Source organism: Streptomyces sp. NPDC002520 (genome assembly GCF_053595235.1).
On record NZ_JBSFXG010000005.1, the window covers coordinates 230,687 to 286,453 of the forward strand.

The following is a 55,767-nucleotide window of genomic DNA, read 5'->3' on the forward strand; positions in this document are numbered from 1 at the left end:
CACGATCTTGGATGTGGTGGATTCCGGCATGGGTCAGCTCCCGTTCGCCGCGGCGGAAGAAGCCGCGTTGAACTCATTGGTGTAGAGGCCGGCCGCCTTGACCTGGCCCTTCTTGATGTCGCCGCGCTCGGTCAGCCAGTCGATCCACAGTTGCAGTTCCTTGTCGGTCACCCGGCCCGCCGTCTCGGCGACGCCGAAGGACCGCCAGTACTTCAGCGGTGCGGTGTCCTCGTTGCGGCCGCGCTTCTTGACGATGTCCGTCATCCGGGCGACCACTTCCTCGCGCGGAGTGGAACGGGCCCACTCGATGGCTCTTCCGACACCGGTGACGAAGGTCCGGGCCGTGTCGGGGTTCTGCCTCAGGAAGCGGTCGGTCATCACATACGTGCCCGCACTGAACGCGCCGAGCAGTTGGTAGTCCGTGAACAGCGGGCGGATGCCCCCGGTCGCCAGGGCCTTGTCGCGCAGGATGCCGCCGAGCACGGCCACGTCTATCTGCTTCTGGCGCAGCGTCTGCTCGGTGTTGACCGGAGGCACCACGAGAGGCTCGACCTCGCCGGTCTCCGCACGGGACAGACCGCCTCGCTCCAGATAGATGTCGAGCATGGCCTCGTTGTGAGCGCCGAGGGTGTTCATGCCGACCTTCTTGCCGGTCAGGTCCCTGGCCGAGCGGATCGGGCTGTCCTGAAGGACGTAGAAGCCGTTGTAGGCGTACTTGTCGGAGCCGTAGTAGCTGATGACCGCCTTGACGGGAGCCCCGTTCGCCGCCAGTTTCACGACCGCGCCGTTGAACGCTCCGCCGAAGTCGACCTGGCCCGTGGCCGCGGACTGGATGTCCTGCGGCCCGCTGATCGTGTTGCCGATCCACTCCAGCTTCACGTCGCCCAGATATCCGAGGTCCTCGGCCAGCTCCGGCAGGGTGACCTGGCCCGCCCAGCCCTGGTATCGGAGCGTCCTGGTCCGGCCCTGGCCGGAAGTGGCTCCGTTCGCGGTAGTGCCACAGCTCACGGCCGCCGCCGAAAGACCGAGAAGAGAGAGGAAATGGCGTCGGGTCGATGCCGTCGTGGCCATGGAAGGGTCCTGTTCGAGATCGAGGGAGCGGCTGGGGTGCGTACTGCCGCACCCAAAGAAGGGGTGCACGGCACATGTCGAATGACGAAAAAGGCCTCGCCGGAAACGCCTGCAAGGATTCAGGCGTCTATGCGGAATTGGGCTTGACGCACAAGCCGGCGGTGAAAGGGCGGAGAAAGGGAGCGCGAGAGGCTGCGCCTGTCAGCGGGTACGGCGACAGACGGCACAGATGGCGCTGGCCTGACGTCGCAGGTCGACGTGGAGGCGCGCGGCAAGGTACTCGGACGTGCTCACAGCCAAGAGAGTCGCAGCGAAATCCCGCCGAGTCAACGTCACTTGCCTGTGCCTCTCGTATTCTCAACCGACCGACATGCGGGGGAAGTGCGGCGTTCACAATTGCCCAGACGGCAGGCGCACTTGATGAGGTTCATGGCCGGTCGGTTGCGAGAGATCGAACTCAATTCATTCTCATGGAAATGAACTTCGCCGCTGATCCGGCGCTCCGGGCAGTGGCGGTCCCGTCATCGTCAGACAGGCAGGACGAACGGTGGGTGCGCGCCGTTGAGGAAGTAGTCCCCGACATCGCGGAGTCGGCCCGCGACAGGCTCGTACAGGGTGTGGGTCCGGGCGTTGCGCCAGAAGCGGTCGAAGCCCAGTCGCGAGGACGCGGCACGGGCGCCGACGACATCGAGGGCGCGGGCGGTGGACTCATGCGCGGCCCGGGATGCGGCGGCTTCGGCCATGGCCACGAGGACGGAGATGTCCGCGTACTCGTCGTAGGTGAGGTCTTCGCCGCGTGCCAGCCCGCGCTGGACGGCTTCCAGCGCCTGATCGGTGAGTGCGGAGGCGGAGCGGGTGAGGACGGTGAGTTCCCCGTAGACGGTCAGCGCGTGCGGGTCCTGGGGGGAGCCGGCCGGCCAGGCGGTGTGCCAGGACGCGTGACGCGGTCGGCTGTACTCCCGGGCTTCGGCAAGCACTCCCTCGGCCATGCCGAGACGGAGCTGGACGGAGAGGAGCCGGCCGACCGGCGACACCAGGGCGGCCAAGGGGGACAGGACGTCCTCGTCCGCGGACAGGGAACACAGGACGTCGTCGGCCGCGACCGGCACGGCATCGAACTCCACGTTCCCGCCGGCCGTGAGCCGCTGGCCGAAGGTGTCGGCGTCACCGTCGATCCCCACGCCCTGTTCGGTGGGATCGACGACGACGGCGACTGGTTCGCCGGTGTCCGCCCGCACGGCACGCACGGCGAAGCGATCGGCGACCAGGACCCCGGTGGAGTAGCTCTGCCGGCCGTCGAGCACGAGTCCGCCGCCGGTCCTGCTCAACGTCAGAGGGGATTCCTGACGAGCCAGAGCGCCACCCCAACACCACTGCCCCGCCGCGTCCTGTCGCTCGAGCCGGGCGGCCCGGGCGGGCTCGGTCAAGAACCGGGCGCTCCAAGACAGGACGTAGTGGAAGCCGAGCAGTTGGCCGATCGCGCCGTCGGCTGCGGCGATCTCCCGGACCACGGCGTAGGCCGTGGACCAGTCCTCGCCGCCTCCCCCCGACCCGGTCGGTACGAGGAGCGTCAGCAGGCCCGCCTCGCGCAGGCGGGACACCTCGTCGAAAGGAGCCTTGCCGGCCTGCTCCCGGGCCGCCGCGTCCGTGGCCAGGTCGTCCGCCGTGTCACGGGCCACGCGCAGCCAGTGCGCACGGCCGGGCCCGGTCGGGTCGGACTCCGCAGGGCCGGACGGCGCAGTGGCAACGCCCATGGCGGTGGTCTCCTCAAGGTCGACGGCATGCTGTGGTGTCGGGGCTCTGCTGCTGTTCGGGCACGTACTTGTAGCCCACGCGTCGTACGGTGACGATCCGGTGCCGGTGACCGGCGCCCAGCTTGCGGCGCAGGCGCGCGATGTGGACATCCACGGTGCGGCCGTCGCCGATGTGGTCGTAGCCCCAGATGCCGACCATCAGCCGCTCGCGTGAGTGCACCTGGTGGGGGTGCAGGACGAGGTGGGCCAGTAGCGCGAACTCCAGGTAGGTGAGGCCGAGTTCGCGTCCGTCCACCTCCGCGACATGGCGCGCGGTGTCGACATGGACGGCGTCGCCTCCCGTCCGCCCTACGTGAGATGAGTCCGTGTGGGCGACCGGTCGGATCTCCGGCCGTGTCACGTCCTTGGCGAAGAGGTCGGCGGGATCGGTGCCCTCGGGAACGAGCACGAGGTAACCGACGAGGGGAGCGGAATCGTGTCCCCCGGCGCTGTCCTGCGCGTGGTCCCCGACAAGGCGGAGAGGGCGCAGGTCAGGGAGCGGCGAAAGGGATGGGATGGCGGCCTGGGCCGGAAGTGCCGTGGTCATGGCGGTCGTCCTTCGAAAGTGCGTCGGGACGTCAGGTGCCTGGGAATGGGGCTCGCCTGACGGCCCGGGAGGTGAGAGAAGGAGCGGAGCGGCACGCGCTGTTCGTCAGCCGTGTGCCTTACGCGTGACAGCAGGCGGCGCTGGCGACGTGACCAAAGTCGACATGCCGACGACGAACGAGTCGTTGCTGTGCGTGGGACATGTGCATCATCCTGCGCACCCCGCCGGGGGGCCGTCAAGACTTCCCTAGTAATTCGATAGGAAATGTAGGGAAGAAAATGCGGAGAAGATGCCCTGCGGGCCGGCTCACCGGTCGCCGTGGACCGTCGGGTGGGCATCGGGTGCGGTCGCCCTCTCCAGCCGGGCGCGAAGTGCGGCCGCGCGCACCGTGAGCCTCCGCAGAGGTGTGGGCGGCAGGGTGCGGACAGAACCGCGCGCGTAGCGGCGCTCGACGTAGAACTGTCCCGCGCCGAGCACGGTCGTGACGGCGATGTACCACAGGGTGGCGACCATCAGCAGCGGGATGACCTGGTAGGTCTGGTTGTAGACCAGTTGTACCGAGTACAGCAGGTCGTGGACGGCCAGAACGCTGACGATGCTGGTGCCCTTCAATGTGCCGATCAGCATGTTTCCGGCGGTCGGCACGATGGACCGCATCGCCTGGGGAATGACGATCCGGTGCAGGGCGCGCCGTCTGCCGATGCCGAGAGCCTGGGCGGCCTCCGTCTGGCCGGCGTCCACCGACAGGATGCCGCCGCGTACCACCTCGGCGGCGTAGGCGGCTTCGTGGAGAGTCATTCCGATGACGGCAGTGAGGGTGGGACCGAGCAGGTTGACCGTCTTGACGGTGACGAACTGAGGCCCGAAGGGGATGCCGAGGCCGAGCGTCGGGTAGAGGGCGCCGATGTTGAACCAGAACAGCAGCTGCACCAGCAGAGGGGTGGACCGGAAGATCCACACGTATCCCCAGCTCAGCGTGCGCAGAACCGGGTTGGCGGACAGCCGCATCACGGCCACGGGAGTGCCGAGCAGGAAGCCGAGCACCATCACCACCCCGGTCAGCCAGAGGGTGAGCAGCAGCCCGTCGAGCACGGCGGCAGTGGTGAAGTAGCGGCCGACCACATCCCACTGGAAGGCGCGGTTGCGGACGACGGAGTCGACCACTGCCGCGAAGGCCAGCAGTGCGGCGCCCGCCGTCAGCCAGCGGCCGATGTGCCGGCGCGGCACGATCCGTGGCAGGTCGTCGGCGGGGCCCTGGCCGGGAGTGCGGCCGGGGACCTTCAGGTGTCCGGCGGGTGGGGCGGACGCCGAGAGGCGGGAGGGATCGGTGATGTCGGACGGCGAAACCATCAGAAGGCTCTCCAGGGGGAGGCGCGGACGCCGGTGACCACACGGCGGCACACGTTCACGGAATTCGCGCACAGACGGCGCGGGTACCAGGCAGGCGGCCCGGTTTCGGGCGTCATCACGATCGCCGCGTCCCTCAACGCGGCCGGTGCGGCTGCCGCGCGCGGCGGCGCCGGTCCGTCCTCGATCGTATGGGGCCACCGCGCGCCTGTGTCAACCGCACAGGAACCGCTCGACGACCGTCCGGCATCCGGGCCGTGGTTGACGAGACGCGAGATGTACTGCTCAATTGATCGCATGAATGCCGAGCAGCGTCTGGTCACCCGTGACCACATCGACTTCGGTCGGGTGTGGTCCGCCGCGTGTTGCGCCTGAAGCGGCAGCGGGCCGTCTGACCGGCCCTTCCCTCCCTCGGTCACCCCGTCGCGGGCCGAGTACCTCCTTTCGTGGCACCGTCGCACGCACGCGCTGACACGCGCTGACACGCGCTGACACGCGCTGACACGCGCCGAACGCGCTGAACCCGCGTGGGGACGGTCTTGCGAGACCAGACACGCGCTGCCGCCACCGCCCCACCCCGCCGAGGCCCATGCCCCCGGCGTCGTCACACCTGCTCACCCCCGCCTCCCAGCACCCGAGGCGCGCCGTCGCACACGGCCGCGCCGAGGGCTGCGTCGCCGTGCCCGCGTACCGCCCCGCTCGCTCCGGCACGACATCTCCGGCACGACATCAAGGACTTGAGGAAAGGCCCTCTCGCATGCCAGTGGAATTCCTCGGCATCGCCGCCACCAACGACGGCTCCGAAACCGCCCAGCGCTCCGGCGCCGCCTTCGACAAGGACTACACGCTCCGACTCGCCCGGGCGCACGAGGACCACGGGTGGGACCGGGTGCTGCTCGCCTACGGTTCCGGATCGCCGGATCCGGCGCCGGCCGCCGCGTTCATCGCGAGCAGGCTGGACCGTCTCCAGATCCTGCTCGCCCACCGCCCGAACGTCTCGTACCCGACCTTCGCGGCGAAGACCTTCGCCACCCTCGACCAGATCAGCGAGGGCCGGCTGACCGTGCACTTCATCACCGGCGGCAACGACCACGAGCAGGGCCGCGAGGGCGACACCCTCACCAAGGACGAGCGATACGCGCGCACCCGCGAGTACATCCGGATCGTCAAGAAGATCTGGACCAGCCACGAGCCCTTCGACCACGAGGGCGGCCATTACCGCTTCCACGACTTCGTCAGCGATGTCTTCCCCGTCCAACAGCCCCGCCCGAAGGTGTCTTTCGGCGGCTCGTCACCCGCCGCGTACGCCGCGGGAGGCGCCGAGGCGGACATCTACTGCCTGTGGGGCGAGCCCCTGGAGAAGACCGCCGAGCAGATCGAGAACGTGAAGGCGGCTGCGAGGGCCGCAGGCCGTACCGACGTGCCGCGCATCCAGGTGGCGTTCCGCCCGATCATCGCCCCGACCGAGGAACTGGCCTGGGAGAAGGCCCACCGCACGATCGGTGCCATCCGGGAGCGGCGCGAGGCGGGTCTCGTACGGCACCATCGCAATGGCGCCCCCGAGGCTGCACGTCCTCAAAACGCCGGATCACAGCGGCTGATCGCAATCGCCGAGGCGGGGGAGCGTTACGACCGGGCCCTGTGGACCCCAACGGCCGCCGCCACCGGTGGCGCGGGAAACTCCAACGCCCTGGTCGGCACCCCGGAGACAGTGGCCCAGGCCCTGCTGGACTACTACGACCTCGGCGTCGACATCTTCTCCGCCCGCGGCTACGACCTGTTGGGCGATGCCATCGACTTCGGCCGGTACGTGATCCCGATCGTGCGCACGGAGGTCGCCAGACGCGACGCCGAGCGGGCGGCACGCGGGACGGGGACCCTTGCGGCGGTGGGCGAATGACTTCCACGACCCAACCACCGTTCCCAGCTGGCGACTTGAGCATCCTCCATGTCCCGGTCTCCGACCCGCGCGTCGGACCCCTGCTGCGCGAACTCGGCCACGAGTACTCGACGCGCTACGGCAAGGACGCTCACGCCGAGATCGCCCGCTACCCCGACGAGGAGTTCACCCCGCCGTACGGAGGACTGCTCCTCCTGCTGATGGAGCGCGAGGAGCCCGTCGCGGGCGGCGCCTTCCGCCGCTACGACGCGACCACGGCCGAGTTGAAGCGTATCTGGACGCACTCCGCCCACCGGCGGCGTGGCCTGGCCCGGCGCGTCGTCGCCGAACTGGAACGCGAGGCGGGCGCCCGCGGCTACCGGAGGATCTACCTGACCACCGGCCCGCGCCAGCCCGAGGCCCGCGGCCTGTACCTGGCCACCGGCTACACCCCGCTGTTCGACACGGAGGCCGACCCGGAGACCATCGGCCCGCTGCCTTTCGAGAAGCACCTGCCCGCCCAGGCACGTACGGCACGCACGGGAAAGGCAGCCGACCGATGAACCTCCGAGCGATCAGAACCCGGCTGCGTGTCGCCGCCGGCATCGCGCTGCTGCCCGTACTGGCCCTGACCGCCTGCGGCTCCGGCGACACCCCCGGCACCACGGCGGTGGGCGCCCAGGCTTCCCCGGCTCCGACCGACGATCCGGTCGCCGCCGTGCGCAAGGTGGACTCCGTCGCCGCCCTGCTGCCCGCCGACGTGCGCAAGGCCGGCACGCTGCGGGTCGGCAGCTCGATCGGGTTCCCGCCCGGCGCCTACTACCCGAACGGTCCGGACAAGGCGCCCGCCGGCCAGGACATCGACCTCGCCGACGCGGTGGCCAAGGTCCTCGGCGTCGAACTGCGACGTCAGGACGCCTCGTTCGAGACGATCCTGCCCGCCCTCGGCAGCGGCAAGTACGACGTCGGGACCGGGAACTTCGGCGTCACCACCGAACGCTTGAAGTCCGTCGACTTCGTCACCTACGTCAACGACGGCCAGGGCTTCGCGGTGAAGAAGGGCAGCACCGTGCTCAGGACGAAGGTCACCGACCTCACCCAGCTGTGCGGGCTGACCATCGGCACCGGGGCCGGCACCACGTTCGAGGCCACCCTCGCCGCGCGGAAGGACGTGTGCGCGAAGGCCGGCAAGAAGCCGTACGACGTGAAGGTCTACGCGGAGAACGCGGCGACCCTCACCGCGCTCCAACAGGGCCGCATCGACGTGATCATGTCGACCATCAACGGCCTGCGCCACCAGGCCGCACAGCCCGCGTCGGGGACCACCTTCCTCGGCGAGTTCCACCGCCTCGACGTCGGCTTCGCCTTCAAGAAGGGCTCCCCGCTCACCAGGGCGTTCCAGGCGGCCGTCAACGAGTTGATCAAGAACGGAACCTACGCCCGGATCCTCGGCAAATGGGGCACCACCGCCTCCGCGATCGACGCGTCGCGGATCAATCCACCCGAGCACGAGTAACCAGTGATCAGGAACGCCACGATGGGACTCACCACTGACTCCGCCACCGCGCCACCCGGCGCGGCCGCACCGGGCGCCGGTCCTCGAACCACTCCCGTCCCGCACGATCCGGCAACGCTCGAGATCGTTCCCGCCCGCCACTACGCCCGCTGGGCGGCGGCCGTCGCCGTGCTGGTGCTTCTCGCCCAGTTCGTGCACGGTCTGGCCACCAACCCGGTCTGGGAGTGGGGCGTCTTCCGCGACTACGTCCTGTCCGAGACGATCGTCCAGGCGGTGTGGGTGACCCTCCAGCTCACCGCCTACGCCGCCGTGCTGGGATTCCTCCTCGGCACGGTCCTGGCCTTCATGCGGCTCTCGCGCAGCCCGGTGCTGCAGACCGTCGCCTGGACCTACATCTGGATCTTCCGGTCCATCCCGATGATCGTCCAGCTGGTGTTCTGGTTCAACCTGAGCGCGCTGTACAAGGAGTTGGGCGTCGGCATCCCCTTCGGCGCCGTGTTCTGGTCCGTCGACAGCAACAGCCTCATCGGCACCATCGGCGCCGCCGTCATCGGGCTGACACTGCACCAGGCCGCCTACGCCGCCGAGATCGTCCGCGGCGGCGTCGTGTCCGTCGACCACGGACAGCTGGAGGCCGCCGCCGCGCTGGGCATCCCCCGGCTGCGGCAGATCCGCCGGATCGTGCTGCCACAGGCCATGCGCGCCATCCTGCCCACGGCCGGCAACGAGATCATCGGCCTGCTCAAGGGCACCTCGGTGGTCTACGTGATGTCCATCGGCGAGCTGTTCTACCGGGTGCAGGTGATCTACGGCCGCAACGGCCGGGTGATCCCGCTGCTGCTGGTCGCCACCGCCTGGTACGTGGTGCTGACCTCCGTGCTGTCGGTCGCCCAGTACTACGTCGAGCGCCGCTACGCCCGGGGCGCCGACCGCACCCCGCCGCCCAACCCGCTCCGGCGCGCCCGCCACTTCGTACGCGACCTGCGCGCGGCGGCCGGGCGCGACCAGCCCGTCGTACCCCTGAAGGCCCCGGGACCCATGGGAGACAGCCGATGAGTGAGGTGATGGTGGACGTCCGTGGCGTCCACAAGAGCTTCGGCCCGCTGGAAGTGCTGTGCGGCGTCGACCTGTTGGTCCGCACCGGCGAGGTCACCGTGATCCTCGGCCCGTCCGGCTCCGGAAAGTCCACGCTGCTGCGCACCATCAACCACCTGGAGAAGGTCAACCGAGGCTGGATCAGCATCGACGGTGAGCTCATCGGCTACCGCCGCTCCGGCGGAAAGCTGCACGAGCTGAAGGAGAAGGACGTTCTCAAGCAGCGCACCGGCATCGGGTTCGTCTTCCAGAACTTCAACCTCTTCCCGCATCTGACCGTGCTGGAGAACCTGATCGAGGCCCCGGTCTCCGCGCTGCGCCGCCCCCGCAAGGAGGCGGCGGAAACCGCCCGTCGGCTGCTGGAGCGGGTCGGCCTCGCCGACCGGGCCGGCGCCTATCCGCGGCAGCTCTCCGGTGGCCAGCAGCAGCGTGTGGCCATCGCCCGCGCGCTCGCCCTCGAACCGAAGGTGCTGCTCTTCGACGAGCCCACCTCGGCGCTCGACCCGGAACTGGTCGGTGAAGTCCTCGACGTCATCAAGGGCCTGGCCCACACCGGAACCACGATGGTCATCGTGACCCATGAGATCGGCTTCGCCCGCGAGGTCGCCGACACCGTGATGTTCATGGACGGCGGTGTCGTCGTGGAGCAGGGGTCTCCCGCGGCCGTCCTGGACGACCCGCGGCAGGAACGCACCCGCGCGTTTCTCTCCAAGGTCCTCTGATCTCTCCAAGGTCCTCCGACCCAACCTCCCTTCACAGGCAAGACCCTTTCCCACGCAAGGAGAACCACCGTGTCCACCAACCTCGCCCGCCACCGCACCGCAAGCGCAGCGCTCGCACTCGCCACCGCCCTCGTCCTCGCCGCCTGCAGCAACCCCTCCGACGGCGGCACGGCCGAGGTCGCGGCCACGAAGGGCGGCAGGACGAAGACCAACGTCAGCGCCGACCAGCACCGCGTCACCACCGACAAGGTCGCCTCGATCGCCGCCGAGGTCCCGGAGGCGATCCGCAAGAGAGGCACCCTGGAGATCGTCGACTCCTCCGGCTCCGCCGCGCCGCTCACCTTCTACGCCACCGACAACAAGACCGTCATCGGTGTCGAGCCCGACATCGCGTACCTGGTCGCCGATGTCCTCGGCCTCAAGCCGCACATGAACACCGTCTCCTGGGAGAACATCTTCGTCGGCCTCGACAGCGGCAAGTACGACGTCGGGTTCAGCAACATCACCGACACCGAGGAACGCAAGGAGAAGTACGACTTCGCCTCCTACCGCGAGGACAACCTCGGCTTCGAGGCGAAGAAGGGCAGCGGCCTGAAGGTGACCGGGCCCAAGGACGTGGCGGGCAGAACGGTCGCGGTGGGCAGCGGCACCAACCAGGAGAAGCTGCTCATCGAGTGGAGCAAGGAGGACGTGAAGGCCGGCCGCAAGCCGGTGAACATCAAGTACTACCAGAACGACAGCGACACCTACCTCGCCCTCCAGTCCGGCCGGATCGACCTCTACCTCGGCCCCAACCCGACCGCCGCCTATCGCGCGGCCACCACCGGGAAGACGGAGGTCGTCGGCACCTACTCCGGCGCAGGCAGAACCCTCCAGGGCCTCATCGCGGCCACCACCAAGAAGGACAACGGACTGGTCAGGGCGCTGGCCGACGCCCTCGACGAGATCATCGACAACGGTACGTACGCCAAGGTGCTCAAGCGCTGGGGCCTGTCCGACGAAGCCGTGGCGACGTCGGAGATCAACCCGCCCGGCCTGCCCAAGACCAACAAGTAGGCGTCCGCTCAGACAGCCCTTGCAGGCTGCGGGGCCGCGCGCCGCGGCCCCGCACCGAACCCACGCCCGTCCCACGCTCCCGAAGGGTCCGCCATGGCCTCCGTCCTGTCCGTCTCCGGAAGTCCCTCCGTCAACTCCCGTACCGCCCGCCTGCTGCGCCACCTGGACAGGCGGCTCACGGCCCAGGGACACCAGGTGATTCCGCTGGACGTCCGCACCATCCCCGCCGAGGCCCTCCTCGGCGCCGACTTCGGGCACCCGGCGATCGTCGAGGCGACCGCGCTGTTCGACCGCGCCGACGGGGTCGTGATCGGCACTCCCGTCTACAAGGCCGCCTACTCAGGGCTGCTGAAGTCGTTGCTCGATCTGCTGCCGCAGTACGCTCTGGTCGGCAAGACCGTCCTTCCGCTGGCGACCGGCGGAAGCACGGCGCACGTGCTGGCGATCGACTACGCCCTGCGCCCGGTGCTCAGTTCCATGGGCGCCGCGCACATCGTCCAGGGCTGGTTCACGCTGGACAAGGACATCGCGGTGGGCGACGACGGCACGCTGACCGTCGCGCCGGGTCCGGCCGAGGCCCTTGCACAGGTCGTCGACCAGTTCTCCGATGCCCTCGGCAGCCGTACGGCCCTGCTGGCGGCCGCCGGATGAGGACCCCGACCGTGACCGCCGACAACGATGAGCGAAAGGCGTGAGCCTCCGTGAGCCTCACCTTCCACTGGTTCCTGCCCACCAACGGCGACAGCCGTCATGTCGTCGGCGGCGGCCACGGCACCGCCGTCACCGCGACCGGAGGTGACCGGCCGCCGAGCATCGGCTACCTCACCCAGATCGCCCGCGCCGCCGAGGACCTCGGCTTCACCGGTGCACTGGCTCCAGGCGCGGGGCCTGTGGCGGCACCCGTACGACCGGCAGGCAGCACCCCCGGTTCACCTGCCTTTCGCCGGCGCCGGGAGTCCGCGACGACCCGCGTGATCCCCGAAGCGCCGAGCGGTCCGTCGCCGCGGCGCCGTCACAGTGCCCGTGCCGCGTAGGCCCTGACGTCCGCGTCCGGGTCTGCCGTCGCCGTGGCCAGGGCTGCTCGGGCGTCCTCGGCGCCGCGGTGCCGGGTCAGGGCCAGTACGGCGGCCTTGCGGACGTCGGCGTTGGGGTCGGCGACGGCCTTGGCGAGTGCGGGGACGGCCACCTTGGGATCCGCGGCGGACAAGGCGGTGGCAGCGCCGGCCCGCACCTGCCAGGCGGGGTCGGACAGGGCCGACGCGGCGTGTGCGGCCAGGGGGGTGGGGCAGCCGGCCGTGCCCAGGGCCTCGTAAGCGGCCCCGCGCACCAGGGCGTCGGGATCGTCGACCAGTTCGGCGAGGGCCGAGTGGAGCACGGCCGAGTCCGGCGCCGGACCCACGCCGGCCAGGGCCTTGGCGATCGTGACGCGGACCTCGCGAGACGGCTCGGTGGCCGCCGCGCGGGCGATTTCCGCAGTGGCGTCGAGCGATACGAGCGCTCGCACGGCCGCGACACGGACGGCGGTGTCCGAGTCCGACAGGGAGGCCGCGAAGAGGTCCACGTCTCCGGCGCGCAGGCCGCGCAGGATGTCCAGTGCGGCGGCACGGACGACGGGGTCGGCCACGGAGAGGGCGGCGACGAGGCCGTCACGCAGAACCGGCTCCGGGGTCAGGGTCTCGGTCAGTTCACGCAGCGAGGCGGCCGCGGCGGCGCGGACCTCCTGGTCGGTGTCGGCGAGAGCCTCGGCCAGCGCCGGCCCGGCCCCCGGCGGCGCGGATTCCGTCAGGACGGCGATGGCCGTTCGGCGGACGGCGGGTTCCGGGTCGGTCAGATAGGGCACGAGCGCGGAGAGTCCGGTGTGGTCCTCCGCGAGGGCGAGGAGTTCGAGGAGGCGCGGTGTGGCCGGTGTCTCCGCGTCGGTGCCGGGGCGGGCGGTGGTGTCGGCAGTGGCGCGCTCCGGACGCATCGTCACCGGGGCCACCTCCCGGGCCCCCGCCGTCGCCACCTCGTCCGGATGGACCTCGCCGAGGTGACGGGAGGGGCCGCCGACCGGCGCGAAACCGTGGACCGGGACCAGATAGGGCGCCACGGGGCGTGCCGTGAACTCCATCGCACCGGAGGGGGCCTTGCGCAGATCGAGGTGGTGGAACCAGGACGCGTCGTCACGGTGGGGGTGGTCGAGACGGTCGTGGTAGAGGCCCCAGCGGGATTCCGTGCGGGCCAGGGAAGCCCGCGCGGCCATCTCCGCGCAGTCGCGGATGAACGTGACCTCCGCGCAGCGCATCAGCTCGTGCGGGGTGCGCGCGCCCATCGCGGCGATGTCGGCCCGCGCCCGCTCGAACGCCTCCAGGGCGAGTGACAGCCGGGCGCCGGACTTGGGTGGAGCCACGTAGTCGTTCACGAAGCGACGCAGCTTGTACTCGACCTGGGGCTGCGGCGGACCGTCGGGGTTGCGCAGCGGGCGGTAGATCAGCTCGTGCGCCTCGCGCAGCTGGCCGGAGGGAAGATCCCCCTCGTACGGTGTGTACTGTGCGGCGTCCGCGCCCGCGAGGTCGCCGAAGACGAAAGCGCCGATCATGTAGTTGTGCGGCACACAGGCCAGGTCGCCGGCCGCGTACAGGCGGGGGACGGTCGTGCGGGCGTGGTCGTCGACCCGTACCCCCGAGGCCGAGTGGCCGCCGCACAGGCCGATCTCCGAGATGTGCATCTCGACGTCATGGGTGCGGTAGTCGTGGCCGCGGCCCGCGTGGAAGGTGCCGCGGGTGGGGCGCTCGGTGGAGTGCAGGATCGATTCCAGGGCCGTGATCGACTCCTCCGGGAGGTGGCTCAGCTTCAGGTACACCGGGCCGCGGTCCGACGCCACCTCCGCCGCGAACTCCGCCATCATCTGCCCCGACCAGTAGTCGGAGTCGACGAAGCGTTCGCCGTGCCGGTTGACCTGGTACCCGCCGAAGGGATTGGCGACGTAGGCGCAGGCCGGGCCGTTGTAGTCCTTGATCAACGGGTTGATCTGGAAGCACTCGATGCCGGTCAGCTCGGCGCCCGCGTGGTAGGCCATCGCATAGCCGTCGCCCGCGTTGGTCGGATTCTCGTACGTGCCGTACAGGTAGCCGGAGGCCGGCAGGCCGAGCCGTCCGCAGGCGCCGGTCGCCAGGATCACCGCGCCCGCACGGACGACGACGAACGCGCCGGTGCGCGTGTGGAAGCCCACCGCCCCCACGGCCTGCCCCGAAACCGTCAGCACGCGCACCGGCATCACCCGGTTCTCGATCCGGATGCGCTCGCGCATCTCGCGCCGCCGCAGCTGCCGGTACAGGACCTTCTTGACGTCCTTGCCCTCCGGCATGGGCAGTACGTACGAGCCGGAGCGGTGGACCTGGCGGACCGCGTACTCGCCGTGCTCGTCCTTCTCGAACTTCACCCCGTACGACTCCAGTCGCCGCACCATGGCGAAGCCGCGGGTGGCGGTCTGGCGGACGGTGCTCTGGTCGACGATGCCGTCGTTGGCGCGGGTGATCTCCGCGACGTAGTCGTCGGGCTCGGCACGGCCCGGGACGACCGCGTTGTTGACGCCGTCCATGCCCATGGCGAGCGCGCCGGAGTGTCGTACGTGCGCCTTCTCCAGCAGCAGGACGTCCGCGCCGCGCTCGGCGGCGGTCAGCGCCGCCATGGTGCCGGCCGTGCCGCCGCCGATGACGAGGACGTCGCAGGTCAGCTCCTCGGCATCGGTGAGGGCCGGGATCTCCAGGGGGGTGTCCACCAGGGTGCCTTTCAAGAACCGAGTGATGTGAGGATCTTGCGCCGCAGGGCGATGCGCGCCGTGTCGTCGTGGGCGGCGCGCTCGCGTGGGCGCGGTACGTCCCGTACGGCGACCAGCCGGCCCGCGCCGAGCACGGCCACGCGGTCGCCGAGGAACAGGGCCTCGTCCACGTCGTGGGTGACGAAGACGACGGTCGCGCCCGTGCCGTGCAGTACCTCCACCAGCAGGTCCTGCATGCCGGCGCGGGTCTGGGCGTCGAGGGCGCCGAAGGGTTCGTCCATGAGGACGGCGCGCGGGCGTCCGGCGAGGGCGCGGGCCAGCTGGGCGCGCTGGCGTTGCCCGCCGGAGACGCGGTGCGGCAACTGCCGGGCCAGGTCGCCGAGTCCGACCCGTCCCAGCCAGCCCTCGGCCTGTTCCCTGCGCCGTGTGCGCGGCAGACCCTGGACGGCGAGGGGCAGTTCGACGTTGGCGCGCAGGGTGCGCCAGGGCAGCAGGGCGTCCTCCTGGAAGACCAGCGCCCGGTCCGCGCCGGGGCCGGTCACCGGCCGCCCGTCCTGTTCCACCGCGCCCTCCAGCGCGGGCAGCAGCCCGGCCCAGGTGCGCAGCAGCGTCGACTTGCCGCAGCCGGAGGGGCCCACGACGGTGAGGATCTCGCCGGCGGCGACGTCCAGGTCGACGTGGGCCACCGCCGGGGCGTCCGGACGGCCGAGCGTGGCGGCGCGCAAGGTGAGACGGGTGCCGCGCGGGGCCGCCGACACGCTCCTCGCTCCGGCCCGCTCGGTCTCAGACGAGGTGCTCATCGCATGCCTCCTGGGCCTTGGCGGGTGCGGTCGTGGATACGGCCACCAGGGCCCGGGCGGGCCGGGGCCGGGCGCCGGGGACGTACGACGTGCGCGGCAGCCAGCGGGTGAGGCGGCGCCCGACGAGTTCGACGGTGGTGGAGGTGAGCCAGCCGAGCAGGCCGATGGTGACCATTCCGACGAAGACGCCCGGGTAGTTGACGATCGTGTAGTCCTGCCAGGTGCGGTAGCCGACGCCGTACTGTCCGGAGATCATCTCCGCGGAGATCACACAGATCCAGGACACGCCGATGCCGACGGACAGGCCGCCGAAGATGCCCGGCAGCGCGCCCGGCAGGACGACGGAGCGCAGGATCCGCCACCGGCCACCGCCCATGGTGCGCACCGCCTCCTCCCACACGGGGGTCAGCGCGCGCACCGCGTGCCGGGTGGAGACCAGCACGGGGAAGAAGGCGGCGGTGAAGGTGATGAAGACGATGCCCTGCTCGTTGGAGGGGAAGAGGAGGATGGCGACAGGGACCATGGCGATGGCCGGGACGGGCCGCACCACCTCGAGGACCGGGCCGAGCAGGTCCTCGGCGAGCCGCGAGCGGGCCACGAGCACGCCGGTGCCCACGCCCAGGACGGCGGCGAGCAGGAAGCCGGTCACGATGCGGGTGAGGCTGTCGGTGAGGTCGGTCCAGTAGTCGGGTCCTGACACCCGGTCGGCGAAGGTCCGGGCCACGTCGGTCACCGTCGGGAACTGCGAGAAGCGCACCCACAGGTCCACGTCGAGCGTGGTCAGCAGCTGCCACAGGCCGAGCGCGACGGCCAGCGAGCCCGCCCGCAGCAGCAGCCGGCCCGCCCGGCGGGGATACCGGCTCATGAGGCCCGTCCCAGGGCGTCCGCGTACGTGATCACCCGGGCACCGCTGTGACCGGCCACGTAGGTCCGTGCGGTGGCCGGGGCGACGAAGGGCAGCAGTCGCTTGCCGTTCGCCACCCAGACGGCCTTGTCGGCGAACCAGAGGGTGCCGGTGGCGGCGTCGGGGACGTAGGCCGCGCGGATGCCGTCCCTGTGCCGGGCGACGTAGGCGAGGAGCCGGTCGGGGGACGTGAAGCTCCGGGTCGTGCGGGCGCCCTTGGGCCAGACCTCGCCGGCGGCGGCGGGCGGGCCGGCGGCGAGCCGCCCGGCGTAGCCGGCGCCGAGGGCCCTCTTGACGTACCGGTCGTCGACGAAGGAGCCCACGTCGATGTCGCCGGTCAGCTCGGCAGCCTTCAGCACCGACACGTCCTGCTTCAGCGCGGACACCAACTGCGGCTTGAGGGCCGGATCGAAGGTGGAGATGCCGTGGGCACCGTTGTAGAGGTAGACGACCTCGGCGGGCAGCCCGGTGGCGTCCGCGACCTTCTCGGCGGCGTCCACCGGACGGGCGTCGAGGTAGTCGGTCGCGTCCGCCTGGGCCTTCAGGAACGCCTCCAGCACGGCCGGGCTCCGCTCGGCGAAGTCCTCGCGGGCGGTGACGCCGTGGAAGGTGGGCAGGTTCAGCTGTGCTCCGTCGTACAGCGCCTTCGCCTTGCCCTGGTAGGCGAGCAGGCCCGGCCAGGCGACGAACTGCGACAGCGCGTCCGCGCTGCCCGCCGAGAGGGCCGAGGCGCCCACCGCGGGCTGCTGGTTCAGCTTCTCCACGCCCGTGTCCGGGTCGATGCCGGCCCGCTGCAGGGCTCGCACGAGGGTGCCGTCGGCGGCCGAGCCGACGCTCGTGGAGACCTTCTTGCCCCGCAGGTCCTTCAGGGAGGCGAGCTTGGAATCCGGCGCGACGACGACGGTGTTCAGGCCGCCCTTGAGGTTGTAGCCGGTGACCGACACCAGGTGGGTGGGCCTGCCCAGTTGCTTGCCGCGGGCCGCGTTGATGAGGAGCGGGAAGTCGCCCATCGAGCCGATGTCGATCTTCCCGGCGGTCATCTGGGCGGTGATCGGGGCGCCCGTGGCGTAGTCCTGCCAGTCGACCTTGTACGTCTTTCCGTCGTGGAGGGCCTTCAGCCGCCTCTCGAAGTAGCCGAGGGACCGCAGGAGGGTGCCGGCGGTGACCGTGTTGATGGTCTTGGACTGGTATCCGACGGTGATGGTGACCGTGGAGCCGCCGCCCGCCTCGGCGCTGCCGCCACAAGCGGACAGGCTGAGCAGCGATGCGGACGTCGCGAGCGCGACTGCCGTGCGTTTCATGGGAGTCCGGGCCTCTCAGCGGAGCAGATAGGGCATGTTGACCGTGACGGCTCCGGTGGGACAGCGGGCCGCGCACGGGCCGCAGTACCAGCACTCGTCGACGTGCATGTACGCCTTGCCGCTGCTGACGTCGATGGCGAGGGAGTCCAGCGGGCACATGTCCACGCAGAGGGTGCAGCCGTCGATGCACTTCGACTCGTCGATGGTCACGGGCACGTCGGCCCGCTGGGGCGCCAAGGGCATGGCTGTCTCCAGGAATGTCGTGCTCTTCGGGGGTGTCAGGCTGAGCGGTGCAGCAGGCCGCTCATGGTGATGCGGTCGCCGCGGAAGCGGATGAACTCGAGGTCGACGGGCCGGCCGTCGTCGAGGTGTGTGAGGCGTTCCAGCATCAGGACGGCCGCACCCTGGGGGGCCTGCAGCACGGCGGCGGAGTGGGCGTCCGCGTTGACCGCCTCGAGGGTGATCTCGGCGTGGCCGAGAGGCAGACCGCAGGCCGCCTCCAGCAGGCGGAAGACGTCGGTGTTCTCCAGGTCCGCTGCGAGGAGCGCGGTGCCGATGTCCAGGGGGATGTAGGTGAGGTCGAGGGAGAGGGGGAGGCCGTTCAGACGGCGCAGACGCTCGATGTAGAGGACGTCGGCGCCCGAAGGCACGTGGAGTCGTTCGGCGACGGGGGCGGGGGCCGGGACGGGGCCCATGGTGCGGACCTCGTTGGTGACCCGGCCGTGTTCACGGAGGGTTTCCGCGAGGCCCATCAGGCGGTCGAGGCCGTGGGGGTACTTCCGGGCCACGACCAGGGTGCCGACACCGGGCAGGCGTTCGACGAGGCCCTCGGTGCGCAGCAGGTCGAGGGCCTGGCGGACGGTGTTGCGGGAGGCGCGGTAGTCGGTGGCGAGGGTCGACTCGTGGGGGAGCGCGCCGTTGGGAAAGGCGCCGGTGAGGAGTTGGCGGCGGAGCAGATCGGCGAGTTGCCTGGCCCGGTCGGCGCGCAGCCTGCGCCGGCTGCGGTGGGCGGCGACCGTGGTCGCGGAGCCCTGGCCGGCGTGGTCTCGGATGCGGTCGGTGGGCGGCATGGCTCGAAACCATAGCCATCCGATAGGGATAGTGGTGTTGCTGGATTATTGCGCCACCTGACGCACCGCTGGACGCGTCGCTGACCTGGGCGTTCGACAGGCCGACGGGAGTATCCGCCAGGCTCTGCGGGCCCCGGACGATGGCACCGGGGCCTCCGGCGTGCCGCCCTCCTCTTCCCTCCTCCCATCATGTGAGACGGTGGGCCGGATGTCGGAAGGGCCTCTTGACGAGGCGTGAGGACAGCCGGACACTCCAGTACAGATTCCTAGTGGATGGGTAGGAAATGATGGAGCGTCTGGAGCCGTCCGCCGACCGCACGGTGCGTGCGGGCCGGCCGTTGCTCCTCCTGACCTCCCGCCGCCACATCGATCTCCTGCGCGTCTGCAGCGCGGCGAACTCTCCTCGCTGAACCGGCGGTGCCCATCGGCACGCCGTTTCCGCCGGGTACGGGTACGCGCCGAGGGCGCCGCGCGCCCATCACCCCACGCGCGCCGCCCGCCGCATCTCTGAGAACCAGAAGCCGGACCCGGACCCAGGGAGACCCATGCCCGCCGCACCCTCGACCACTGTGCCGTCCCACTCCTGCGCGCCGACGTTCCTGGGCAGGATCGGCCCTGACGCGAGCAGTGGTTACTACGCTGTGCCGCGCCGCTACCGCCTCCACCTGTCGCTGTCCTGCCCCCACTGTCTGCGCATCGCCATCACGCACAGCCTGCTCGGCCTGAACGGAACGTTGCCGGTGACGCTGCTGCCGGCCGTGCCCGACGGCCCCGATGGTGGACACCGCGCTCTGCGACCCCTGTACGACGCCAGTTCGCACCGATACACCGGACCCACCGTGGGACCGGTGCTGAGCGACGACTGGACGGGGCGGATCGTCAGCACGCACACCCCCGACATCCTGTGCGACCTCGCCCGGCACTTCGACGGTGACCGTCCCGACCAGCCCGCGCTGTATCCGCACGGCGAGGAGGCCGAGATCGAGGCAGTCGAGCGCCTCTGCGAGGACCGCATCAACGAAGCCGCACAGCACGCCGGGCGTGCCGACACCGATTCCGTGGCGCGCCGGACCGCTCTCACGTCCCTGCTGCGCGTCCTGGGCTCACTGGACGCACGACTCGCGTTCCAGGACTTCATCCTGGGCGACGAAGTGACGGCCGCCGACGTGCAGTTGTGGGTGACCCTGGTGCAGCTCGACACCGTGCACCGCCTGCACCTGGACGCAGCCGCGGTCCGCCACATCGCCGAGCACCCCCACCTGTGGGCCTACGCACGGAGACTGGCCGCCCATCCCGCCTTCGGCACCCACCTCGACCTGGATGGCATCGGTCGCAGGCACCATGCCCGCTGCCAGGGCATGGAGGCCGCAGGGGCGGCGGTGCAAATCCTGGACTGGGCCGTCCACACCGCGGACACGGTGACTCGGCCCTCCCAAGAGAGCTCGGACGGTTTCACGCAACCGCAATACGCCCTCCACCTCCGTCCGTCCGGCCCGGCCTAACCTGCTACCGCATGAGGTCCACCACGTCGGAGCGCGACAACCCGTCACTGACGGTTGCGTGGACCGGCATGCCCCCGGCGAACGGGGGCACCGCGGTCGGTGCCGCACGGGTGCACCCCGAGGTTCCGGCCGCGCGCGGGTGCGTCCGCCTGTACGGCCGCACCCACATCGACCTGCGGCGGGTGGCCGGCGCGCTCTGTCGCTCCTGACCCTCCCTCAGGCTCCAGCCGGCAAGCCCCTCCACCTCAACGCGCACTCCCACGCCCGCCGATCCCTCCGCGCGAGGGCCGGTTCCGGTCGGCGAACGGTCCCTCCCCAGGAAGGCACTTCATTCGTGTCCGCATCTCCTCCGCTTCACCTTGCCGTCGCACTCGACGGCACAGGCTGGCACCCGGCCGCATGGCGTGAGCCGGGCGCCCGGCCCCACGACCTGCTCACCGCCGGTTACTGGGCCGGCCTCGTCACCGAGGCCGAACGCGGCCTGCTCGACTTCGTGACCTTCGAGGACGCGCTCGGGCTCCAGTCCTCGCACCTCACGCAGCCGGACGAGCGTACCGACCAGGTGCGCGGCCGGCTGGACGCGGTACTCATCGCCGCCCGGGTCGCACCGCTGACCCGGCACATCGGGCTGGTCCCGACCGTGGTCGCCACCCACACCGAGCCGTTCCACACATCCAAGGCGATCGCCACCCTGGACTACGTCAGTGCCGGTCGCGCGGGTCTGCGCGTCCAGGTGTCGGCACGGCAGAACGAGGCGGCTCACTTCGGACGCCGTACGTTCCCCCGTCTCGGCGTCGAGGACCGGGACACTCCGGCGGGCAGGGCGCTGCTCACCGAGCTCTTCGAGGAGGCCGCCGACCACGTCGAGGTGGTGCGCCGCCTGTGGGACAGCTGGGAGGACGACGCGGAGATCCGCGATGTCGCCACCGGCCGGTTCATCGACCGCGACAAACTGCACTACATCGGCTTCGAGGGCAGGTACTTCAGCGTCAAGGGGCCTTCGATCACCCCCCGGCCGCCGCAGGGGCAGCCCGTCGTCAGCGCGCTCGCGCACCACAGCCTGCCGTATCAACTGGTGGGCCGCTCGGCCGACATCGGTTACATCACCCCGCACGACACCCACGAGGCCCGTGTGGCCGTCGCCGAGATCCGCGCCGCCCAGGCCGCGGCAGGGAGGGCCGGGGAGCCGCTCCACATCTTCGGCGACCTGGTCGTGTTCCTCGACGAGGACCCCACGGCGGCGCGGGACCGCAAGACCCGTCTGGACGACCTCGCGGGATGCGCCCACGCCGACGACGCCGAGGTGTTCACGGGCACGCCCGGACAACTGGCGGACCTGCTCCTGGACCGGCGCCGGGCCGGACTGAGCGGCTTCCGGCTGCGCCCCGGAGCGATCGGGCACGACCTGGAACGGATCACCCAGGGCCTGGTGCCCGAACTCCAGCGCCGTGGCGCCTTCCGGCGCGTCTACGAGGCGGACACCCTGCGCGGGCTGCTCGGACTTCCCCGCCCCGCCAACCGCTACGCAACCGTCTGAACCGGAGGACTCCTACGATCATGAGCAAGCCGAGCACGGGCCGGACTCCGAAGCAGATCCATCTCGCCGCCCACTTCCCCGGCGTCAACAACACCACGGTGTGGAGCGATCCCCGGTCGGGCAGCCACATCGAGTTCAGCTCGTTCGCGCACTTCGCGCGGACCGCCGAACGCGCCAAGTTCGACTTCCTGTTCCTCGCCGAGGGACTGCGGCTGCGCGAACAGGGCGGCCGGATCTACGACCTGGACGTGGTGGGGCGGCCCGACACCTTCACCGTCCTCGCCGCCCTCGCCGCCGTCACCGAACGGCTCGGCCTGACCGGTACCATCAACTCCACCTTCAACGAGCCCTACGAGGTGGCCCGCCAGTTCGCCAGCCTGGACCATCTGTCGGGCGGACGCGCCGCCTGGAACGTCGTCACCTCCTGGGACGCCTTCACCGGCGAGAACTTCCGCCGCGGCGGCTTCCTCCCACAGGACCAGCGCTACTCCAGGGCCAAGGAGTTCCTCGCCACCGCCACCGAGCTGTTCGACTCCTGGCACGGTGATGAGATCGTCGCCGACCGCGAGTCCGGCATCTTCCTCAAGGACGCCCGAGCCGGAGCCTTCGTCCACCGAGGAGAGCACTTCGACATCGCCGGCCGGTTCGACGTCCCTCGCAGCCCCCAGGGCCGCCCTGTGATCTTCCAGGCCGGCGACTCCGAGGAGGGCCGCGAGTTCGCCGCGTCGAGCGCCGACGCCATCTTCAGCCGGCACAGCACCCTGGAGGCGGGGCGGGACTTCTACACCGATGTCAAGGGGCGCCTGGCCCGCCATGGCCGGACCCACGACCAGCTGCTGATCCTGCCCGCCGCGACCTTCGTGCTGGGTGACACGGACGCCGAGGCGCAGGAGCTGGCGCGTGAGGTACGACGCCGGCAGGTCAGCGGGCAGACCGCGATCAAGTACCTCGAGCACGTCTGGAACCGGGACCTGTCCGGCTACGACCCGGACGGCCCGCTTCCCGACATCGACCCGGACCCCGGCGAGCACACCATCGCCCGCGGCAGGGCCAGCGTCCGGATGTTCCGAGACCCGGTCGCCATCGCCGGGCAATGGCGCGAACGCGCCGCGGCCGAGAACCTGTCGATCCGCGAACTCGTCATCGAGACCACCGGTCGCCAGTCGTTCGTCGGCTCCCCGGCCACCGTCGCCGAGAGCATCAACCACTTCGTCCAGACGGACGCTGCCGACGGCTTCATCCTGGTCCCGCACATCACGCCCGCGGGCCTGGACGAGTTCGCCGACACCGTCGTCCCGCTGCTGCAGGAACGCGGTGTGTTCCGCCACGACTACACCGGCACCACGCTCCGCGACCACCTCGGCCTGGCCCACCCCGACGCCCGCGCGGTGCCGGGGGAGAACCGGCGGGCAGCGTCGTGAAGTTCCTGGCCATCACCCTCATCGTGCACGCACCGGATCCGGTGACCGGCGTCCACAAGTCCACCGACGAGCGCTTCCGCGAGGTGATCGACAACGCGCTGCTCGCCGAGGAACTCGGATTCGACGGCTACGGCGTCGGCGAACGCCACGAGCGGCCGTTCATCTCCTCCTCCCCACCGGTCGTCCTCAGCCACATCGCCGCGCTGACCTCCCGGATCCGGCTGTTCACCGCCGTCACCACCCTCAGCCTGCTCGACCCGGTACGCGCCTACGAGGATTACGCGACCTTGGACCACCTGTCCGCGGGCCGTCTCGACCTGATCATCGGAAAGGGCAACGGCACCGCCCAGCGGGAGCTGTTCCACGTCACCCCCGAGGACCAGTGGGACCGTAACGCCGAGAGCTACGAGCTGTTCCGCCGGATCTGGCGGCAGGACAAGGTGAGCGCCTCCCCGCGCTTCCGCCCCGAGCTGACAGCAGCCGAGGTGTGGCCGAGACCGCTGCAGCAGCCCGTCCGGGTCTGGCACGGCAGCGCGACCAGCCGCGAATCCGTCGATCTCGCCGCCCGCTACGGAGATCCGCTCTTCTCGGCGAACGTCACTCATCCGATAGAGCCGTACGCCGAACTGATCCGCCACTACCGGGAGCGGTGGGAACACTACGGCCACGACCCGGCTCAGGCGGTGGTCGGCGCGGGGACCGCCGGCTACTACGCGGCCCGTACCTCGCAGGAGGCGATCGCCGCGTACCGGCCGGTCTTCGAGGGCCGTCTCGCGTTCCAGAAGCGACTGGGCGTCGAGCCGGTGTTCGCCACCCTCGAGGACTTCGTCGAGCGCAGTTCGGCGCTGATCGGCAGTCCCCAACAGGTGATCGACAAAGTGCACCGTTACCACGAGCGGTTCGGCCACAGCGTGCTCCACCTGCACGCCGACGCGGACGGCCTCACCCAGGCCCAGCACCGTGCCTCCCTCGAACTCTTCCAGTCAGACATCGCCCCCGTGCTACGCCGCGACATCCCCGACCCGCCGTTCGCGTGGGCTCCGGTCCTCGCCGAACCCGCCACCGAGTTCGAGCCCGCGCCCGCGTCCACGCTCACCGACCGCTGAGGAGCACCTGATCATGTCCGGCATCCCCCTCGGGGTTCTCGACCTCGTCCCGGTCTCGTCCGGCTCCACCGCCGCCGAGGCCCTGCGCAACACCATCGACCTCGCCCGGCAGACCGAGCGGTTCGGCTACACCCGCTACTGGTTCGCCGAGCACCACCTCAACCCGGGCGTGGCCGGAACCTCTCCCGCCGTCGTACTGGCCCTGACCGCATCCGCGACCTCCACGATCAGGATCGGCTCCGGTGCCGTACAACTCGGCCACCGCACCGCCCTGTCCACCGTCGAGGAGTTCGGGCTGATCGACGCCCTGCACCCCGGGCGGCTCGACCTGGGCCTCGGACGCTCGGGCGGCGGCCCCCAGGGCCGGTCGGCCGGGCCCCGGCCGACCACCACACCTGTCATCGACGGGCGCGCTCCGAACGGTCTGAAGATCCCGCCACGATTCTCTCCGGAGCACCTGATCGGTTCGCCGCGATTCCTGCTCCAGCAGCGACTGCTGCACCAGCCCGGCGCCGGCTCCCAGGACTACGGCGAGCAGGTCGACGACATACTCGCCCTGCTGCGCGGCGACTACCGCACAGCGGACGGCATCGAAGCGCACGCCGTACCGGGCGAGGGAGCCGACGTGCAGGTGTGGATACTCGGCAGCAGCGGCGGACAGAGCGCCGACGTCGCGGGCCGAAACGGCCTGCGTTTCGCCGCCAACTACCACGTGAGCCCCGCCACCGTACTGGAGGCCGCCGAAGGCTACCGGGCCGCGTTCCAGCCGTCCGACCACCTCGACAAGCCCTACGTCACCGTCTCCGCCGACGTGGTCGTCGCCGAGGACGACGCGACCGCCCGCGAACTGGCCACCGGCTACGGCCTGTGGGTCCGCAGCATCCGCACCGCCGAGGGCGCCATCCCCTTCCCGGCCCCGGAGCAGGCCCGCGCCCACACCTGGACCGAGGCGGACCGGGCACTGGTGGCCGACCGCGTCGACACCCAGTTCGTCGGCTCGCCGGGACGCGTCGCCGATCAACTCGAACAACTACAGGAGGCGACCGGAGCGGACGAGCTGACCATCACCACCATCACCCATGACCACGCGGACCGGGTGCGCTCCTACCGACTCCTGGCGAAGGAGTGGCAACGCAGGTGAGCTGATGGCGGGCCAGTTGGACCTGTCGAGGTCGTTCACCCGGTGTGGCGCGGAAGGCGTCGGCGCCGAGGGGAGGGACGCCACAGGGCGGCAGGCGCGGTACGCCAGGAACCTTGCGGTCGGTCTCGATCTACTTCTCGTATGCAAGAACCCGGACTGCGGCTTCGAGGCGAACGCCGACGGGAACGCAGCCCGCGACATATTGCACCTGTACCGGATCGGCCACGTGGCGATCCCCGCTGCCGGAAGGTGCACTCGTCAGGCGCGCAAACGCGTCGAGCCCGTCACCGCAAGGTAGCCAGGAATCGCCCGGCTTCAGCCGGAAGAGCACTTCAACCGACGAGTTCGCCCACGAGCGCGGCGACTTGCTCCAGTTCGATGAGGAAGCCGTCGTGACCGCTCGGGGATTCGATCACCCGGAGGTGATCTGCCGCAGGGATGCCGGCTGTCAACTCGGCTTGCTGGGACAGGGGATAGAGACGGTCGGAGTCGACTCCGGCGACGAGCGTCGTGGCCGTCACACGGCTCAGGGCGGCCCGCGTACCGCCCCGGCCGCGACCGATGTCGTGACTGTTCATGGCCTGGGTCAGTGTGACGTAGCTGCCCGCGTCGAAGCGGCGCACGAGCTTGGCGGCGTGGTGGTCCAGGTAGGACTCGACCTGGTATCGGCCGCCGCTCCAGGGCTCCTCCGCGCCCTGCGGCGTGCGCCCGAAGCGGATCTGCAGCTCCGGTTCGCTTCGGTAGGTGACGTGGGCGAGGCGGCGGGCCAGGCCGAGTCCCGCATGCGGGCCGAGTCCGGGGCCGGCGTCGTGGTAGTCGCCGCCGCGCCAGTGCGGGTCGTTGCGGATGGCATGGAGCTGGATGTTCGCCCAGGCGATGTGTTCCGCGCTCGCCGCGGCAGTCGTGGCGAGCACCAGGAGCGCCCGCGTCCGTTCCGGATGCGACACGGCCCATTCCAGCGCACGCATTCCGCCCATCGATCCGCCGACGACCAGTGCCCAGCTGTCGATGCCCAGGGCGTCGGCCAGGCCGGCCTCGGCCGCCACCTGGTCGCGTTGCGTCAGGAAGGGGAAGCGATCACCCCAGCGACGTCCGTCCGGAGTGCTGCGGGACGACGGTCCGGTGCTGCCCTGACAACCGCCGAGCACGTTCGGCGCCACGACGAACCAGCGGTCCGTGTCGAGCGCGCGCCCTGTGCCGATGAGCCCGTCCCACCAGCCGGGAGTGGGGTGGCCGGGCTCGGCGGCACCGGCGGCATGGCTGTCACCGGTCAGTGCGTGCAGCACGAGCACCGCGTTGGACCGGTCGGGTGCGAGCCGCCCCCACGTCTCGAACGCGAGCCGCACTCCCGGCAGTTCACCACCCGCCTCCAAGGGAAGCGGCTGCTCACGCTCGTACCACTGGCGATGCCCGGCCGGATCCCCCTCCCGCCAGGCTCCGGAGGCCGGCGGGAGGGAGACCACGGAGGGCGTCAGCACGGTGTTCAGGACGCGTCCTTCGCCGCGCGGAACCCCGCCTCCAGGTCGGCCTTGAGGTCGGCGAGGTTCTCGATGCCGACCGACAGGCGCACCAGGCCGGGGGAGGTGCCGGTGGCCGCCAGCTGTTCCTCGTCGAGCTGGCTGTGCGTCGTGGACGCCGGATGGATGATGAGGCTGCGCACGTCGCCGATGTTGGCGAGGTGGCTGAACAACTCGACCGCGTCCACGAACCGTTTGCCGGCCTCGACTCCGTCTCGCAGTTCGAAGGAGACCACTGCACCCGCACCCCGCGGAAGATACTTCCGCCCCGCCTCGTACCACCTGCTGGTCTCCAGCCCCGGGTAGTGCACGGCGGCGACCTCGTCCCTCTGTTCCAGCCATTCGGCCAGGGCTTGGGCGTTGGCCGAATGCCGTTCGATGCGCAGGCTGAGCGTCTCCACGCCCTGCAGGAGCAGGAAGGCGGAGTGCGGAGAGAGGGCCGGCCCGAGGTCGCGGAGCAACTGCACGCGGAGCTTGACGGCGAACGCACCCGGTCCGAGCGCGGGCCAGTACCGCAGCCCGTGGTAACTCGGGTCGGGCTCGGTGAAGTCCGGGAACCGCTCGGCGTGCGCCCCGAAGTCAAAGGTGCCGCCGTCGACGACCACACCCGCGATGGCCGTGCCGTGACCTCCCAGGAACTTGGTCGCCGAGTGGACGACGATGTCCGCGCCGTGTTCGATGGGCCGCAGCAGGTAGGGAGTCGGGACCGTGTTGTCCACGATCAACGGCAGCCCGGCCGCGTGCGCCACGTCCGAGATCCCCTGCACATCGAGCACATTGCCACGAGGGTTTCCCAGCGTCTCCGCGAACAGGGCCTTGGTGTCCGGCCGGATCGCCGCCCGCCACGCCTCCAGGTCGTCCGGGTCGTCCACGAACGACACCTCGATACCGAGCCTCGGCAGCGTGTGCCGGAACAGGTTGTACGTGCCGCCGTACAACGACGTACTGGAGACGATGTGGTCGCCGGAGCTCGCCAGTGTCAGGATCGCCAGGGTCTCCGCCGCCTGCCCGGAGGCGAGCGCCACGGCCGCGACCCCGCCCTCCAGTGCCGCGATGCGCTGCTCGAAGACGTCCTGGGTGGGATTGTGGATACGGGTGTAGATGTTGCCGGGCTCGGCCAGTGCGAACAGGTCGGCGGCATGCTGTGTGTCCCGGAACACGAACGACGTCGTCTGGTAGATGGGCGTCGCGCGGGCGCCGGTCGTCGGGTCGGGCGTGGCCCCCGCGTGGATCTGCTTGGTCTCGAAGGACCAGGCGGAGGTGTCGGGACCAGTGGGTTCGTCCTCGGGGGTGTGGCCGGCGGTGACGGAGTCGATGGGCTGGCTCATGGTGGTGCTCCCTTGTACGGAGGGCGGAGATGCGCGCGGTCAGGGACCGGATACACGGAACACCGCAGGGCTGGGAGCCGGGCCCGGAAGAGGGCGGCGTTCAGCGCGGTGCGGTGGAAAAGAGACTGCTCAGAGGCCGGAGCGCGGCTTCAGCTCGCGGCAGGACAGCGCATGGTGGTGACACGCACGTAGTCAACGTGGCGGCGGGTCACGAGCACGGTCATGGAGCCAGGTAACCACATGGGGCGGCAACGCACCAGCGTCCCTGAAGGCATTCGAGACCCGGGTGACTCCGATCGGGAAGTCGGACATCGCGGCGGGGCAGAAACTCGCCGATGCCTTCGTGGAGGCGGGCCGGATCACCAAGGAGGTCGATGTCCCGTCGATCACCGACAACCTCCTCCCGGTCGGCCACGACAGCTCGAAGCTGACGTCCGGCTGAGCAGGCCCCAAGAAATGGCGCTTGCGGGAGAAGCGGACCGGCGTCGTACCTGGGCACTTGCCGGCCCGAGTACCTGCTGTCGCCGTGGCACTGCGGCTGACGCGCGGGTCGCACTCAGGGCTCGCCGGACCACGGACCTCCGGCACCCCCGAGGCCGGCCCGCTGCACCGTCTCCCCGAGCGCGACTGCACTCCGGCCCCGAAGCATCCGCTGGAGACGCTCCTCGGATGCGAGCCGGGCCGCGGAGGTGCCGGCCGCCGTGACCTCGGCCGGCGTCGGCTCAGGACCCGCCGCGCTCGCGGGGGATCTTCTGACCCGCCTCGACCGCCACCGGCAGCCGGTTCTCGGCCGGCGGCAGCGGGCAGGTGGCCAGGTCCGTGTAGGCGCACGGCAGATTCGCGGCGCGGTTGAAGTCCAGGACGACCGTGCCGTCGGCGGCGGGCGGCTCGACGGCCAGGACCCGGTTGGCGGCGTAGGTGGTGACCCCAGAGGTCGTGTCGGTGAACAGCACCATCAGCCGGCCGGCACCATGTCCGGGGAATGCGGTCAGGGACAACTGACGCCCGTGCAGCTCGAACTCGATCCTGCCCGGAGCGTCGTACACATGCTCAAGGCCCTCGACGGCCGCGCCCACGGTGGTCGGCCGCGGCTCGTCGAAGGGGACGTACCGGCCCGTCACGGCCCAGCGCGGGTCGGGGGCGTAGGCGGGTGTTCCGGTGAAGGCGGTGCGAAGCGGCGCGTCCGGGTGCCGGGGGCGCACGATGTCATGGCCGCCGCGCTTCGCGACCTCGATGACGGCGTCTCCCCAGGCCGCGTCGAAGCCGCCGCGTTCGGGAAGCGCGCCGAAGCGGTGTTCACCGCGCACCGGCGTTCCGTCGACGACCAGTTCTTCTCCGTCGTCGAGATGTACGACGACCCCGTCGCGGCCGGTGTGCCACGCACCGGGCGCGTCGGGGAAACGCTGCGGCCGGTCATCGAGCCAGTGCAGGCCGGTGACGGCCAGGAATCCGTGAGGGTCGGCGAGCCTGGCCTCCTGGGCGCGGTACCAGTCCAGCCAGTTCTCGGTGAAAGCCTGGAGGTCTGTCGTGGTGACCTCAGTGGTCATGAGTTCTCCTTTGTCACCTGGTTCCACGCGTCGGGCGCGTGGAGTTCCGCTCCAACGGTCATGCCAGTAAGAACGGGCGTCCGCCGGACCCGCATTCCAGTCCGCGTGTGACAGCTTCTTGTCAGTCATGTGTACGGGAGCCGTACCTCCCCGCATCAGAAGCTCGGCATACCCGCGCAGACGCGGCTCGTCACCGTCGTGAGCGCCCACAACCTCGCGGCCCTGGACGACTTCACCGCCGCTCTGTTTGCCCCGCGCCGCCGCCGGCGACCCTGCCCGTCCCGGCGCGCAGTCGGCGACGTCCACGGCCCTTTTGCTGCGCGGTGTCCATCGAGAGGCCAGGATTCGCCAGGGCCCTTCGAATCCTGCGCCACTCTTCGGCTCGGAAAGTCGGACAGAATTCGCTGTCAGCCGTGTGCCAGCAGGCGCGATGCCGCCTCTCGCGCGAGGGTGGCGGCGTTGGAATCGCCGAGGCCCACACGGGCGCAGGCGGCCCCGTCGGCGAGTGTCAGGATCGTCGCGGCGACCTTGTCGGGGTCGGGTTCCCGCGCTGCCTCGGCGAGGTCCGCGAGATGGCGGAGGATCCCGCGCTTGTGGTCGCGGATCGCGATCCGCACGGGGTGATCCGGGTCGGGGTACTCGGCGGCGACGTTCAGCAGGTCACTGCCGCGGTAGGCGGGGTCGGCGAATTCCTGGTCCAGCAGGTCGAAGATCGCGAGGAGACCGTCCCGGGGCGTGGAAGCCGTGGCGCCGAGCTCGCTCAGACGTGCGCACCACGCGTCGTTGCGCCGTCTCAGGACGGCGGCGACAAGCTCGTCCTTGGAGCGGAAGTGCTGGTAGAGGGTCGATTTGGCGACCTCGGCGGCCCGCCAGATCTCGTTGATGCCGACGGCCCGCACACCGCACCGGGTGAACAGGTCCGCCGCGGCCGCGACGATCTTGGCGCGGGTGACGTCAGGGGTGCTCACGGGTACCTCCGGTGCGGGGCGGATCGGGGCGGTAATCGGGGCGGGAATGGGTACGGCTGCGCCGCTGTTCTCATCGAACAGACTAGTCGGTTCGATTGGAGGATTCCATGGTCACTCTTGACGTCTTCAGCGATCTGATCTGCCCCTGGTGCCACATCGGCGGGCGTCGGCTGGACAAGGCCGTCGGCATCGTGAAGGAACGCACGGGCGAGGAGTTCCACATCCGCCACCACGCGTTCGAGCTGAACCCGGCGATGCCGCTCTCCGGGATGGACCGGCGCACGTACCGCAGTGGGAAGTTCGGCAGCTGGGAGCGTTCGCGGGAGCTCGACGCCGGGACAGTGCTGGCCGGCCGTGACGACGGCGTCGTCTTCGACTACGCGGCGATCGCCAGGACGCCGAACACACGTGCCGGGCACCGGCTGATCGCGTTGGCGGAGCGGGACGCTCGGCAGGGGTGGGCGATGGCCGACCGGCTGCTCGCCGCCTACTTCTCCGAGGGGCAGGACGTCGGCGACACGGCCGTACTGGCCCGGATCGGCCAGGAACTGGGGCTCGGCGACGACGTGGCCGGCCGGCTGGCCGATCCGGCCCTGGAGTCGGCCGTGCAGGAGGACCTGAAGCTTGCCGAGTACCTGGGACTGCGCGGCGTGCCGGTGCTGATCGCGGGCGACAAGGCGATCAGTGGCGCGGTCGGCACCGACGCACTCGTGGAGCTCCTCGAACGCCAGGTCACCGAGGTGCCGTCCGGGGCCACGTGCGAGAACGGGGTGTGCTCGCTGTGAGTGCTGTATCGGACATCAGGACGGCCGGTGTCGTCGGTGGTTCGCTGGGCGGGCTGTTCCAGGCGGTCGCGCTCGCCGAGCTCGGGCTGGACATCACGGTCTGGGAGCGGTCCGCCGGCCGCCCCGACGATCGCGGCGCCGGAATCGTGCTGCAGCCGAGCGTCGCCTGGTTCCTGAGCACCTTTCTCGGCGTGGACACCGACCGGATCAGTGTTCCCGTCACCCACCGGCAGTTCTTCAGCCGGGACGGGCGGAGCCACCACACGCTCATGGCGCAGCGGATGATCTCCTGGGGGGCGATCTACGGGTCACTCCGGGAGGGACTCGACAGCGCGCGCTATCACGACGGCCTGGCGGTCACCGCGCTCACGTCGCGCCCCGACGGCGTCGACGGCGTCGACGTCCAAGTCCGCGACACCGTCCATCCCGTCGACCTCGCGATCATCGCGGACGGCTCCGCGTCACGGCACCGCAGACTCGTCGCCCCCGACAGCGCGCCGCACTACGCCGGGTACGTGGCGTACCGGGGAGTGATCGACGAGACGGAGCTTCCGGAGGAGCTGGGCGCGGTCTTCCGGGACCGGTTCAGCTTCTACGACGGGGAGCGCACCCAGTTCCTGTGCTACTTCATCCCGGGCGACTTCGGCGCGACCACGCCGGGCAGCCGGCGCATGAACTGGGTGTGGTACGTCCGGGCCGACGCGGCCGGCCTCGACCGCATCACCACCGACCGCGACGGCACCGCCCACGGGCTGTCCCTGCCCCCGGGCCTGATCGCGCCGCAGGTGCACGCCGAACTCCTGGACCGTGCACGGACGTTGCTGCCCGAGCCGCTGCGTCAGCTGGTCGAGCACACCCGCGAACCGTTCGCGCAGGCGATCCTGGACGGGCGGGTCACCCGGATGCGCAAGGACCGGATGCTGCTGACCGGGGACGCCGCGTTCGTCGTACGGCCCCACACAGCGGCCAGCGCGGAGAAGGCGGCCGCCGACGCCATCACCCTCTTCGCCGCCCTCCAGCAACTCCCCTCCCTGGACGACGCCTTGGCGGCATGGGAGAAGAACCGCCTGGCCGAGGGCACGGCCCTCTACCGGCACGGGGTCGGTCTCGGACAGCGACTCGGTCTCAACGGCCCCACGCCGACGACGGCTGCCCCCGTCGGCCCGACCCTCTGAGGTCCGGCGGGCGGCGCCTCATGGTCACCGCTACGGCCGGTCCAGCTGCTCCAGCGCGTCTCGCAGGGCGGCCCGGGACGTGACGCCCAACTTCGGGAAGAGCTGGTAGAGATGGGTCGAGACGGTCCGCGGGGACAACAGGAGCATTTCCCCGATCTGCTTGTTGGTCAGGCCGGTGGCCGCGAGGCGGGCGATCTCCCACTGCTGCGGCGTCAGATCGGGGCCGCCGGTCAAAACACGGGCGTGCACCGGGATACCGCAGGCACGCAACTCCTTGTTGGCCCGCTCCGTCCACGGATGGGCGCCGAGCCGCCCGAAGGTCTCCGCGGCGGCGGTCAGGTGCGTGCGGGCCTGGGTCAGTGCTTTGCCGCGGCGGAGCCGCTCGCCGTAGTACAGCTGTATTCGGGCGTGGTCGAAGGGCCAGCGTTCGGCCCCCTCGACGGCCAGGGCTTCACCGAACCCGAGTGCGGCCTCCTCGTCGTTGTCCGTCGCCAGGGCGGCCGAGGCGAGCAGGACCATGTCCAACCGCGGTGACACCGCTTCGAGTCCGGCGTCCCTGGCTGCCCTGACGTGGCCGACGGCCTTCTCGCGTCGACCCGTGCGTACCGCGGCCTCCACCTGATCCAGGATCGCCCACAGCGCGTGCCCGGCGAAAGGTGCGAACGTTCCGGCCGGAGTGATCCTGCACGCGTGTCGGTAGGCCGCTTCGAAGTCACCTTGCGACAGGGCGATCAGCGTCCTGGCATGGGCGGCGTAGCAGCCGACGGCATGGCCTCTGCGCGATCCGGCCCACTGGTCCATCTGATCGGCGAACCCGCGAGCGGCCCGGTAGTCGCCGCTGGCTGCGGACACGCAGGCCAGCACGAACTTGCCGGTCCAGGAACGCAGTGGATAGTCGAGTTCCTCACACCAGCGCAGGCCCTGCTGGGCCACCTGGCGCAGCTCCGGCCACTGGCCGGTGAGCCAGGCATGACTGCTCCACAGGAACGAGGCCTGGATGGCGGGGAAGATGTTCTGCCCGCTCAGTCCGCCGCGAGCCGTGAGCCGCAGCGGCTCTTCCATCGCGCCGAGGCGGTCCGCGTACGCGCCGGCCGTGGCGATCCGTACGATCCGCACCGGATCCGACGTGCCGTGAAGCGTCTGGACGGCGGCGTCGAGCCGGGCCCAGTCGGCCGGCCGGGCCCGCGCCGGATCGGCGAAGGTGGCCCGCAACAGCCGCAGGGTGTCCGGAACCGAGGTGCACTTCGACAGTGCCGCGTCGAAGCCCGACCACAGCTCGCGCCGGCCGCCGTGGATGCACACCATGAACAGGGTCGACAGCGCTTCGAACAGCGTGGGGTCGGTGAGGTCGTAGGGCTCGGGCTGCAGGGCGATCGCGCCGGACAGCAGGCGATGGGTGGTGTCGATGTCCCCGTAGCTGTTGAGCAGATACAACGCGGCGGCCACCGCGGCCGCCGGGGACTCCGCATCGGGGGCGGCCTGTCGCGCGTCGTCCAGCAGGCGCGGCACATCGCGTACGTCGCCGGTGAGGTTCGCGCCGACGTACGCGGCCTTGGCCAGCCGCCGGGCGTACGCGGAACCTGCCGGGCTCAGCTCGGCGGCGCGCACGAGTGCCGCCACCGCGTTCGGCCCGTCGCCGCGGCGGGCGCTGACGTCGGCGGCTTCCTCGAGCAGGGCGGCGATCTGTTCGTCGGGCTCGACCGTGGCCTGCGCCAGATGCCAGGCCCGCTGCTCAGGGACCGCGATCCACGCCTCCGCGAGTGCGCGGTGCACGCTGCGTCGTTGGTCGCTGGTCGACAGATCCACCACTGCGGAGCGTATGAGCGAGTGCCTGAATGCCAGCCGCCCGGTCGTGTCGTCGACGCGGACGAGCTGCATGTGCTCCGCCGGAGCCAGGTGCTTCAGACTGCACCGGCCGGCCACCGCGCGGCGCACGATCAGCATGTTGCCACTGCCCTCCAGCGCGGCGACGAGCAGCAGGTGCCGCGTGGCTGTCGGCAACGCCCTGATACGGGAGGCGAAAGTCGACTGGAGCCGCTGGGTCAACGGGATGCGCTTCGGCAGGGCTTGGGACGCGGTCCGCTGGGACTCGGTCAGCGCGGCCGGGAGTTCCAGCAGCGCCAGTGGATTGCCTTCGGCCTCGGCGACCAGACGTCGTCGTACCCGCGAGGCGAGCGCCGGGAAGCGGCGGCGGAGCAACTCGTCGGAGGCGGCCTCGGTGAGCGGGCCCAGATCGTGCGCAGGAAGCCCGCTGTGGTCGAAGAAGCTCTCCTCTCCGAGCCTGACCGCGCACACCAGCCCCGTGCCGGTACCCAGGAGCCGACGCGCCACCTGCCCCAGGACGACGGCACTTGCCCGGTCCAGCCACTGCGCGTCGTCCAGCACCAGCAGTGAGGGGACGTCACGGGACAGGCCCGCGGTCAGCGACACCACGGCCTCGGCGACCGCGTCGTGCCCGGGGGCCGCGCCCCGCTCGAAGCCGAGGGCTCCGGCAAGGGCGGGCATCCTCGTGGCCCTTGAGTGAATTTCGGGTACCGAGATCAGCAGCTGCTGCAGAGCGCCGTAACTGGCCTGAGCCCGGTACTGCACACCCATGGCATGCAGTACCCGTATCCCCGCGGCCTCGGCTTCCCGGGCGGCAGCGGCGAGCAGCGCCGTCTTCCCGACTCCCGGCTCTCCCACCAGCGCCAGCGATCCGCCCTGACGCGGGACGCCGGCCAGGAAGACGCCGAGCCGTTCCATGTCGGCTTCCCGGCCGACCAGGAAGCCGTCTGTGTCGCCGGTGGACCGGTCGACCATGATCACCCTCCTGTCTCGCCCGGAGCGGGCAGCGACTCCCGTCCGCGTGCGGGCTGATGTGACACGAGGTGCCGTGTGACCCCATCACCCGTCCGTGCCCAGAGGGTAGCCCTTCGTCACCGAACTAAGTCACATGACGGAATCGGCGCCTTCCGTCCGGCTTCTAGCGTTCATCGCGTGACCTCGTCCGTCCGATGGAACGGGAGAAGTGATGAGTGAGGATGCGCAGCCCAGGAACGTCGTCCTCGTCCACGGAGGGTTCGTGGACGGCTCGGGCTGGCAGGGGGTGTACGACCGGCTGAGCAAGGACGGGTACCGGGTCAGCATCGTGCAGAATCCGACGCTGTCGCTGGAGGGCGATGTCGCCGCCACCCGCCAGGTTCTCGACGCCCTGGACGGACCGGCCGTCCTGGTCGGCCACTCCTACGGCGGCGCCGTGATCAGCGAGGCCGGCAATCACGACAAGGTGGCCGGCCTCGTCTACATCGCGGCGTTCGCCCCCGACAAGGGCGAGTCCGTGAGCACTTTGGTCGCCGACCCGCCGCCCGGGGCGCCGGTCCCGCCCATCCTGCCGCCGAGGGACGGCTTCCTGCTCCTGGACCGCGACGAGTTCGCCGCCTCGTTCGCCGCGGATCTTCCCGCCGACGTGGCCGCGTTCATGGCGGACTCCCAGGTCCCCTGGGGCGTCGACGCGCTCAACGGGGCCGTGTCCCAGCCCGCCTGGCACACAAAGCCGGCCTGGTACCTGGTGGCGGCCGACGACCGCATGATTCCCGCGCCCGCCCAGCGGGCCATGGCCGAGCGGGCCGGCGCCCGGACCGTCGAGACCCCCGGCAGCCACTGTGTCCACGTGTCCCGGCCCGATGCGGTCGCCGACCTCATCGAGCAGGCCACCGGCCACTGAGGGCGGGCCGGGACCTCGGACGGTCAAGGCGCGACACCGGCCGACCGAGCCATCGGGCCGGCCGTCTGCTGCGGGACGGGATTCCCGCTCCCGACCATCAGGAATGGCTTCGCTGCGGAGAGGAGGTGTGCTCCATGACCGGACGTCCTGGTTTCGGAGAGGTGTTGCGCGGTCATCGGCGCGCGGCACGTCTGACGTTGGAGCAGTTGGCCGAGGTGTCGGGGGTCAGTGCCCGGACCCTGTCGGACATGGAGCGCGGACGGAGCCGGGGGCCCCAGCAGCGGACGGTGACCGCTCTGGCGGATGCGCTCGCGCTGACGGGGGATGCCCGCGAGGCGTTCGTCGAGTTGGCGCGCGAGGGCCGACTACGGGATCACTGGACGCGTCCCAGTGGTCTGTGTGAACTGCCCCGGTCGGTCGACGACTTCACCGGTCGTGCGGCAGAACTGGTCTGGATGAGCGAGCTGGTGCATGCCGAGAGCTCGCCGGGTGTCGGTGTGGTGGGCCTGATCACCGGCTCGGCGGGTCTGGGCAAGACCACGTTCGCGGTCCGTGCCGCTCATTCCGTGGGGCCGGTCTTTCCCGACGGAGTGTTCTTCCTCGACCTGTTCGGCATGTCCCAGCGGCCGTTGGCCGCCGCCGACGCTCTGCGGTTGCTGCTCGGCGCGCTCGGCGTCGCGGACCGGCAGATCCCGGCCGACACCCAGGGGCGAGCCTCCTTGTACCGGTCGCTGCTGCGGGCCAGGCGCGTCCTGGTCGTCCTCGACAACGCCGCGTCGGAGGAGCAGGTGCGCCCGCTGCTTCCAGGAGAAGGCGCGAGCAGGGCGCTGATCACCACCCGACGACTGCTGGCAGGACTGGAGGGCGTCCGCAGGCTCGTCCTCGGACCCCTGCCGCTGCAGGCGGCCAAGGTACTGCTCACCGGGATTCTGGGGGAACGTTCCGCCTCCGACGAGGAATCGGCGCTCACCCTGCTCGCCGAGCTGTGCGGGGGACTGCCGCTGGCGCTGCGGATCATCGGCAACCGGCTGGTCAGCCGGCCCGGATGGGACGCCGCCGAACTCGCCGCCCGGCTGGCGGACGAGGGGCGCCGTCTCGATCAGTTCAAGGCCGGCGACCTCAAGGTCGCCAACGCGTTCGGGATGTCGTACGAGCAACTTGTCGATACCGCGCGGCGGATGTTCCGGCGGCTCGCCGTGGTGCCGGGACAGGACTTCGACGCCGCACTGGCGGCCGTCGCCGGAGGGGTGTCGATCGAGGACGCCGGGGAGGCTCTGGACGACCTCGTCGACCTCGGCCTGCTGGACGACAGCGCCGCGGGCCGTTACCGATTCCACGACCTGGTCCGCCTGTTCGCCCGCGACCGGCTCCACGAGGAGGAGACCGCGGCCGAGCGCGAGGCGCTGACACGGAGGGTGACGTCCTGGCTGCTGCGGATGGCCACGCTGTCCGGGCGGTGGTTCGAACCCGGCGGCTGTCCCGGCCGGCCCGCCCCGGATCTCCCCGCCCCGGCCTCCCCGGACGAGGCCGACTGGTGGCTGCGGGGCAACGTGGGCAACTGGCTGGGGGCGATGCGGGCGGCGGCGAGCGACGGGGAGCACGCCCTCGTCCTCGACTGCGCGGAGTCGATGCACTGGTTCTCCGAACGGTGGGCGCACGGCCCGCACTGGCACGAGGTCTTCACGCTGGGAGCGGAGTCGGCCGCCGCTCTCGGTGACCTGGCGCAGCAGGCGACCCAGCTGAACTATCTGGCCTGGGTGCACAGCGTGCCGCCCAGCGACCCGGAGACCACACTGCGGTATGCGGCCGAGGCGTTGGCGTTGGCCGCCCGGTGCGGTGCCACGGCGCAGATCGCCTGGTCGTACGAGTACACCGCTTCGGCACTGCTCCTGCTCGGCCGACTCGACGAGGCCATCGCCTCGTCCTCCAAGGCGGCGGAGATATCCAAGTCCATCGGTGACATCGACTCCTACGTCCAGAGCCTCGCCGCCGTCGCCAGATGCCTTCTCGACGAAGGGCGCTACACCGAGGCGTTGGAGCAGTTCATCGAAGTGCTCGCTCTGCTGGACGACGAGGGGTCGGGGATGACACCGAGCGTCGCCGCGCACAGCCGGCCGGTCCAGCTGATGCGCATCGGCTTCTGCCTCGGACACCTCGGCCGCCGCAAGGAGGCGATCACCACGCTCAGTGAGGCGATCGATGCCATGAACACGCTCCGGATGTCCGACTACCGGCAGGCCGAAGCCCTGGAAACACTGGCTGCCCTGCTGGCCGGGGAAGGCCGGACCGACGAGAGCCGCCGTGCCTACGTGCGGGCGGCCCAGGTCCACGAAGCGATCGGCGACACCGAGGCGAGCACCCGCTGCCACGCCCTGGCGGACGCCACCTCCTGAATGCCGACGGGTGGGCCGGGCCAGGACCCGGTCCACGACCGGCGAACCGTCCCGGTCGGAACACCGGGCTGTCGGGCTCCGTCGCCCTCACCCGCCGACCGGACACCGGACACAGGACGGGCACGCCGCTACGACAACGGGGAAGAGCCCGCTCTCTCACGCGCCCCAGAGCGTGACGTACACCGGGGGCCGGAACCGGGAGGGCGGGACGCCCGTGCCGGGCGCGCGCATGACGCGGGTCGCCGCGGGTGTGTGCAGGAAGTGCAGGAAAGCGTCGGTGGCCGGGGAACGGTGTTCCGGCCGCAGGACGGTGGCGTGCCACGTGGCGTCCGACGGCGTGGCCGGGGTCTCCAGCAGACGCAGCTCGTCACGCCGGATGCGGGGCGACACCAGATGGGCCAACGCCGGTGCCACCCCCGCGCCCTCCGCGGCGGCCGCCAGGGTCGCGGCCTGGTTGGGGAACACCCACACGTTCCCTTCGGCCACTTTGAGCCGGCGCAGCAGCCGCCCGGAGTCCGCGTCCGGATCGGTCCCGGAGGAATCGACCAGCCACGACCACTGCGTCGGCGGACCGGGCGGCCGCGGCGCCCTGGCGCCGGTCACCACGACCAGCTGGGTGCGGAACAGCGGTTCGCCGACCAGTTCGCCCGTGCCGTCGTCGCCGAGACAGGGCCCGAGCGCGACGTCGGCCAGCCGGTTCTCCACCAGCACGCGCATCTCGTTGCCGGTGGCCACCCCGAACGAGGTCTCGGTCCTGCGCCCCGAGCGGCAGGCGAAGGCCTCCACGAGCGACGGCAGTACGAACTCGGCCAGCGTGCTGGTGGCGACGACCCGCAGTTCGTCGGGCGCACCCCGTGCCGCCCGCACCGCGGCCTCGGCGTCCGCGTTCAGCGCGACCATCCGCGAAGCGACCGGCAGCAGCCGCGCCCCGGCGGGCGTCAGGCGCATCCCACCGCCGCCGGCGCGCCGGATGAGCGGGTCACCGAAGTGGGTGCGCAGCGCCGCGAGCGCCTGCGACACCGCGGACTCGCTCACCTTCAGAGCCCGTGCCGCGGCGCCCACCGAACCGAGCCGGGCAACCAGCACGAAGGTGCTGAGCTGCGTGACGGTCACCATCCGATTTTCGCGCGTTCGGACCGATAAGTGAATGCTTATCCACCCATTGCACGGCGGGTACGGAAGAGCGCAGCATCGCTGCAGCAGCGGGCAGAGCATTCCAGGAGGGCCCGATGCAGGTTCCGGTCGCATTCCAGTACGAGCGGGCCACCAGCCTCGAGCAGGCGATCGAGCTGCTCACGCGGTACGGCCCCGAGGCCCGGGTGGTGGCGGGCGGACACAGCCTGCTGCCGATGATGAAGCTGCGGCTGGCTCAGCCCGAAGCCCTGATCGACATCAACGGCCTCGGCGAACTGGCGTTGATCAGGGTGGACGGGCACGACCTGGCCGTCGGAGCCATGGTCCGCCACGCGGAACTGCTCGCCTCGCCGGTCGTCGGCGAGCACTTCCCCGTCCTGCGGGACGCCGAGCGGGTCATCGCCGATCCGCTCGTACGCAACCGCGGCACCGTGGGCGGCTCGCTGTGCCAGGCCGATCCGTCGGAGGACCTGTCCGCGGCGTTCTCGGCGCTGCGGGCGACCCTGGTCACCCAGGGCCCCGGCGGCAGGCGAACCATCGCGATCAGGGAGTTCTTCCTCGGTCCGTACGAGACCGCGCTGAACGAAGCGGAGCTCTTGGTGGAGATCCGCGTCCCCATCCGTTCGCACGCCAGCGCCTACCGCAAGGTCGAGCGCCGGGTCGGCGACTGGGCGGTCGTCGCCGCGGGAGCGGTGCTGGAGATCTCCGGCGATGTCATCGACGAGGCCGGGATCGGGCTGACCGCGGTGGGCGCCCCACGGTTCGTGGCCGAGCAGGCCGAGGACTTCCTGCGCGGCGGACGGCCGGACGACGAGGGCTTCGCCGAGGCGGGCCGGATCGCCGCGCGGGAGTGCAGGCCGACCGCCGACCAGCGCGGCCCGGTCGACTACAAGCGGCACCTGGCCGCAGAGCTGACCACGCGGGCGCTGCGCGCCGCCGCCGCACGCGCCCGGGGGCAGGAGGCGTGACATGCGGATCACCGTGACCGTGAACGGCGAGCAGCACACGAGGGACGTGGAGCCCAGGCTGCTGCTCGTGCACTTCCTGCGCGACGAACTCGGGCTCACCGGCACCCACTGGGGCTGCGACACCTCCAACTGCGGGGTGTGCACCGTATGGCTGGACGGCACGCCGGTGAAGTCCTGCACCGTCCTCGCGGTGATGGCCGACGGCCATCAGGTGCGGACCGTCGAGGGGCTGGCGCACGGGGCCGAACTCGACCCGGTGCAGAAGGGATTCATCGCCTGCCACGGACTGCAGTGCGGCTTCTGCACGCCGGGGATGATGATGACCGCCCGCTGGCTGCTCGACCACGACGCGGATCCGTCCGAGGAGGACATCCGCGAGGCCATCTCCGGACAGGTGTGCCGCTGCACCGGTTACGAGAACATCGTGCGCTCCATCCGCTGGGCCGCCGAGCACGGCGGCGGGCACGGGACGGCCGGCGCGGACACCGAGCCGGCGCCCGGTCGCGAGGAGGCGCGGGCATGACGACCACCGAGGAACGGCCGGTCGGCTTCGGACGGATGCCCCGCAAGGAGGACGCCCGGTTCGTCCGCGGCCACGGGACCTACGTCGACGACGTACGGCTGCCCGGGATGCTCTACGGCGCGATCCTGCGCAGCCCGCTGGCGCACGCCCGGATCGTGTCCGTCGACACCAGCGCCGCGGAGGCGCACCCGAAGGTCAGGGCCGTGATCACGGGGGAGACCCTGGCCGGTCTCGGACTGGCCTGGATGCCCACGCTCTCGTACGACACGCAGGCGGTGCTCGCCACCGACAAGGTGCGCTTCCAGGGCCAGGAGGTCGCCTTCGTCGTCGCCGAGGACCGCTACGCAGCCCGGGACGCCCTCGAACTGATCGACGTGGAGTACGAACCGCTGCCGCCGGTCGTCGACGCCCGGCGGGCGCTCGACCCGGACGCCCCGGTGATCCGCGACGACAAGGAGCATCAGAGCGACAACCACATCTTCGACTGGTCGGCGGGCGACAAGGAACGCACCGACGAGGTCTTCGCGACCGCCGACGTCGTGGTGGAGCAGGACATGCTCTACCCGCGAGTGCACCCGGCGCCGCTGGAGACCTGCGGCACCGTGGCGGACATGGACGCCATCACCGGGAAGCTGACGGTGTGGTCCACCACCCAGGCCCCGCACGCCCACCGCACGATCTACGCGATGGTGGCCGGCATCCCGGAGCACAAGATCCGGATCATCTCCCCGGACATCGGGGGCGGCTTCGGCAACAAGGTCGGCATCTACCCCGGTTACGTGTGCGCGGTCGTCGGCTCGATCGTCACCGGCAAGCCGGTGAAGTGGGTGGAGGACCGCTCGGAGAACCTGATGAGCACCTCCTTCGCCCGCGACTACCACATGCACGGCGAGATCGCGGCGACGAAGGACGGGAAGATCCTTGCCTTGCGGGTCCATGTGATCGCCGACCACGGCGCGTTCAACGCCACCGCACAGCCGACGCGGTTCCCGGCCGGCTTCTTCGGCGTCTTCACCGGCTCCTACGACCTGGCCGCCGCGCACTGCACCGTGACCGGCGTCTACACCGACAAGGCCCCCGGCGGCGTCGCCTACGCCTGCTCGTTCCGCGTCACCGAGGCCGTGTACCTGGTGGAGCGGATGGTCGACCTGCTCGCGGACCGGCTCGGCACGGACCCGGCCGAGCTGCGGATGCGCAACCTGCTGCGGCCCGGACAGTTCCCGTACCGGACGCGGACGGGGTGGGAGTACGACTCCGGCGACTACCCGAGGGCCCTGCGACTGGCGATGGACATCGCGCACTACGAGGACCTGCGCCGGGAGCAGGCCGACAAGCGCGAGCGCGGCGAGCTGATGGGCATCGGGGTCAGCTTCTTCACCGAGGCCGTCGGCGCGGGGCCCCGGGGGCACATGGACATCCTCGGACTGGGCATGGCCGACGGCGCCGAGCTGCGGGTCCACCCGACCGGCAAGGCCGTCCTGCGGATCTCCGTACAGACCCAGGGACAGGGCCACGAGACCACGTTCGCGCAGATCGTCGCCGAGGAACTGGGCATCCCGCCCGAGGACGTCGAGGTGGTCCACGGCGACACCGACCAGACCCCCTTCGGGCTCGGCACCTACGGATCCCGCTCGACGCCGGTGTCCGGAGCCGCGACCGCGATGGTCGCCCGCAAGGTGCGCGAACGCGCGAAGATCGTCGCCTCCGCGATGCTCGAAGTGAGCCCGGACGACCTGGAATGGGAGAAGGGCCGCTGGTTCGTCACGGGAGACCCCGACCAAGGACGGACCATGGCGGAGATCGCGCTCGCGGCACACTCCGACCTGGAGCTGCCCGAGGGCGTCGAGGGCCACCTGGACGCGACGTGCGTCTACAACCCGCCGAACCTCACCTTCCCCTTCGGCGCCTACATCTGTGTCGTCGACGTCGACGCGGGCACCGGCCAGGTGAAGGTCCGCCGGTTCATCGCCGTGGACGACTGCGGCAACCGCATCAATCCCATGATCGTCGAGGGCCAGGTGCACGGCGGCCTCGCCGACGGCCTCGGCATGGCGCTCATGCAGGTGATCGCCTTCGACGAGGACGGCAACTGCCTCGGCGGATCGTTCATGGACTACCTCCTGCCCACCTCGGTCGAATGCCCCTCGTGGGAGCTCGGCGAGACCGTCACCCCCTCCCCGCACCACCCCATCGGAGCCAAGGGCGTCGGCGAGTCCGCCACGGTCGGCTCGCCCGCCGCGGTGGTCAACGCCGTGGTCGACGCGCTGAAGCCGCTCGGCGTACGCCATGTCGACATGCCGCTGACGCCCGCCGTGGTGTGGCGGGCCACCCAGGGGCGGCCTCTGCGCACCGACCTGGCGATCACCTGAGGCACCCGCGATGACGAACGCCGAACTGCTGACCCGGGCGGACGTGCTCCGGCACGGCCGGACCCCGTTCGTCCTGGCCACCGTCGTCCACGCGGAACGGCCCACGAGCGCCAAGCCCGGGGACAGCGCACTGGTGCTGCCCGACGGCACCGTCGAGGGCTTCGTGGGCGGCAGCTGCGCCGAGACGACGGTGCGGCTGCAGGGCCTGCGGGTGCTGCGGACCGGCGAATCGCTGCTGCTGAGGATCACTCCCGCCGCGGACAGTGGGACCGCGGGCGCGCAGGAGCCGGGCGAAGGCCTGGTCACGGTGGCCAACCCCTGCCTGTCGGGCGGGACGCTCGACATCTTCCTGGAGGCCAACCTCCCCCCGGCGCTGGCGTACGTCTACGGACACGCCCCCATCGCCCGCGCCCTCCTCGACGTCGGCCGCGTGCTCGGCCTGGACACCCGGCCGGCCGCGCCCCGGGAACCGCTGCCGCCCGATCTGGACGTCGTCGTCATCGCCACACACGGCCGCGACGAGCAGACCGTGCTGACCGAGGCCGCACGCGCCGGGGTCCCGTACATCGGGCTGGTGGCCAGTCCGGGACGTGGCGCGGCGGTGCTCGCCGGGCTGGATCTCGGCGAGGAACAACGCGCGCGCGTCCACACCCCGGCCGGCCTGGACATCGGCGCGCGGACCCCGGCGGAGATCGCGTTGTCGGTGTACGCCGAGATCATCGCCCTGCGGCCGCAGACGGCCCGAGCCGCGCGCCCCCGAGCCGACACCGCCGCGCCGCGGGCCGTGCCCGAGGACGTGGATCCCGTGTGCGGCATGACCGTGGCGATCACCACCGACACCCTCTCACTGGACCGGGCCGGCAGCAGGGTGTACTTCTGCGGGCCGGGGTGCCGGCACGCCTTCGCCGACGACCCCTCCCGTTACGCGCATGCCTGACCTCGACGCCCTCGTACCCGACGCCCCCGCCCTGCGCTCACGTCTCGACGCAGTCGGATACCTGGCCGACGACGCCCTGGCCACGGCGCTGCTGCTGGCCGTACGCATGCGGCAGCCGATCCTGCTGGAGGGCGAGCCCGGCGTCGGCAAGACCGAGGCGGCCCGCGCGCTCGCCGCCGTGCTCGACACCCCGCTGATCCGCCTGCAGTGCTACGAGGGACTGTCCTCGGCCGAGGCCCTCTACGAGTGGAACTACCCCCGGCAGCTCCTGGCCATCCGGCTGGCCGAGTCGCGCGCCGAGCCCCTGCGGGACGCCGACCTGTTCACCGAGGACTACCTGCTGCCACGGCCGCTGCTCGCCGCGATCTGCCACCCGGGACCGCGGCCGGCGGTGCTGCTCATCGACGAGGTGGACCGCGCCGACGACGAGTTCGAGGCGTTCCTGCTGGAACTGCTCGCCGACGCCGCGGTCACCATCCCCGAACTCGGCACCCGGACGGCCGTGGTGGCGCCGGTGGCGGTCCTCACCTCCAACCGCACCCGGGATCTGCACGACGCGCTCAAACGCCGCTGCCTCTACCACTGGATCGACTACCCGGACACCGCACGAGTCGCCGCGATCATCCGCAGACGCGTGCCGGAGTCGGCCGCGTGGCTGGCCACGCGCGTGGCGCGCGGGGTGGCGATCCTGCGTGCCCGACAGGAGCTCACCAAGCCGCCCGGGATCGCCGAGGCGATCGACTGGGCGGGCGCGCTGCACACGCTGGGACTCTCCGTTCTCGACGCCGACGCCGCCGACCGCACCCTGGGGGCGGTGCTCAAGTACGCCGAGGACCTCGATGCCGTGCGCCGGGCGGGACTGGCGGAACTGGTCGACGCGGAGCCGGGCTCCGATGCCTGACCTGCCCGAACTGGCCGCCGCGTTCACCGCCGCCCTCCACGACGCGGGGATCGCGGTGGGCCCCGACCGTACCCGGAGCTTCGCTCGTGCGCTCACCCTGCTGGCGCCGTCGACGACACGCGAGCTACGGCACTGCGCGCTCGCCACCCTGGTGTCCGACCCCGAGCAGATCGAACCGTTCGACGCGGTCTTCCAGGAAGTCTTCGGCGGCCCGGCCGACCGCGGAGCACGACGCGGGCAACGCGCAGACCCGGCCCGCTCGCTCCCGGACGCCGTGCCCGGCCGCGTCCCCCGCACCCGGACGGCCACCGCGGACGGACGAGGCCGGGACGAGGACGCACAGCCGCGGGAGGCTCGCGTCCCCCTCGCCGCCAGTCCGCTCGACCGTCTCGCGAGCCGTGACTTCGCGGACCTGTCCCCGGCGGAACTGGCCCGGCTCTCCGAGGTGATGCGCACCATGGTGCTCCGCACCCCGACCCGGCCGTCCCGCCGGCACCGCACCGCACACCACGGCACGCGCATCGACGTGCGCCGCACCCTCTCCGACAGCAGGCGCACCGGCGGACACCCACTGCGGCTACGCCGCTTCGTGCCCCGTACCCGCCCCCGCGACCTCGTCGTGCTCTGCGACATCTCCGGCTCGATGGAGCCCTATGCCCGCGCGATGCTGCAACTGCTCTACTGCGCCGCCCGCGCCACCCACGCCGAGGTCTTCACCTTCGCCACCCGGCTCACCCGCCTCACGCCCGTCCTGCGCCGGGCCGGGCCGCACGACGCCCTGGCACGGGCCGGACGGGCGGCCCCCGACTGGTCCGGGGGCACCCGGATAGCGCAGTGCCTGGCGGAGTTCAACGAGCGGTTCGGCCGACGCGGCATGGCGCACGGCGCCGTGGTCGCCATCGTCTCCGACGGCTGGGACACGGGCGCGCCCGCCGACCTCGCCATCCACATGGCGCGGCTGTCCCGGGTCGCCTACCGCGTCGTCTGGGTCAACCCGCGTACGGCAAGCCCGCGTTACCGTCCGCTCGTGGCCGGAATGGCTGCCGCACTGCCCTACTGCGACGCCGTCGTGAGCGCCCACAACCTCGCTGCCCTGGACGACTTCACCACCGCTCTGTCGGCCCCGCGTCGCCGCCGTGCTCTGAAATAGATTTGCGGCGAGGCGACGAACTTCAGCCGAGCACGTCGACGATCACGTGCTCTTCCGTGATCCAGATCGGCGATCGGTCCAAGTCCACGAATCGTTTTTCGTCCTCGACCAGTGCGGCGCTGATGGCCTGTACCTCCTCGGTATGCAGCAAAGCCACGAGCGCCTCGACACTGTCGAAATACAATTCGGCGACGCCATCATAGGGCTCTGTCTCGAGGCTTCGAGCTGCCCGTATCGGCTCGTCGATCAATGTTTGAACAGTGTGCGACTGAACGTACCGACGAAGGCCGATCGCATTGGCGTGCCGCTTCACCAATGCGGCATGATCTGTGCTCCAATACTCATGAAATTCCCTCTCGGAAAGGTCACTTCGTCTCCGAAGCGCAAAGGTGATCTTGATCATGAGATCCCTACTTCCTCATTGAATCGCAGGGAAACGGTGCATCCGAGATCGTCGCCAACCTCCGCTGCCCCTTGGCGACTCGGCGCGTGTCGGAGGCGACAATATAATGACTATCTGCGGACTGCGATAGTCTCTGGGGTCGGTAAAACCCATCGTCCAGCGGTGGCCCTGCTGCATCCGGACAGGACTCTGGAATCGACTCCTCCCGTTCCTCCGGATTACTCTCCAAAAAGGCGGAAATCCTTTTCCTGCGATGGTTTCTCCGGATAGGGCAGGCGCACGGCGGCGCGCGGCCGTGCGTCACTGGCGACCGAAGAACTCCACCTCGGCGATGGCCACCCGGCGGTCCGGCCGGGTGCCGTAGGCGGCGTCCACCGTCAGCCGTACCTGCGTCACGTCCGACCCCTGGACCTCGAAACTCTGCTGGCCGGGTGCGTCGTTGAGACTGAGGTTCTTGGTGGTGTGCTTGCCCTGCGAGGAGACAAGGGTGACGGTGATCCTCGACGGCCGGGCCTGGCTGAGGAACTCGTCCGACTTCGTCGAAATCCCGGAAGTGACCAGCAGTTCCCGCATCCGCACCGGGCGTCCGAAGTCGGCTTCCAGGTACTGACCCGTGCCGGAGCCCCGGGCGGCCGGCGCCCAGTAGCGGTTGTTGAGGCCGTCGAAGGCCGCCTGGGCCCGGTGGGACGGCGCCTGGCTGGAGGCGCGCACGTGTACGGCGTGCAGGGGCTTCGGATCACCGGTGCTGTCCTCGGCGAAGGTGAACAGCTGGGCCAGCTGGGCACGGGCGAGCCATGCCACGACGACGAGGACGATCAGGAACACCGGCAGCGTCAGTCGTGGCCGGCGCCGCACCCGGAGCCTGGGCCGGCTCCCGGCGGCCAGCGGGCGCCGCTCGCGGCTCGGCAGGATCCGGCGCCACCATGGCGGCCGGGGAGCCTGGCCGGGTGGCGGCGCGGGGTCGAGCAGGGCCCCGCAGCGTACGCACAAGCGCCGTTGGTGCGGATTCTCCGCATGGCAGCTCGAGCAGGGGCGGCCGGGACGCCGCGGCGGAGTGTCCGGCCGGGGCGGCACCTGGGGCGGTGGGTCGTCGGGGGTGCCGGTGCGGTGGTCAGGTGCCTCACCCGGTGGGTGCTGCGGTGGGTCGTCGGGCCGCCGTGGGACGACGATGGGCGGTGTGGCGGACGGCGGAGCCGCCGTTCGGGTGGCCGGAGCCGGGGCCGGAGCGGGAGCCGGGGCCGGAGCCGGGGCCGGGGCCGGAGCCGGGGCCGGGGCCGGAGCCGGGGCCGGCGCGGGGGCCGGGGCCGTCGTGGCCACGGTGAGGACGTCGGGCTCGGGCGTGGCGGACGGGGGAGCCTCGGGGGGTGGCGCAGTGGCCGGCCCCGTGGTGGGAGACGGCTCCCCGCCCTGCTCCTCGTCCTCCCATGCCAGAAACGCCTGGCAGGACGTGCAGAAGCGGGTACCAGGCGCATTGCGGTGGCCGCAGTCGGGGCAGATCATCAGGCACCCGCCCCTTCTGCCGCCAGGACCTCCACCTCGTACCGGACATGCGCGGGCACCTCGTTGGCCACCAGCTTCTCCAGCCGTGCCCGGGTCGTTGCCACGGCCTGTGCGTCCGGCACCCGCAGCCGCACCCGTACCCAGGGCCGTGCCGAACCGGGCAGCGCCGACCCCGGCTCACCGGACCAGGAGGTGGCGCCGCTCTCGCTGATCTCCGGTTCGATGCCCGTCTCCACCAGGATCGCCGCGGCCAGCCCCGCCCGGGTACCCCGCTGCCGGTGCCGGGCCACCGCACCGGCCACCACGGCGCGGCGCCGGTCGACCGGCCGTTCCCCGTCCACCTCTGCCGCCACCCAATCCGCCAGCCAGGCCAGCAGGTCCTCGGGCGCGGTGCGCGGATCCAGGTGTGCGGGCAGGTTGTCCAGGGTGAGCAGCACGGGTGCCAGCACCTCGTCCAGCGCGCTCAGGAACCCCTCGACGAAGGGCTGGTCCAGATAGACCGCGGGCAGCTGATGCAGCAGGGGGTGCGGCGTCGGCAGTCCGGGAAGTGTTCCGCGCACTCACGCCTCCCTCACCCGCAGCTGGTGTTCATAGCTGAACACCAGTGCGTGACGGTCGAGTTCGATCTTCGTGGCGGCCTCGCCACGCTCTCCGGTCACCGGGTCCGCCGGGAACAGCCGTACGTCCTCGACCAGGTCGACGCCGGGCACCCGCTGCAGCACCGCGAACACCTCCCCGGAGTGCACCGGCCGCCCGAACGGCCAGCCCTGCCCCTCCGGGCCGCCGGACAGCGGGTTGAAGTAGCCGTACAGAGCGGCCAGCGCCGCCTCCCGCAGCCGGTCGGCCGCCACCCCGCGGCCCGGCACCACCGAGGCAACCACGGTGACACCCTGGTAGTAGGGCGGCTCCACGACCAGCCGGGTGCCGATCGGACGCCGCTCGTCCAGGTACGACGCGATCATCGCAAGGGTGTCCTGCGGGGGGATCAGCTCCTGGAACCGGATCCGGCCCTGCTCGTCGTTGCCACCGGCCGGCACCACCAACAGCCGTACACCGCCACTTTGTTCGGGCGGCTGCTCGCCTTCGGCCGGACCCGCTGGGACACACGCCACGCGCGCGGCGTCCGGCGCCACCTCACGCGCCAGCAGCTCGTAGTCGTGTGGCACCACCGCCCGGTGCAGGGTGCGCAGCGTCATCGGCCCCCGCACCCGCGCGTTCTCCACCGTCTCGCCGTCCACCCCGCCCAGCGCCGGACGGCGGTTCTCCACCCGCGCCACGAACGGCAGCGAACTGCGCAGCACCCGCAGCGCACCCCGGGCCACGTTGCCCCGCCGTCCGCCGCCCGTACGGTAGGACCGCACCCGCACCGGGGCGCCCTTCGGCGGCACCGCGCCGTACAGCCGCAGTGTGCCGTCGGGTTCCCGCACGGCGGGCCCGAAGTCCACCTGGCCGGAGTTGGGGTCCAGGGTGATGTGGCGGTCGTAGGGCGTGGAGTGCGCGAAGTCGTCCACCCGCGTCCACTCCACCCAGCCGCGTCCCTCGGCCACCTCGACCACGAACGGCGCCTCGCCCGCCACCACCGGCGGCCGGGCCACCCGGAAACCCTGTCCGGCCACCCCCTCCGACAGGCCCAGGACCTCCTCCACGACGGTCTCGGCGTGCGCGGCCTCCACCGTGCCGCCGATGGTGAACGCGCCGGCCGCGCGGACCGTCGGGGACGCCACATAGGCGGGCTGGTCCGCCGCGGCCTCCACCAGACGGCAGCGCAGCCAGCCGCCGGAGTGCCCCGCCACCACCGAGGCGGTGTGCGCGGCGGGCACATGCAGGATGACCTCGCCGGCTTTGTTGAATCCGCCGGTGTCGTCCTTCTCGACCTCGCACAGCGCCCAGGCGGCGCCGTCCCACGCCTCCCAGACCAGCGGCGGGCGGCGGGGATCGACACCGACACCGTCCACCCGGCAGTCCAGGCGCAGCACCACCGCGCAGCCGGGCACCGGTTGGGACAGCCCCATGTAGAGGCAGTCCCCGGGTGTGGGCGTGGGGCTGAAGCACGGCACGTCGCGGCCCAGGGCCAGCTCCTGCGACCGGTCGGCGGCATTGCCGGTGGCCGACCAGGTGGCGAGCTGGGAGAGCGCGCACGGCAGGACCGACAGATCCCGGCCGGTGGTGAACACCACCGCCTCCTCGGTCTCGGTGCGCACCGTGGCCACCTCGGTTCCGGCCGCGACGCGCACGGTGTCGGGTTGCGGGGCTGACAGCCAGAACGTGGTCTCGGTGCGTGCGGCCGTCGGCGGATACAGCCGCACCCCGATGAGGTCCAGGAAGGCCAGATAGTTCTTGTCCGGCACCCGGTTCAGCCGGTAGACGAGCTGGTCGACCATGGTGGCGAACGCCTCGATCAGCGTGACACCGGGATCGGAGACGTTGTGGTCGGTCCACTCGGGGCAGCGCTGCTGCACCAGCCGCTTGGCCTCGTCCACCAGTTGCTGGAAGCGCCGGTCGTCCAGGTTGGGGCTGGGGAGCGTCATGCGGACCCCTCGTTGTCCGGGATCACATAGAACGGGAAGACCAGGTTGCGCGGATCGTTGGTGCCGCGCACCGCGTACCCGATGTCGATGTAGAGCACCCCGTCGTCCGCCTCGTCGAACCGTACGGCGACCTCCGTCACCTCGATGCGCGGCTCCCACCGTTCCAGGGCGAGCCGCACCTCGTAGGCCAGCTGTCCGGCCGTGCCGGCGTCCGCGGGCGCGAACACGTAGTCGCCGAGCGCGCACCCGAACTCGGGGCGCATCGGCCGCTCACCGGGCGAGGTGGCCAGGATCAGCCGGATCGACTCCTCTATCTCGCGCTCGTCGCGGACCAGCGCGATGCTGCCGGTGGCGTCCGTACGCGGCGGAAACGCCCAGCCCGCGCCGATGAACTGCCGGCCCATGCCTCACCCTCCGATCTGCACGCTCGGGCACCCGGACGTCACCGGCGAGCCGCAGCCCGCCGCATCGCCCACCCGGGCGGCCGGCCGGCCGCCGATGAGCACCGTGGAACTGCCGGGCGGGGCGAGGGCGGACGGCGGGTGCGCGGCGGGCGAGGAACACTGGTGCGCGGTGCCCACCGTGGCCGCGGGCTGCCCACCGATCAGCACCGTGGGCACTCCGGGCGGGCCGATCACCCCGGGATGCCCGGTGGGATCGCCGACGCGTGCGGCTGCTGGCATGTGCTGTGCCCCCTGCCTGGTCCTGATCCGTTCAATGAAGTGCCGTGCTGTGCCGTGCCGTGCCGTGCCGTTCAGTGCCGTGCCGTGCCGTGCTGATCAATGCTCTGCCGATCAGTGCCGATCAGTGCCGATCAGTGCAGTGCCGTTCAATTGATGCGCACCATGGGCGCGTTGACGGTCAGCGTGTTGCCGCCCCGGAGTTCGGTGCGGCTGCTGCCCTTCACCGCCACCTGGCCGCCCTGCACCTCCACCGCGCCGCCGGTGGACAGCCTCACCTCTCCGGTGCCGCCGTCCACCTGGACCCCGGTGCGGGCCGTGAGCTTCACCGAGTCGCCGGTCAGCTCCAGCGTGCCGCTGCCCGCGTCCAGCGCGACGCCGCTGCCCGCCTTGATCGAGACCTGTTCCTTCGCCTCGATCTCCACCGTGCCGTCGCTGTGCACGACGATGGTGGTACCCCTGCGGTCGAGGTTGATCCTGAGCTTGCCGTCGCCCGTCACCAGCCGTACGCCCTGCGGGCCGTTCGCCGTGTCCAGCAGCTCCAGCTTGTTTCCGCCGCGGGAGCCGAACGCGCGCTTGTTGACGGCTCCGCTCGTGGGGTCGACGGCTTCCGCACCCTGACCGTCCCCGTGGCCGCCCTGGCCGCCCTGGCCGCCCTGGCCGCCCTGGCCGCCCTGACCGCCCTGACCGCCCTGGCCTCCGGCCTGTTGCTGTCCGCCCGGCGCCTGCCCCGGCTTGTCCTGGCCGTTGTAGAGCGCGGCGAGCACGTACGGACGGTCCAGATGGCCCTGTTCGAACCCGACCAGCACCTCGTCGCCGACCTCGGGGATGAACGCCTCCCCGCCGCCGGTCCCGCCCGCCTGCGCGGTCCGCGCCCAGTCGCTGGCGTACTCGTCGGACAGCCACGGGAACCGCACCTTGACCCGGCCCAGACCCTCCGGGTCCTTGGTGTCCGTCACCGTGCCGTTCGCCAGCCCGGAACACCGCGAGCCCCCACCGGTACCGCTCCCCGAGCCGCCGCCGGTCAGCCCGAACAGCGAACGCTCCTGCTGCCCGGAGACCGTCACCCAGGTCTCGTAGCCGCGGACCGGATCGAACACGTGCCGCGAGGACGTCACCGTGTACCGGCCCTCGAAGGGCGCGCCCACCCCGGCCAGAGCGACCGCACCACCCGCCCGCACCTCGGGATTGCCCCGGATCACCGCCTCCAGCTCGGCGAACGACCCCGCGATCCGCGAGGCGAGGGCCTTCGCCGCCTGGTCCACCCGGGCCTGGTTGTCGTACGGCACGTCCGACACCACGAAGTCCGCCTCGCCGAACGGCCGCGCCACCTCGGCCGCCGTCACGCCCAGCTCCAGCGTCGGCGCCCCGCCCGCGTCGGCGCGGCCGATCAGCGGCTGCTTGGCCCGTACGTCCCAGCCCCGCACCTCGACCGCCGACACCTGTTCGGCGGCGGACACTCCCGCCCGGCAGCGCAGCAGGTTGTCACCCATCTCCAGGACCAGAGGATCGCGGTCGGCCCGCGCGGACGTGTCCGGAGCGGCACTCGCCCCCGTGGGCCTGACGACGTGCAGCCGACCGTCCGTCACATGGATCTGCGCGCCCGCCTCCTCGGCCAGCGAGCGCAGGAACTCCCAGTCGCTGACGTTCGGTTGGGCCACGTGCTCCAGCACCGGGCCCGCCACCTCCACCGTGCCCGGCGCGAGCCCCGCCCGCCGCGCCACCCGGACGCAGATGTCGGCGAGCGTCATGTTCTGGTAGCTGGCCACCCGACGGCCGCGGAAGAGACGGTGCGACTCGTCCAGACCCCTCACCACCGTGAAGGTGCCCGTGTCGTCGATCTCCACCTCCAGCGCCGTCACGCTCCCGGTGAACAGCGGACGCGGCGACGGACCTCCACCGGCACCGGCCAGCAGCCGTACCTGGGTACCGATCCGCACCCCCGTCTGCTCCAGCAGCACCCGACCGGGGTCGCGGAAACGCAGCACGAACAGGTCCGGCAGCGTACGGCTGTCGTCCACATACCCCTCGACCAGGGTGTTGGCCACGGCCGGCGGCAGCGGACGGCCGTCGAACTCCACCACCAGCACCTTGGCGACGCTCTGATTGACCATGACCGGCCTCACCGACCCCCGTCGTGTCCGTCGCCGCCGCCGTCGCCGCCGCGCTCCAGTTCCTCCAGCGCCGGCAGCAGCAGTTCGCGCCCCTCGGGCAGGCGCATCGGATCGTCGATCCCGTTCGCCTCCGCGATCGTCCGCCAGCCGGCCGGATCGCCGTACTCGCGCCAGGCCAGCGACGCCAGCGTGTCGCCGGCGCGCACCCGGTGCACACGGCGCGCGTGCAGCGCTCCCGAGGTCGGATTCTGACCCGGGGTCTCCCCGGTGATCTCCTCCATCGTGACCTGGCACACCGCCCGGATCGGCACGCCCGAGGTGGTGAACAGGGTGTACTTCGCCTGCACCTGGCTGACGTAACCGGGGAAACCGGTGAGCCCGCCCCAGTGGAAGACCACCCACGGCGGCGAGGCCCGCTGCTGCTGCCGCGTCTCACTCGTCGGCACACAGCACGCGAACAGCTTCTCCACGGCGGTCACCACGCTGGTGTCCTGGGTGTCGCTCGCGTCGAAGAACATCTCCACGGTGAGCTTGCTCGGCTGCGGCCCCTGGTACTCGGGCGGCCCCGCGCTCTTCGCCCCCTTGGCCGGCGTCCGCTTCCAGGCGGCCGCCTTGGTCAGGGACAGCTCCTTGGGATTGAACTGGAAGTCGATCCGACCGCTCGGCGCGCCCGGAGTCAGACTGCCGCCCGGCGGCGGGGTACGCAGCTCCAGGTACGCGTGCTCAAGCTTGGGCCGGGCCCCGGCACCGCCCCCCTGGACGGCCCTCGTCCCCGCGCCCGCCGCGCTGAACGCCACCGGCGAACTCAACTCTCAGCCCTCCATCACATAGCCGTGGTGGGCGATCTCGATGGTCTCCGTCGCCACCTTGGGGGACTCCGGGTTGAACGAGGGACCGGTCCAGCGCACCGGCACCACCTCCAGCAGCCCCCACTGCGCCACCTTGCGGCCGTCACCGGTACGCGCCTCGATGTGCGCCGTCCTGCGCTTGATGCCGGTGGTCATGCTCGCGAACCACTTGGCCACCTTCTCGGTGTCCCGGGTCAGCGGCCTGGACAGCTTGATGTTCGGGTACTTCAGACGGGTCGGCAGCTGCCACAGGTGGCCGTTGTTGCCGCCCTCCTCGCGCTGTTCGAGCACCACCTCGCAGCCCAGGCCCTCACAGGTGTTGAACGAGCCCAGCTCGATACCGTCCACGGTGACGACGAAGCAGACGCTGACCGCCGGGTCATCGGTCACGGACATGCCGTCCCCCTTCTCTCCGCACTCGTCAGTGCCTGGTGTCGATCAGATGGCCGGCCCGCTCCCGGTCCAGCCGCAGCTCCGCCTTGAGCAGTCGGCTCAGCGGTGCGAACAGGGCGCGGACCAGCTCGTCGTCCACCTTCGGCGCGCCGTGGCCAGAGCTGCCGGACGCGGGGCCCTGGGCCTGTTCCGGGGTCTGTTCCTGGGGGGCGGATGCGGTGCCCGAGGTCTCGGGGAGGGGCTCGGGTGACGGCTCGGCGGACGGAGCCGGCGGGTCGGGCGGATCAGGGGGAGGCGGTTCGGAACCGGATACGTCACGCTGGACGACCCAGGAC

53 protein-coding genes and 1 pseudogene (2 of these 54 only partly in view) are annotated in these 55,767 nt (G+C 71.2%); 26 read left to right on the forward strand and 28 right to left on the reverse strand.

Annotated elements, in window-relative coordinates:
- The 6 genes from ACWD5D_RS10900 to ACWD5D_RS10925 form a co-directional block, all read right to left on the reverse strand.
- Window positions 1-30, reverse strand: the start of a protein-coding gene (locus tag ACWD5D_RS10900; RefSeq protein ID WP_451372472.1) for an ABC transporter ATP-binding protein. The gene continues 825 nt to the left of window position 1, outside the view; only the first 30 of its 855 coding nucleotides appear in the window; the start codon lies at window positions 28-30; the stop codon falls past the left edge of the window.
- Between the two features lie 3 nt (window positions 31-33).
- Window positions 34-1,071 (reverse strand): ABC transporter substrate-binding protein, encoded by a 1,038-nt coding sequence (locus tag ACWD5D_RS10905; RefSeq protein ID WP_451372473.1) that lies wholly within the window; start codon window positions 1,069-1,071, stop codon window positions 34-36.
- A gap of 201 nt (window positions 1,072-1,272) precedes the next feature.
- Complete coding sequence (locus ACWD5D_RS10910) at window positions 1,273-1,407, reverse strand: putative leader peptide (RefSeq protein ID WP_451372474.1); 135 nt, start codon at window positions 1,405-1,407, stop codon at window positions 1,273-1,275.
- Between the two features lie 191 nt (window positions 1,408-1,598).
- On the reverse strand, window positions 1,599-2,825 hold the full coding sequence (locus ACWD5D_RS10915; protein WP_451372475.1) for an acyl-CoA dehydrogenase family protein: 1,227 nt from the start codon (window positions 2,823-2,825) through the stop codon (window positions 1,599-1,601).
- A 13-nt stretch (window positions 2,826-2,838) separates the two neighbouring features.
- Window positions 2,839-3,411, reverse strand: a complete 573-nt coding sequence (locus tag ACWD5D_RS10920) for a winged helix-turn-helix domain-containing protein (RefSeq protein WP_451372476.1) — start codon at window positions 3,409-3,411, stop codon at window positions 2,839-2,841.
- Window positions 3,412-3,717: 306 nt separating this feature from the next.
- Window positions 3,718-4,761, reverse strand: coding sequence for an amino acid ABC transporter permease (locus tag ACWD5D_RS10925; RefSeq protein WP_451372477.1), 1,044 nt, complete (start codon window positions 4,759-4,761; stop codon window positions 3,718-3,720).
- A 33-nt stretch (window positions 4,762-4,794) separates the two neighbouring features.
- Here ACWD5D_RS10925 and ACWD5D_RS10930 point away from each other — a divergent pair, with 33 nt between their 5' ends.
- The 9 genes and pseudogenes from ACWD5D_RS10930 to ACWD5D_RS10970 form a co-directional block, all read left to right on the forward strand.
- A complete protein-coding gene (locus tag ACWD5D_RS10930; protein WP_451372478.1) occupies window positions 4,795-5,133 on the forward strand; it encodes a hypothetical protein in 339 nt (112 codons plus the stop codon).
- 382 nt (window positions 5,134-5,515) lie between these two features.
- Window positions 5,516-6,658, forward strand: coding sequence for an LLM class flavin-dependent oxidoreductase (locus ACWD5D_RS10935; RefSeq protein WP_451372479.1), 1,143 nt, complete (start codon window positions 5,516-5,518; stop codon window positions 6,656-6,658).
- Entirely contained in the window at window positions 6,655-7,200 is a 546-nt protein-coding gene (locus tag ACWD5D_RS10940) for a GNAT family N-acetyltransferase (protein ID WP_451372480.1), read from the forward strand. Before ACWD5D_RS10935 ends, ACWD5D_RS10940 begins: the two co-directional genes overlap by 4 nt.
- Window positions 7,197-8,153, forward strand: coding sequence for an ABC transporter substrate-binding protein (locus ACWD5D_RS10945; protein WP_451372481.1), 957 nt, complete (start codon window positions 7,197-7,199; stop codon window positions 8,151-8,153). Before ACWD5D_RS10940 ends, ACWD5D_RS10945 begins: the two co-directional genes overlap by 4 nt.
- Window positions 8,154-8,174: 21 nt before the next feature.
- Window positions 8,175-9,209 carry an amino acid ABC transporter permease gene (locus tag ACWD5D_RS10950; protein ID WP_451372482.1) on the forward strand — a complete coding sequence of 345 codons (1,035 nt, stop codon included), beginning with the start codon at window positions 8,175-8,177 and terminating at the stop codon, window positions 9,207-9,209.
- Complete coding sequence (locus ACWD5D_RS10955) at window positions 9,206-9,970, forward strand: amino acid ABC transporter ATP-binding protein (protein WP_451372483.1); 765 nt, start codon at window positions 9,206-9,208, stop codon at window positions 9,968-9,970. The genes ACWD5D_RS10950 and ACWD5D_RS10955 overlap by 4 nt, the downstream gene beginning before the upstream one ends.
- A gap of 69 nt (window positions 9,971-10,039) precedes the next feature.
- Window positions 10,040-11,026 (forward strand): ABC transporter substrate-binding protein, encoded by a 987-nt coding sequence (locus tag ACWD5D_RS10960; protein ID WP_451372484.1) that lies wholly within the window; start codon window positions 10,040-10,042, stop codon window positions 11,024-11,026.
- Between the two features lie 93 nt (window positions 11,027-11,119).
- Entirely contained in the window at window positions 11,120-11,677 is a 558-nt protein-coding gene (gene ssuE, locus ACWD5D_RS10965; RefSeq protein ID WP_451372485.1) for an NADPH-dependent FMN reductase, read from the forward strand.
- 50 nt (window positions 11,678-11,727) lie between these two features.
- Window positions 11,728-11,904, forward strand: a pseudogene (locus ACWD5D_RS10970) (LLM class flavin-dependent oxidoreductase); the annotation flags it as partial.
- Between the two features lie 134 nt (window positions 11,905-12,038).
- On the opposite strand, the gene ACWD5D_RS10975 reads toward ACWD5D_RS10970, so the two are convergent.
- Genes ACWD5D_RS10975 through ACWD5D_RS11000 form a run of 6 tightly spaced genes read right to left on the reverse strand, consistent with a single transcriptional unit; the run spans window position 12,039 to window position 18,861 of the window.
- On the reverse strand, window positions 12,039-14,801 hold the full coding sequence (locus tag ACWD5D_RS10975; RefSeq protein ID WP_451372486.1) for a fumarate reductase/succinate dehydrogenase flavoprotein subunit: 2,763 nt from the start codon (window positions 14,799-14,801) through the stop codon (window positions 12,039-12,041).
- Entirely contained in the window at window positions 14,798-15,586 is a 789-nt protein-coding gene (locus ACWD5D_RS10980) for an ABC transporter ATP-binding protein (protein ID WP_451372487.1), read from the reverse strand. Before ACWD5D_RS10980 ends, ACWD5D_RS10975 begins: the two co-directional genes overlap by 4 nt.
- The gene (locus ACWD5D_RS10985) at window positions 15,570-16,451 is read right to left on the reverse strand and encodes an ABC transporter permease (protein ID WP_451372488.1); all 882 of its coding nucleotides are present in this window, start codon (window positions 16,449-16,451) and stop codon (window positions 15,570-15,572) included. The genes ACWD5D_RS10980 and ACWD5D_RS10985 overlap by 17 nt, the downstream gene beginning before the upstream one ends.
- The gene (locus tag ACWD5D_RS10990) at window positions 16,448-17,791 is read right to left on the reverse strand and encodes an ABC transporter substrate-binding protein (protein WP_451372489.1); all 1,344 of its coding nucleotides are present in this window, start codon (window positions 17,789-17,791) and stop codon (window positions 16,448-16,450) included. Before ACWD5D_RS10990 ends, ACWD5D_RS10985 begins: the two co-directional genes overlap by 4 nt.
- A gap of 15 nt (window positions 17,792-17,806) precedes the next feature.
- A complete protein-coding gene (locus ACWD5D_RS10995; protein WP_055491243.1) occupies window positions 17,807-18,034 on the reverse strand; it encodes a 4Fe-4S dicluster domain-containing protein in 228 nt (75 codons plus the stop codon).
- Window positions 18,035-18,069: 35 nt separating this feature from the next.
- On the reverse strand, window positions 18,070-18,861 hold the full coding sequence (locus ACWD5D_RS11000; RefSeq protein ID WP_451372490.1) for a GntR family transcriptional regulator: 792 nt from the start codon (window positions 18,859-18,861) through the stop codon (window positions 18,070-18,072).
- 545 nt (window positions 18,862-19,406) lie between these two features.
- Between ACWD5D_RS11000 and ACWD5D_RS11005 the strand changes: the two genes are divergently transcribed.
- The 6 genes from ACWD5D_RS11005 to ACWD5D_RS11030 all read left to right on the forward strand — a co-directional run bounded on the left by ACWD5D_RS11005 (window position 19,407) and on the right by ACWD5D_RS11030 (window position 25,568).
- Window positions 19,407-20,363 carry a glutathione S-transferase C-terminal domain-containing protein gene (locus tag ACWD5D_RS11005; protein WP_451372491.1) on the forward strand — a complete coding sequence of 319 codons (957 nt, stop codon included), beginning with the start codon at window positions 19,407-19,409 and terminating at the stop codon, window positions 20,361-20,363.
- 11 nt (window positions 20,364-20,374) lie between these two features.
- Window positions 20,375-20,572, forward strand: coding sequence for a putative leader peptide (locus ACWD5D_RS11010; RefSeq protein ID WP_451372492.1), 198 nt, complete (start codon window positions 20,375-20,377; stop codon window positions 20,570-20,572).
- 125 nt (window positions 20,573-20,697) lie between these two features.
- Window positions 20,698-21,900 (forward strand): LLM class flavin-dependent oxidoreductase, encoded by a 1,203-nt coding sequence (locus tag ACWD5D_RS11015; protein WP_451372493.1) that lies wholly within the window; start codon window positions 20,698-20,700, stop codon window positions 21,898-21,900.
- A 20-nt stretch (window positions 21,901-21,920) separates the two neighbouring features.
- A complete protein-coding gene (locus tag ACWD5D_RS11020; RefSeq protein WP_451372494.1) occupies window positions 21,921-23,321 on the forward strand; it encodes an NtaA/DmoA family FMN-dependent monooxygenase in 1,401 nt (466 codons plus the stop codon).
- On the forward strand, window positions 23,318-24,427 hold the full coding sequence (locus ACWD5D_RS11025) for an LLM class flavin-dependent oxidoreductase (RefSeq protein ID WP_451372495.1): 1,110 nt from the start codon (window positions 23,318-23,320) through the stop codon (window positions 24,425-24,427). Before ACWD5D_RS11020 ends, ACWD5D_RS11025 begins: the two co-directional genes overlap by 4 nt.
- Before the next feature lie 13 nt (window positions 24,428-24,440).
- The gene (locus ACWD5D_RS11030) at window positions 24,441-25,568 is read left to right on the forward strand and encodes an LLM class flavin-dependent oxidoreductase (protein WP_451372496.1); all 1,128 of its coding nucleotides are present in this window, start codon (window positions 24,441-24,443) and stop codon (window positions 25,566-25,568) included.
- Window positions 25,569-25,900: 332 nt separating this feature from the next.
- On the opposite strand, the gene metX is transcribed toward ACWD5D_RS11030, so the two are convergent.
- Both metX and ACWD5D_RS11040 read right to left on the reverse strand, forming a co-directional pair.
- A complete protein-coding gene (gene metX, locus ACWD5D_RS11035; RefSeq protein ID WP_451372497.1) occupies window positions 25,901-27,046 on the reverse strand; it encodes a homoserine O-acetyltransferase MetX in 1,146 nt (381 codons plus the stop codon).
- A 5-nt stretch (window positions 27,047-27,051) separates the two neighbouring features.
- Entirely contained in the window at window positions 27,052-28,413 is a 1,362-nt protein-coding gene (locus tag ACWD5D_RS11040; protein ID WP_451372498.1) for a bifunctional o-acetylhomoserine/o-acetylserine sulfhydrylase, read from the reverse strand.
- 286 nt (window positions 28,414-28,699) lie between these two features.
- Between ACWD5D_RS11040 and ACWD5D_RS11045 the strand changes: the two genes are divergently transcribed.
- Entirely contained in the window at window positions 28,700-28,855 is a 156-nt protein-coding gene (locus ACWD5D_RS11045; RefSeq protein WP_451372499.1) for a hypothetical protein, read from the forward strand.
- Window positions 28,856-29,135: 280 nt separating this feature from the next.
- Here ACWD5D_RS11045 and ACWD5D_RS11050 read toward each other — a convergent pair whose 3' ends face one another.
- A complete protein-coding gene (locus ACWD5D_RS11050; RefSeq protein WP_451372500.1) occupies window positions 29,136-29,960 on the reverse strand; it encodes a DUF1684 domain-containing protein in 825 nt (274 codons plus the stop codon).
- Between the two features lie 407 nt (window positions 29,961-30,367).
- Window positions 30,368-30,928, reverse strand: coding sequence for a TetR/AcrR family transcriptional regulator (locus ACWD5D_RS11055; RefSeq protein ID WP_451372501.1), 561 nt, complete (start codon window positions 30,926-30,928; stop codon window positions 30,368-30,370).
- Window positions 30,929-31,035: 107 nt separating this feature from the next.
- Here ACWD5D_RS11055 and ACWD5D_RS11060 point away from each other — a divergent pair, with 107 nt between their 5' ends.
- Both ACWD5D_RS11060 and ACWD5D_RS11065 read left to right on the forward strand, forming a co-directional pair.
- Window positions 31,036-31,713, forward strand: a complete 678-nt coding sequence (locus tag ACWD5D_RS11060) for a DsbA family oxidoreductase (RefSeq protein ID WP_451372502.1) — start codon at window positions 31,036-31,038, stop codon at window positions 31,711-31,713.
- Window positions 31,710-32,888 carry an FAD binding domain-containing protein gene (locus tag ACWD5D_RS11065; RefSeq protein WP_451372503.1) on the forward strand — a complete coding sequence of 393 codons (1,179 nt, stop codon included), beginning with the start codon at window positions 31,710-31,712 and terminating at the stop codon, window positions 32,886-32,888. Before ACWD5D_RS11060 ends, ACWD5D_RS11065 begins: the two co-directional genes overlap by 4 nt.
- A gap of 30 nt (window positions 32,889-32,918) precedes the next feature.
- Here ACWD5D_RS11065 and ACWD5D_RS11070 read toward each other — a convergent pair whose 3' ends face one another.
- On the reverse strand, window positions 32,919-35,687 hold the full coding sequence (locus tag ACWD5D_RS11070) for an AAA family ATPase (protein WP_451372504.1): 2,769 nt from the start codon (window positions 35,685-35,687) through the stop codon (window positions 32,919-32,921).
- A 211-nt stretch (window positions 35,688-35,898) separates the two neighbouring features.
- On the opposite strand from ACWD5D_RS11070, the gene ACWD5D_RS11075 reads away from it, so the two are divergent.
- Both ACWD5D_RS11075 and ACWD5D_RS11080 read left to right on the forward strand, forming a co-directional pair.
- Complete coding sequence (locus ACWD5D_RS11075; RefSeq protein ID WP_451372505.1) at window positions 35,899-36,591, forward strand: alpha/beta fold hydrolase; 693 nt, start codon at window positions 35,899-35,901, stop codon at window positions 36,589-36,591.
- Window positions 36,592-36,725: 134 nt separating this feature from the next.
- Window positions 36,726-38,984: a tetratricopeptide repeat protein gene (locus tag ACWD5D_RS11080; protein ID WP_451372506.1), complete on the forward strand. Its 2,259-nt coding sequence runs from the start codon at window positions 36,726-36,728 to the stop codon at window positions 38,982-38,984.
- Window positions 38,985-39,140: 156 nt separating this feature from the next.
- Here ACWD5D_RS11080 and ACWD5D_RS11085 read toward each other — a convergent pair whose 3' ends face one another.
- Window positions 39,141-40,097, reverse strand: coding sequence for a LysR family transcriptional regulator (locus tag ACWD5D_RS11085; RefSeq protein WP_451372507.1), 957 nt, complete (start codon window positions 40,095-40,097; stop codon window positions 39,141-39,143).
- A gap of 116 nt (window positions 40,098-40,213) precedes the next feature.
- Here ACWD5D_RS11085 and ACWD5D_RS11090 point away from each other — a divergent pair, with 116 nt between their 5' ends.
- The 6 genes from ACWD5D_RS11090 to ACWD5D_RS11115 are packed head-to-tail and all read left to right on the forward strand — an operon-like array spanning window position 40,214 to window position 46,966.
- Complete coding sequence (locus ACWD5D_RS11090) at window positions 40,214-41,086, forward strand: FAD binding domain-containing protein (RefSeq protein ID WP_451372508.1); 873 nt, start codon at window positions 40,214-40,216, stop codon at window positions 41,084-41,086.
- Between the two features lies 1 nt (window position 41,087).
- On the forward strand, window positions 41,088-41,609 hold the full coding sequence (locus ACWD5D_RS11095) for a (2Fe-2S)-binding protein (protein WP_451372509.1): 522 nt from the start codon (window positions 41,088-41,090) through the stop codon (window positions 41,607-41,609).
- Window positions 41,606-43,978, forward strand: coding sequence for an aerobic carbon-monoxide dehydrogenase large subunit (locus ACWD5D_RS11100; RefSeq protein ID WP_451372510.1), 2,373 nt, complete (start codon window positions 41,606-41,608; stop codon window positions 43,976-43,978). The genes ACWD5D_RS11095 and ACWD5D_RS11100 overlap by 4 nt, the downstream gene beginning before the upstream one ends.
- 10 nt (window positions 43,979-43,988) lie before the next feature.
- Window positions 43,989-44,915 (forward strand): XdhC family protein, encoded by a 927-nt coding sequence (locus ACWD5D_RS11105; RefSeq protein ID WP_451372511.1) that lies wholly within the window; start codon window positions 43,989-43,991, stop codon window positions 44,913-44,915.
- Window positions 44,908-45,816, forward strand: coding sequence for an AAA family ATPase (locus ACWD5D_RS11110; RefSeq protein ID WP_451372512.1), 909 nt, complete (start codon window positions 44,908-44,910; stop codon window positions 45,814-45,816). The genes ACWD5D_RS11105 and ACWD5D_RS11110 overlap by 8 nt, the downstream gene beginning before the upstream one ends.
- Complete coding sequence (locus tag ACWD5D_RS11115; protein ID WP_451372513.1) at window positions 45,809-46,966, forward strand: vWA domain-containing protein; 1,158 nt, start codon at window positions 45,809-45,811, stop codon at window positions 46,964-46,966. The genes ACWD5D_RS11110 and ACWD5D_RS11115 overlap by 8 nt, the downstream gene beginning before the upstream one ends.
- Before the next feature lie 22 nt (window positions 46,967-46,988).
- On the opposite strand, the gene ACWD5D_RS11120 is transcribed toward ACWD5D_RS11115, so the two are convergent.
- The 10 genes from ACWD5D_RS11120 to ACWD5D_RS11165 form a co-directional block, all read right to left on the reverse strand.
- Window positions 46,989-47,369 (reverse strand): EthD domain-containing protein, encoded by a 381-nt coding sequence (locus tag ACWD5D_RS11120; protein WP_451372514.1) that lies wholly within the window; start codon window positions 47,367-47,369, stop codon window positions 46,989-46,991.
- Between the two features lie 300 nt (window positions 47,370-47,669).
- Window positions 47,670-48,359, reverse strand: a complete 690-nt coding sequence (locus tag ACWD5D_RS11125; protein ID WP_451372515.1) for a discoidin domain-containing protein — start codon at window positions 48,357-48,359, stop codon at window positions 47,670-47,672.
- 509 nt (window positions 48,360-48,868) lie between these two features.
- Window positions 48,869-49,429 (reverse strand): phage tail protein, encoded by a 561-nt coding sequence (locus tag ACWD5D_RS11130; protein ID WP_451372516.1) that lies wholly within the window; start codon window positions 49,427-49,429, stop codon window positions 48,869-48,871.
- A complete protein-coding gene (locus tag ACWD5D_RS11135) occupies window positions 49,430-51,397 on the reverse strand; it encodes a putative baseplate assembly protein (RefSeq protein WP_451372517.1) in 1,968 nt (655 codons plus the stop codon).
- Window positions 51,394-51,801 carry a GPW/gp25 family protein gene (locus tag ACWD5D_RS11140; RefSeq protein WP_451372518.1) on the reverse strand — a complete coding sequence of 136 codons (408 nt, stop codon included), beginning with the start codon at window positions 51,799-51,801 and terminating at the stop codon, window positions 51,394-51,396. Before ACWD5D_RS11140 ends, ACWD5D_RS11135 begins: the two co-directional genes overlap by 4 nt.
- Window positions 51,802-51,804: 3 nt before the next feature.
- The gene (locus tag ACWD5D_RS11145; RefSeq protein WP_451372519.1) at window positions 51,805-52,080 is read right to left on the reverse strand and encodes a PAAR domain-containing protein; all 276 of its coding nucleotides are present in this window, start codon (window positions 52,078-52,080) and stop codon (window positions 51,805-51,807) included.
- 146 nt (window positions 52,081-52,226) lie between these two features.
- On the reverse strand, window positions 52,227-54,191 hold the full coding sequence (locus ACWD5D_RS11150) for a VgrG-related protein (protein WP_451372520.1): 1,965 nt from the start codon (window positions 54,189-54,191) through the stop codon (window positions 52,227-52,229).
- A gap of 8 nt (window positions 54,192-54,199) precedes the next feature.
- Window positions 54,200-55,000 carry a CIS tube protein gene (locus ACWD5D_RS11155; protein WP_451372521.1) on the reverse strand — a complete coding sequence of 267 codons (801 nt, stop codon included), beginning with the start codon at window positions 54,998-55,000 and terminating at the stop codon, window positions 54,200-54,202.
- Window positions 55,001-55,003: 3 nt separating this feature from the next.
- Entirely contained in the window at window positions 55,004-55,435 is a 432-nt protein-coding gene (locus ACWD5D_RS11160; RefSeq protein ID WP_451372522.1) for a phage tail protein, read from the reverse strand.
- Between the two features lie 25 nt (window positions 55,436-55,460).
- Window positions 55,461-55,767, reverse strand: the 3' portion of a protein-coding gene (locus ACWD5D_RS11165) for a hypothetical protein (RefSeq protein ID WP_451372523.1). 1,367 nt of this gene lie beyond the right edge of the window; 307 of the gene's 1,674 nt are visible here — the last part of the coding sequence; the start codon falls outside the window, past its right edge — the gene reads right to left on this strand; it ends in the stop codon at window positions 55,461-55,463.

What these genes read in the sequence shown, in the direction of transcription:
- ACWD5D_RS11075 (WP_451372505.1), top strand. Translation starts at nt 35,899, where the DNA reads ATGAGTGAGGATGCGCAGCCCAGGAACGTCGTCCTCGTCCACGGAGGG.
- ACWD5D_RS10935 (WP_451372479.1), top strand. Translation starts at nt 5,516, where the DNA reads ATGCCAGTGGAATTCCTCGGCATCGCCGCCACCAACGACGGCTCCGAA.
- ACWD5D_RS11000 (WP_451372490.1), bottom strand. Translation starts at nt 18,861, where the DNA reads ATGCCGCCCACCGACCGCATCCGAGACCACGCCGGCCAGGGCTCCGCG.
- ACWD5D_RS11150 (WP_451372520.1), bottom strand. Translation starts at nt 54,191, where the DNA reads ATGGTCAATCAGAGCGTCGCCAAGGTGCTGGTGGTGGAGTTCGACGGC.
- ACWD5D_RS11100 (WP_451372510.1), top strand. Translation starts at nt 41,606, where the DNA reads ATGACGACCACCGAGGAACGGCCGGTCGGCTTCGGACGGATGCCCCGC.
- ACWD5D_RS11080 (WP_451372506.1), top strand. Translation starts at nt 36,726, where the DNA reads ATGACCGGACGTCCTGGTTTCGGAGAGGTGTTGCGCGGTCATCGGCGC.
- ACWD5D_RS11090 (WP_451372508.1), top strand. Translation starts at nt 40,214, where the DNA reads ATGCAGGTTCCGGTCGCATTCCAGTACGAGCGGGCCACCAGCCTCGAG.
- ssuE (WP_451372485.1), top strand. Translation starts at nt 11,120, where the DNA reads ATGGCCTCCGTCCTGTCCGTCTCCGGAAGTCCCTCCGTCAACTCCCGT.
- ACWD5D_RS10915 (WP_451372475.1), bottom strand. Translation starts at nt 2,825, where the DNA reads ATGGGCGTTGCCACTGCGCCGTCCGGCCCTGCGGAGTCCGACCCGACC.
- ACWD5D_RS11095 (WP_451372509.1), top strand. Translation starts at nt 41,088, where the DNA reads ATGCGGATCACCGTGACCGTGAACGGCGAGCAGCACACGAGGGACGTG.
- ACWD5D_RS10955 (WP_451372483.1), top strand. Translation starts at nt 9,206, where the DNA reads ATGAGTGAGGTGATGGTGGACGTCCGTGGCGTCCACAAGAGCTTCGGC.
- ACWD5D_RS11145 (WP_451372519.1), bottom strand. Translation starts at nt 52,080, where the DNA reads ATGCCAGCAGCCGCACGCGTCGGCGATCCCACCGGGCATCCCGGGGTG.
- ACWD5D_RS11040 (WP_451372498.1), bottom strand. Translation starts at nt 28,413, where the DNA reads ATGAGCCAGCCCATCGACTCCGTCACCGCCGGCCACACCCCCGAGGAC.
- ACWD5D_RS11115 (WP_451372513.1), top strand. Translation starts at nt 45,809, where the DNA reads ATGCCTGACCTGCCCGAACTGGCCGCCGCGTTCACCGCCGCCCTCCAC.
- ACWD5D_RS11140 (WP_451372518.1), bottom strand. Translation starts at nt 51,801, where the DNA reads ATGGGCCGGCAGTTCATCGGCGCGGGCTGGGCGTTTCCGCCGCGTACG.
- ACWD5D_RS11050 (WP_451372500.1), bottom strand. Translation starts at nt 29,960, where the DNA reads ATGACCACTGAGGTCACCACGACAGACCTCCAGGCTTTCACCGAGAAC.
- ACWD5D_RS11160 (WP_451372522.1), bottom strand. Translation starts at nt 55,435, where the DNA reads ATGTCCGTGACCGATGACCCGGCGGTCAGCGTCTGCTTCGTCGTCACC.
- ACWD5D_RS11010 (WP_451372492.1), top strand. Translation starts at nt 20,375, where the DNA reads ATGAGGTCCACCACGTCGGAGCGCGACAACCCGTCACTGACGGTTGCG.
- ACWD5D_RS10940 (WP_451372480.1), top strand. Translation starts at nt 6,655, where the DNA reads ATGACTTCCACGACCCAACCACCGTTCCCAGCTGGCGACTTGAGCATC.
- ACWD5D_RS11005 (WP_451372491.1), top strand. Translation starts at nt 19,407, where the DNA reads ATGCCCGCCGCACCCTCGACCACTGTGCCGTCCCACTCCTGCGCGCCG.
- ACWD5D_RS11020 (WP_451372494.1), top strand. Translation starts at nt 21,921, where the DNA reads ATGAGCAAGCCGAGCACGGGCCGGACTCCGAAGCAGATCCATCTCGCC.
- ACWD5D_RS10925 (WP_451372477.1), bottom strand. Translation starts at nt 4,761, where the DNA reads ATGGTTTCGCCGTCCGACATCACCGATCCCTCCCGCCTCTCGGCGTCC.
- ACWD5D_RS11110 (WP_451372512.1), top strand. Translation starts at nt 44,908, where the DNA reads ATGCCTGACCTCGACGCCCTCGTACCCGACGCCCCCGCCCTGCGCTCA.
- ACWD5D_RS11120 (WP_451372514.1), bottom strand. Translation starts at nt 47,369, where the DNA reads ATGATCAAGATCACCTTTGCGCTTCGGAGACGAAGTGACCTTTCCGAG.
- ACWD5D_RS11060 (WP_451372502.1), top strand. Translation starts at nt 31,036, where the DNA reads ATGGTCACTCTTGACGTCTTCAGCGATCTGATCTGCCCCTGGTGCCAC.
- ACWD5D_RS11135 (WP_451372517.1), bottom strand. Translation starts at nt 51,397, where the DNA reads ATGACGCTCCCCAGCCCCAACCTGGACGACCGGCGCTTCCAGCAACTG.
- ACWD5D_RS11070 (WP_451372504.1), bottom strand. Translation starts at nt 35,687, where the DNA reads ATGGTCGACCGGTCCACCGGCGACACAGACGGCTTCCTGGTCGGCCGG.
- ACWD5D_RS10905 (WP_451372473.1), bottom strand. Translation starts at nt 1,071, where the DNA reads ATGGCCACGACGGCATCGACCCGACGCCATTTCCTCTCTCTTCTCGGT.
- ACWD5D_RS10980 (WP_451372487.1), bottom strand. Translation starts at nt 15,586, where the DNA reads ATGAGCACCTCGTCTGAGACCGAGCGGGCCGGAGCGAGGAGCGTGTCG.
- ACWD5D_RS11105 (WP_451372511.1), top strand. Translation starts at nt 43,989, where the DNA reads ATGACGAACGCCGAACTGCTGACCCGGGCGGACGTGCTCCGGCACGGC.
- ACWD5D_RS10945 (WP_451372481.1), top strand. Translation starts at nt 7,197, where the DNA reads ATGAACCTCCGAGCGATCAGAACCCGGCTGCGTGTCGCCGCCGGCATC.
- ACWD5D_RS10985 (WP_451372488.1), bottom strand. Translation starts at nt 16,451, where the DNA reads ATGAGCCGGTATCCCCGCCGGGCGGGCCGGCTGCTGCTGCGGGCGGGC.
- ACWD5D_RS10920 (WP_451372476.1), bottom strand. Translation starts at nt 3,411, where the DNA reads ATGACCACGGCACTTCCGGCCCAGGCCGCCATCCCATCCCTTTCGCCG.
- ACWD5D_RS10950 (WP_451372482.1), top strand. Translation starts at nt 8,175, where the DNA reads ATGGGACTCACCACTGACTCCGCCACCGCGCCACCCGGCGCGGCCGCA.
- ACWD5D_RS10995 (WP_055491243.1), bottom strand. Translation starts at nt 18,034, where the DNA reads ATGCCCTTGGCGCCCCAGCGGGCCGACGTGCCCGTGACCATCGACGAG.
- ACWD5D_RS11030 (WP_451372496.1), top strand. Translation starts at nt 24,441, where the DNA reads ATGTCCGGCATCCCCCTCGGGGTTCTCGACCTCGTCCCGGTCTCGTCC.
- ACWD5D_RS10990 (WP_451372489.1), bottom strand. Translation starts at nt 17,791, where the DNA reads ATGAAACGCACGGCAGTCGCGCTCGCGACGTCCGCATCGCTGCTCAGC.